The following is a 57671-nucleotide window of genomic DNA, read 5'->3' as shown; positions in this document are numbered from 1 at the left end:
CTTTTACTTTAAATACGGAAGCGCAAAAAGTTAGTAATGTAACACTTGCGGCTAAGCTGGATAACCCTACATATGTAACGATTAGCAAAAGTAATCAATATCTCTATTCTGTTGTAAAGGAAGGAGAAGCTGGTGGTGTAGCTGCTTATTCGATTAATAGTCATACTGGAGAGCTAGAGGAACAAAATAGACAAGTAGTAGTAGGGGCTTCTCCTTGTCATATTAGTGTGGATAGTGGAAACCATACGGTAGTTACAGCAAATTACCATAAAGGAACGATTGAGTCTTTTGAAGTAGATGAAGAAAATGGAACTGTAAATCCTACTTCATCTATTATGGCACATGAAGGTTCAGGCCCAAATAAAGAAAGACAAGAAAAACCACATGCACATTACGCGGGGTATACTCCTGATGAAAAATATGTGGTAGGTGTTGATTTAGGGATTGATAAAATAATTACGTATGGAATAAAAGATAGTACATTAAAAGAAGTGAATAGCTTGTCTGTGAACCCAGGAAGCGGTCCAAGGCATATTACTTTTCACCCGGACGGAAAGTACGCTTATGTGATGACTGAACTTAGTTCGGAAGTCATTGTGTTAACATATCATCCGGAAGAAGGGTCTTTTACAGAGTTGCAGTATATTTCTACTGTTCCAGAAGAGATTGATGGAAATAGTCAAGGAAGTGCTATTCATATTTCTTCTGATGGCCGTTTTGTATATGTAGCGAATCGTGGTCATAATAGTATTGCTGTTTTCAGTGTGGATCAAAATTCAGGTCAGCTTACATTTGTGGAACATACATCTACAGAAGGAAATTGGCCGAGGGACTTTGTGTTAGATCCTACTGGAAAATTTCTTATTGCTACAAATGAAAAGTCACATAATCTTGTGCTATTTTCAAGAAATGAAACGACAGGGAAGTTAACACTGTTACAATCTGATGTTGTTGTACCAGAGCCTGTTTGTGTTAAGTTTTTAAACGTTTAATTTATGATTGGTAGAATTTCTATATACCCCAAAAACAGAAAAAAGCAAAGCGATATCGCTTTGCTTTTTTCTATTTCTTCTTCGGCCTACGTACTAGTTCGCCGCCACAATTCGGGCAAACGTTTTGTCTTTCCTCTGTACATGGTGCACAAAATGTACATTCATACACGCATATGTATGCTTCAGAATCGGGCTGAAGGGAATGATCGCAAATTTGACAGTTTGTTTTCATTTCTAATGCCATCGTAATCCTCCTTATTATTTGAAAGTTCGTAATTTAATTATAATTACTATTGTAGTGGGTGTCCTTTTTAAATGAAAAGAAATAGATGGATTATGTTGTTGTTTGAAATGAAATAGGTCCATTTGTTTTTAAATTGATTATTTAGTGCAGTTGGAATATTATGAAATAGTCAAAAGACGACAGGGGGTATATATTTTGACTAATAATAACTACTATTTTCGTGTAGAAGAGGATGTAAATTACAATAGTTTAAAAGCGGATTGTGAAAAATGTTTTGGATTATGTTGTGTGGCATTACCGTTTGCAGCATCAGTAGATTTCGCGGTGAATAAAGATGGTGGTAAACCTTGTACAAATTTACAATCAGATTATAAATGTAGTATACATAGAGATCTTAGAGGAAAAGGCTATAAAGGTTGTACAGTATTTGAATGTTTCGGTGCTGGACAAAAGATTTCTCAAGTTACGTTTAAAGGAATTGATTGGCGGACAGATGCCGAGCATGCGAGAGAAATGTATAATGCTTTTCCGGTTATGCATCAGCTTCATGAAATGCTTTGGTATTTGAATGAGGCTATTCTATTAAAGGCGACGCAGACAATTCATAAAGAGCTGAAGGAAGCAATTGAAGAGACAGAGCGTCTTTCTAATTTAAGTTCAGATGAGTTAATGGAAGTAAATGTGCCATTACACCGTGCAGAAGTGAACATTCTCCTTTTAGAGACGAGTGAATTAGTATGGAAGGAAATGAATGCTGCACGTAAAAAACGAATCAGTCACCGAGGGGCAGATCTTATGGGAGCTAACCTTAAAAAGAGGGATTTACAAGGAGCAAATTTAAGAGGAGCTTATCTTATTGCGGCTAATTTACGAGATGCAAATTTAAGGGGGGCGGATCTCATCGGAGCAGATTTGCGAGATGCAGATATTCGCGGGACGGATTTTACAAATAGTATTTTTCTTACGCAAGTTCAAATTAACGCGGCGAAAGGGGACAAACATACGAAATTGCCGAAATTGTTGTCTCGTCCAGCGCATTGGCCTGCGTAAAGAGTATGGAGTGAAATAGTTTGGATATGTTTCAGTATTTAGAGGAAATGCAGGAAGATGTATTTTCGTTATCAGTATCTCAAATAGAATCGAAGTATTATGATATTTGTCGCACACTAGCGTCAAGTGAGGATGCGGAGCGCATTACATTGATTCCATTAGACTTATACAAGAAAAGTATGAGAATAGGTTTGAAAGAAGCATTAAAAGTCGCTGAAAGTGAAGAAGCGAAGGCAATTTATTTTGAATATGACCTTGATAATGAGTGGGATAGTCAGTTATATGTTTGTGACGATTACATGTTTCTTGAAGTAGAGGATGATGATTGGGCCAGTGATTGGACGGATGAAATAGAAGGACCATCTTTAGGAGAGTTAGCTGATATTTATGGTGAAAATGGCTTTGATTCAGATAAAAAGGCTGTAGGTATTACTTTATATTTAATTGCAAGAACAGTGTGTAGTTTTATAAGTGCATGTAGTGGATTACAAAGTAATATACCAATTTGCATCGGTTTTCACGATCAAGAGCCAATTATGCGAACAGGCAGAGACTAAGTCTCTGCCTGTTTTTTATACTATTTTTGCTTTTCAAAAGTCGTAATTATAACGCTACATATAATAAGGATACCACCAATGAAAAAGTTACTGCTTAACGTCTCATTTAATAGGAGCCAGCCAAATATTGAACCGACGATCGGTTGAAAGAAGAAAAATAATGATCCGATGCTCGCATCCATTAATTCTAACCCTTTATTCCAAAGGAAAAAGGCACCTGCTGTTGAGACAATTCCTAAATAAAGTATGCCTAATAATACATACATGTTCATATGTTCAATAGAGATTGATTGGAATTCCCATATCATAAAAGGTGTAATGAAAAAGAGTGAAAAAAATATTGCGTACGTTGTAATAATTAAAGATGAAAATCGAGCTGAAGCGATTTTTACATAAATGGACAGTAAAGCCCACGTAATAGCAGCTCCAACTAAAATGATTGTACCGATAAAATAGGAGCCGATTTCAATATCCCATCCGATAACGATAATGACACCGATTGTCGCTATTATAGTTGATAAAAGTCTACGAGTAGTTAGTTTCTCTTTTAAAATGAGCGCTGCAAATATAACCATAAATGCAGGTGTAGCTGATGTCACTAAGGAGCCTGTATGAGCATCGGATAATTTCGTTCCGATAAATTGACATGTGATTGAAATGAAATACCCGATGAATCCAATCCAAGCAAATAATAGCCAATCTTTTTTGTGGATGGGTACTTTTTTCTTTTGCTTTTTTTCAGTTATTTTCAAAATCACATATAAAACAACAAAAGCGATAATAAAACGTAGCCAAACGAGTGTAAGTGGCGGGATAAAGTCGAGTACGTATTTACTAACGACGTACATACCGCCCCATATACTTGCTGCTAGAGATAAACATATAGCTCCTAAAATTGTTTGTTTCATTTGAATTACCTCCGTCTATTTTTAGGTTATGATTTATTCCCTAAGACGAGGCATAGTGCACTTGTTATATGAATACCCGTCTTAGATTATAGACGGACTACAGGTTGATCGTTTTCGAATGAAGTGTTGTAGTACATGAGCGCATTCCTCCTTCATAATTTTATAATGATATTATAACTTAATTTTCAGTTTATTGGGATGTTAATTGTACGGAGTTGATTCTTTAGAAAATGGTGGTTGTCGAAGAAAGCATAGTATATGGTAGAAAAACATATTTTAAAAATAAAAGAAACCAATTACATAACTGATAAGTATATTAAGAGTAGGATGAAAAAGTAGATTAATAGAGAAAGAGGAGGAGATTATTATAACTACAACCGTTATTTCTCATTTTTACAATGAAGAGTATTTATTACCGTGGTGGCTTATGCATCATACGAAACTGTTTGATCATGGTATTTTAATTAATAAAGGTTCTACAGATCGTTCAGTCGAAATTTGCAAAAAATTCGCACCGCATTGGGAAGTGCGAGATTCTACAAATCCAGAGTTTGATGCATTAGCGACAGACCATGAAGTGATGAGGGTGGAACAAGAAGTAGAAGGTTGGAAAATGATTTTAAATACGACTGAGTTTCTTTGTGTGCAAGATAAAAATCAGTTTTGGAAATCACTAAATGAATTGGGAGAGAGGATGTATTGGCTGGAAGGGCTTATTATGGTCGATGATCTTAACTATAATTATCCGGAACTTAACTTTGGAATACCTTTAATGAAACAGCGATTTCACGGTTACTTACCGGAAGATTGGAGATTATGGAGAAGAGGTAGATTCATTCATAATAATGAACATGGAAGCTACACTGTTGGAAGGCATTTAACTGCACATGAATTTATGAATTACCCACCTCTTGCTTGTATTGCATGGTTTGGATTTAGTCCGTGGAACGATGCGATGAGGAAGAGGAAATTACAAATTGGTCCGACTCTTTCTGAAGGTAGTAAGCATGCAGGAATGGGGACACATCACATTATTACACCTGAAAGATTAGAAGAATGGTATAAGGAATTAGCGAGAGAGACGAAGGATTTACGTTTTAGTGCTGCGTATCGTTATGCTTTTTTATAAATGATTCCCACCATAAAATTGTTTCTTCGATTCCAGTATTTAGATTGTACGTCGGTTTCCAGTTTACTTCAGTTTTTAAACGTTCTACATTAACACCGACGAATAAAGGTTCATCTTTAGAGAAAGGAATCGCACCTAGTTTAATTAAATTTTCTTTTCCTATCTTTTTAGCAATGATAGAAGCTAATTCTTTAATTTGTACAGATTGACCAGAAGCGATATTGATTGTGCCTGTAACATTGCGTTCTAATACTGTTACGAGAGCATCAGCGACGTCACTCACATGGAGGAAATCTCTTAATTGTTTTCCATGTGTACATAGTGCTTCCTCATTTTTTAATAAGGACGTGATAATGTTAGAAACGAGTCGATTCCCTTGTTCGTGAGGGCCATACATATGAAAAATGCGGCTCCAACACATGCTGAGGCTGGTTTGCCCAGCGTATGATTGTAGCCAGGAATGTAGTGCGTTTTTACATAATGAATACGGGGTTTTATAGGAAAGAAGCGGTGAATCTTCAAATAATACGCCGTTAAACCATTCATACTCTGCGCCAGTACCGGCAACGATGACTCGCTTTCCGCCGCACGTTGTGAAGTGTTGAATTAATGAGATACTGGATGTAAGCCAATAGTAATTATTAATAGATGCATAACACGCTGGCGGCACTGCTTCCCAAGCTAAATGAATGAGATGACTAGGCTTCATGTCGTAAATGAGTTTTTTTACTTCTTCATCGCAAAGTAAGTTTACTTTATGCCAATGGCAAGAAAGGTGAGAAGGCTTATTTGTATTGTAGGTGGCGTGCACTTCATAGCCCTTTTGTATAAGGGAATTTACAACATATTTACCAATCCATCCACTACCGCCTGTTACAAGGATTTTTTTCATGGCTCAATCACCTCAACTTCTGGAATCGTTACTAAAAATTTGCCGCCCCATTCACGAATGAAAGAGCATTCTTTCATAATTTCGTCTTTCAAATTCCAAGGAAGTATGAGAATGTAATCAGGTTTTGTACGTTTTATTTCTTCAGGAGATTGTATTGGAATGCGGGTTCCTGGTAGAAGGAGATTTTGTTTGTGAGGGTTTTTATCTACTGTATAATTTAGAAACTCTTTTCCTATCCCGCAATAATTTAAAAGGGTGTTTCCTTTAGCAGGAGCGCCGTAACCGATAATTTGTTTGTTTAAAGCTTTTGCTTCGATAAAAAACTTTAAAATACTTATTTTCAATTGTTCTATGCGTTCAGAAAAAAGGAGATAGCAATCTAATGTATCTAGCCCGTGATCTACTTCTTTTTGGATTATATTTGTAACACTGGAATGGATAGTGGATGAGTCACTGTGATGGTTTACAAAAATACGCAATGAACCACCGTGCGTTGCAAGTTCTTCTACATTGACAATTTGTAAATGATGATGAGCAAAAACTTTTTGAAGACTTATAAGTGAGAAGTAGGAGAAATGCTCATGATAGATTGTGTCAAACTGTTTAAAGGATATGAGGTTTAATAAGTGCGGGAATTCAATTGTTATCGTGCCATCGTGTTTTAATAATGTTTTTAAACCGGCAACAAAATCATGCAAGTTCGGAACGTGTGCTAATACGTTATTTGCGACGATTAAATCTGCTTGCGGTAATTTTTTTGCTAAGTCATTGCTGAAAAAATTCACTTCAGTAGGAATTCCTTTTTGGATAGCGATTTCTGCTACATTTTTTGCAGGTTCAATTCCTAACGTTTTGATTTTTTCTTTTTGAAAGTATTGTAATAAGTACCCGTCGTTACTTGCGATTTCAATCACTTTCGAATGGTTTGTTAAGTTGAAACGCTTAATCGCCATTTCTACATATTGCTTAGCGTGTAGTAGCCAACTGGAGGAGTAAGAGCTAAAGTATAAATAGTCATGAAAAATATTGTGCGGAGATTCAAATTCATCTAATTGTACAAGTAAACAAGAGTTACAAACAAACGTGTGCAGCGGATAAAATGGCTCCATTTTATATGAGTGTTCTGGAGCTACAAATGAGTTAGCGAGAGGAGAAACGCCTAAATCTAAAAAAGTATTTGTGAGTAATGAGTGGCAAAAACGGCATTTTTTCTGTTCCATTTTATAGCCCCCTTATAAATTTTTGAATGCATCGATTTGTTGTCGCGTGAAAGATTCCATATTTTGACCAGATGCATATTTTTTGTACCAATCAACAGTCCAAGCGATAGAATGATCTGTTGATAATTTAGGAGTCCAACCGAGTTTATTTACTGCTTTTGTACTATCGAGTGTTAAAATAGGTGATTCATAAAGAGTATTTGTATGAGGGGAAAGGATTGTTAGTGGTTGATTCCATAATTTTATTATAGATTGAATGACATCATGAACGGTTCTGTTAAGTTCATTCATCGGGCCGAAATTCCAAGCTGCTGCATATTCGGCGTCTTTCGAAAGGTTTTCAGCTAAAAGAATATAGCCATGTAAAGGATCTAATACGTGTTGCCATGGGCGAATAGCGTTTTTGTTTCTAATATTTAATGTATTATCTTGTAAATATGCACGAATGATATCTGGGAATAATCGGTCTTCTGCCCAATCACCGCCGCCGATGACATTACCTGCTCTTACTGAGGCAAGTTTAGGAGTGTTAGTGTGGAAGAATGATTTTTGATATGATGTTGCAACTAGTTCAGCACAAGCTTTACTAGCACTATAAGGGTCGAAACCTCCTAGTCGGTCAGTTTCCACGAATGCCCGGTTACCGCTCCCGTCATTTTCATAGCATTTATCACTTGTAACATTAATGATGCCACGTATACTTTCTATATGCTTTGCCGCTTCTAATACGTGAACAGTACCTAAAACATTCGTTTTAAATGTTTCGATAGGATTTTTGTATGAAGTGGTGACGATTGGCTGAGCTGCTAAATGAAATAGTATGTCAGGGTTATGTTGTTTCAGGGCATGGGATAAAGAATCGTAATCTGTAATATCGCCTTTAATTGTTATGCACTCTTTTGATACGTTACATTGTTCAAAAAGGTTAGGGATGGATGGGGGGTGAGAAGAATAGCCAACTACTTCTGCACCTAATGAAGTTAAAAAAAGGGTAAGCCATGAGCCTTTAAAGCCAGTATGTCCTGTAATAAATACTTTTTTCTTATTCCAAAAAGATGATGAAGCCATATTACCAAACCTTCCACGGAGCGTTATTACTTTCCCATAGCTCGACTAATTTATTTTTATCGCGCACTGTATCCATTGGATGCCAAAAACCAGTATGTTGATATGCGGCCAATTCGTTTTTGTTTACTAACTGAACTAAAGTGTCTGTTTCAAAAACAGACTTATCTCCACTAATGTAATTGAAAATATCAGGATTTAAAACGAAAAATCCACCGTTAACCCATCCGCCATCACCTAATGGTTTCTCTTGAAAGGATGTTACAGACTGTTTATCTAATACGAGAGAACCAAATCTGCCTGGAGGTTGTACGGCAGTAACAGTAGCTATTTTGCTGTGTTTTTTATGAAATGCCATCAGTTCTTTTATATTTATATTACTTAATCCATCGCCATAAGTGAGGCAGAAAGGTTCGTCCCCGACGAAATTTTGTATTTTCTTAACTCGTCCACCTGTTTCGGTATTTAGACCGGTATCAATCAGTGTAATTGTCCATGGTTCTATACGATGAGAATGGTTAGTAATTGTATTGTCGCTTAAATGTATCGTGAAATCGGACATGTGTAAGTTGTAATTTAGAAAGAATTCTTTAATTGCATATCCTTTATAGCCTAAGCAAATAATAAACTCAGTAATGCCGTAATGACTATACAAACTCATAATGTGCCATAGAATAGGCTTTGTTCCAATTTCAATCATAGGTTTTGGTTTTAAATGAGTTTCTTCCCCAATCCTTGTTCCGTATCCACCTGCAAGAATAACAGCTTTCATTTTTTCCTCCTAATTATAAAAAGAATTTGATATCGATGTTATTATGATATGTACTTAAATTAGAAAGGAACGGGAAATTTCATAGTTATATTTCGTTCGTTTTGGTTTTTTGAATTTAAGTATTTTATTATATAATTAAATTAATAGATTAGATTGTATAAGATGAGACGATAAATTTTGTATAAATTATGAATGATAAACCATCACGTTTGACTGTACAGTTTATGTATTGTATGATGTTAGTAATATAAACAAGGGGGGAAGATCGTTGGGAAGGTGTATCGAATCGGACAGTTGGCTCTCATGGCTCACGTGTCGAAACGAACGATTGATTATTATACGAATCTAGGAATCTTAAAAGCGGAGCGATCTCAATCTAATTATCGCTATTACGACGAAACAGCATTTGAGACATTACAATTTATTGAGAAGTGCAAAGAAATGCATATGCCGCTTTGTGAGATTAAAGAGAAGATCGAGGAGAAGAAGCTGCTCGGTATCAATGAACACGTTTCGAAACAAGTGAATGAAGTGACAGACCATATTCATAGATTAGAAGCAGAGCTAACGGAGTTAAAGCCTCTTTTAGATGAATTGACTGATTCACAACGTGAAAAAATATCGAAATCTTTATCAGGTCAAACGACAGCTTTAATACAGACACTTGCTCTATTATTATAGAATAAGTGAAATCCGACCTCTTTAATTTTTGTATCGGGCTATGTTTTCTAACGAACAAATAAGAAAACATTATAGTATACAGGAGGTGGACACCTTAGTTTTTTAACTAAGGGGATTCATTGGAAATATTTAATTTAGTCATGGTTGCGATTTTAATCGCATTTACTGGATTTTTCGTAGCAGCAGAGTTTGCGATTGTTAAGATACGTTCAAGTCGCATTGATCAGCTTGTTGCGGAAGGGAAACGCGGTGCGTTAGCAGCGAAAAAGGTAACAACAAATTTAGATGAATATTTATCTGCTTGTCAATTAGGTATTACAGTTACAGCGATGGGATTAGGTTGGTTAGGTGAACCGACAATCGAAAAGTTATTACACCCGTTATTTGAGAAATGGAACGTAAATCCTTCTATCTCATCAGTATTAACTTTTGGTCTTGCTTTTATGCTAATGACATATTTACACGTTGTAGTAGGGGAATTAGCTCCGAAAACGCTGGCAATTCAAAAGGCTGAAAAAGTAACGTTGTTATTGGCAACTCCGTTAATGATGTTCTATAAAATCATGTATCCATTTATTTGGGTATTGAACGGTTCAGCTCGTGTTATAACTGGTTTATTCGGTTTGAAACCAGCTTCTGAACATGAAGTAGCTCATACAGAAGAAGAATTACGTCTTATTCTTTCAGATAGCTATGAAAGTGGCGAAATTAATCAAGCTGAATACAAGTATGTAAATAATATCTTTGAATTTGATAATCGCATCGCGAAAGAGATAATGGTACCGCGTACAGAAATCGTTGGTTTCTATCTTGAAGATTCAGTAGAAGAACACATGAAAGTAATCCAAAATGAACGATACACACGTTATCCGATTTTTGGAGAAGATAAAGATGATATTATCGGTATGGTCAACGTAAAAGATTTCTTTATTCGATATATGAACAACGATCAAGAAGATTTATCATCGATTCGCACGTATATGCGTCCGATTATTGAAGTTATGGAAACGACTCCAATTCATGATTTATTACTGCAAATGCAGAAGAAGCGAATTCCAATGGCTGTTTTATATGATGAGTACGGAGGAACAGCTGGAATTGTAACGCTTGAAGATATATTGGAGGAAATCGTCGGCGAAATTCGTGATGAATATGATGAAGATGAAGCACCACCAATTCAACATGTGAACGAGTATCATAAAATTGTTGATGGAAAAGTGCTTATCTCAGAAGTAAAAGATTTGTTTGGATTACACATTGAAGAAGACGATGTGGATACAATCGGTGGATGGATTATGATGCAAAATCATGAAATCGAAGAAGGACAATACGTTGAAGCAGAAGGCTATGAATTTAAAGTGTTAGAAAAAGATGCTTATCAAATTAAACGTGTTGAAATTCAAAAAATGGATCATGAACAAGAACAAGAGAAAGCAGCAACTGTGTAAGTTGCTGCTTTTCTTCTGACACATAATAAAATGTGAAATTAGGAGCGGATATTTTGATTCAAGTAGCCTTACGTGTATATCGATTACAATTGTATACGATCTTTAGTGGTTTACTACTAATGTGGGCGGTTACTCCGTTTGGGAAACAAGTGACAGGGTTCGGTATCGGTTTAGCAGTTAGCGCATATTGTCTTTGGCTATTAGCTCGCAGAGTGGAGAAATTAGGAAGAAGTATCGTGATGAAAGAAAAGGCTCCTGGATTAGGAGTTCTAAACCGATTTGCGGCCGCAATATTAGGGGCTATCATTATGTTTGAAATTGAGCATGAAATGGAAATGTGGGCATTTGGTACTGGAATATTGGGTGGACACTTTTTAATGATTGCGAATTTAGCCTATGCAAATATGCAGCTAGTAAAAGAAGAAGAGAAGCAAAAGGAAAATGCTTCGAAAAACATAGAACTCTGATGAAAGGGACCTAATGGGGTTCCTTTTTTGCGTTTAAAAATAAATGATATAATACGAATGATTTACTGGTACTTATCGAATTTATGCCAAACATAATACGCTTATTTTTGGGGCATTTCAATAGTATGAAAAAAATTAAAAAAAATTAAAAAAAATTAAAAAACCCATCGATTTCTAAAGCTTATGTATGTTATCATGACAAAAGAATTTGCGAAAGAGGTGGATACCAATGTTACAAGCTTTACTTATTTTTGTGCTTCAAATTATTTACGTTCCAACTTTAACAATCCGTACGATTTTGCTTGTAAAGAATCAAACAAGATCCGCTGCAGGTGTAGGATTGTTAGAAGGAGCAATTTATATTGTCAGTTTAGGTATTGTGTTTCAAGATTTATCAAATTGGATGAACATTGTTGCCTATGTCATCGGCTTTAGTGCGGGACTATTATTAGGCGGTTATATAGAAAATAAATTAGCAATTGGATATATTACGTATCAAGTTAGTTTACTAGACCGTTGTAATGAATTAGTAAATGAATTACGCCATTTTGGATTTGGCGTTACAGTATTTGAAGGTGAAGGAATAAATTCTATACGTTATCGCTTAGATATCGTTGCAAAGCGTTCTAGAGAAAAAGAACTGTTAGAAATTATTAATGAAATTGCACCGAAAGCGTTTATGTCTTCTTATGAAATCCGTTCGTTTAAAGGTGGATATTTAACGAAGGCGATGAAAAAGAGAGCATTGTTGAAGAAGAAGAAAGATGAACATGCATCGTAAAGAAAAGGGAGTAGTGCAGCTTTAAAAGCACGGCATAATCCCCATAGAAAAAAGAGAGGAATCTATATTGAAAAAGATTCCTCTCTTTTTTTCTGCGTTATTTTTTTCTACTTTTTCTCAGATTAACAATTAACCATACAACTTGAATAATTAGTGGTAATATAAATGCAATTAATAAAACGATAAATGCTATTAATTTCAGCTCAGGTGTTTGAGTAACGCCGGTCCCATCAACCTCTCTTAGCCAAATGATAGCTGCCAATATCCCGAAAGTTATAATCCAAAATATGTTACCAATCCACCAAAAAATCCATCGTCTTTTCATATTAGCACCTCTTATATTTACCCTCTGTTAAAAGTATATTTTCGGTTGTTATATTTAAATGAAATAACTATAAAACTACTTTTTTTCAACTGTATATCTAACTTGTTTAAAGGTTGCCATGTCTCCATCTTCGTTATCATCTTTCGTTTGCAAAAGTTGAACTCTTGGCTTGTAGTCCGTCCTATGAGCGTGCTCGATATCTTTAATGTTAAGTTTGTAGGATTCACCATTATTTATTTTTTGTTCCAATACTTTTTTATTGGCAACATAAATAAAAGTTACTTTATTTTCATCAATACCTTCAGTCTTAATTTCTAATTCATTATCTTTTGTTGTAATCGTTGGTGTTAATAATTCAATACTGCCGCTTCCGGTTTCTAAAGAATTTTCTACTATAGTTGAACATCCGGATAAAATGATTCCGATGAATAGCAGAACAATTAATTTCTTTTTCATAAGCTCCCCCCGATTTCGAAAAAATTTTGACTTGTTCATTTCTAGAAAATTAGTGTGGAACGTAGATGAATAGCTATCAATCTCTTTAAAATATACCATAATATGTAAAAAGGATGTAGGTATATATGTTTTAGAAGGTAGCATCAAAATTTTTGCTTTTACATCGTTAGGGGATAAGAAGTCTTGTATATAAATCATTCACATAATGTACTAAATGTGCATAAAATACGTGGAATAGTTATGTCTTTATTAGCAAGGTATCAATAAGAATTAGGACAGCTTTTTATAATACATTTGGCCTAATGAAATATTTTTTGATTGAGATATATAAGATGGTAAGTGAGACGGGAGTGATAATGTTTGGCAGCAACAATATCGGGAATTGTATTTAATGATTTAAATCACAATGGTCAATTTGATCCTGGAGAGCCAGGAATACCTAATGTTTTTGTTGTTTTATTTAGCAGTACGGCAGCAACATGTATAACTACCCAAACAGATATAAATGGAAATTATAGTTTTACTGTCACTGCGGCAGGAACTTATACTGTATATGAACCTGTCGCTAATCCAGGTGATACTTGCCCACCTACAAATTTCACTCAACCTGATGGATTTACTATGTCAAATGGACCGAGAAAACTAACAATTACAGTTACCGCAGCTCAAATTAATAATGGTGCAACAATTGCGAATCAAAATTTTAGCCACGATACTGTTAATAATCCTTTAGATTGTACGACAACTATGATTCAGTTTGCAGGTACCCCATCTATTTGGTATAACATCAATGTTGTCACTGGTATAACATCAATGTTGTCACTGGTGCAACATTGATTCAAGGAACGGTAAATCCCCCTGTAAATATAAATGCTATTGCATATAATACTTTGGATAATTATATTTATGGATATGATCAATTAAATAATAACATTGTACGTGTAGATAACAATGGAAATGTAACAGCTCTATTTCCTCTACCGACAGGATTACCTGTGGATAATTATAACGTTGGAGCTTTTGATCTTAATGGATTTCTATATATTTCTGTAAATGATATTGCAAGATTCTATGTAATTGATTTGCGTCCAAATTCTGCAACATTTATGAAACTAGTTAATCCAGCGACTGGATATACAGAACAAACTAGTAATTTTGGCGTTGGTTTAAGTACAACACTAAACGTAAGTGATTGGGTATATAATCCGTCAGATAATTTTTTATACGGCATAGCACCTACCGGTATCGCTATAAGGGTAAGCCCCACGACAGGACAAATTACAAATTTAACGACAACACCTCATAATACGGGACCTTTTGGGGCAATTGCGTTGGACTCGAATGGTATAATCTATGCGATTGCTAATCCAACCGGTAATATATACCGATATATTATCGCTGGTAATACCGCAACCGCCGCATTATTTTCTAGCACCGTTACAACCTCATTTAATGATGCAACTATGTGTCTACTAGCTGAAATTAACGTAGATTTTGGTGACGCTCCAAATACTGCTCCGGGTAACGGACCAGATAATTATTCTACGTTACTAGCTAATAATGGACCACGTCACGGAATTGTAAATGAACTAGTATTAGGGACAAAAGTTACAGCGGAAACAGATGCTTATCAAAATCCCACAGCAACAGGTGACGATATTTCAAAAGGTATTCAAGATGACGGCTTAACGGTTCCTCTTGCTACACTTTCTGTTAGTGCTACTAGTTATTCGCTAAATGTAACCGTAACGAATGAAACAGGAAGTGATGCTAATTTATATGGATGGATTGATTTTAATGAGGATGGAATATTTCAAGGGAATGAGGGAGCGATTGTTCAAGTAGTGCCTTCAGTTGCAGGGACTCAAACCGTTATCTTGAACTTCACGGTACCACCGGGTGTAACATTAACTCCTGGTCACACTTTTGTAAGGCTTAGATTAACAACAGATAATCTTATTAATCAGAATGCTGGAACTCCAACATCAGTGGATACAAGGAGTGTAGGTCCTGCCTCTGACGGAGAAGTAGAAGATTATATTTTACAAGTGAATAATGTTGCTGATTTAATGGTGTTGAAAACGAATAGCCCAGTACCAGTACAGCCGGGACAGGAACTCACCTACACGATACAAGTAACGAATAATGGTCCTGATGCTGCTCAAGATGTTACGTTAACGGATGATATTCCATCTGAGATTTTAAATCCTGAGTATAGTTTAGATGGAGGAATTACTTTTCAGAGCTGGACAGGAAGTTTAAGTCTAGGAACTTTACCGACAGGTAGTTCCGTACAAATTATAATTCGAGGAACAGTTAGTCCTTCTGCTACGGGAATTATAGCGAATACTGCAACTGTTAGTAGTACAACATTCGATCCAGATTTGAGCAATAACACTGATACCTCTTTTGCTCCTATTAGTTTCTCGGCGGATATTTCTGTTGTTAAAACAGCAAGTCCGACACCTGTTGTAGCTGGTGAGCTACTCACTTATACAATAGTAGTTTCGAATGCAGGACCAAATGCAGCACAGAATGTAACGTTAACGGACGTTATACCAAGTGAAATTTTGAGTCCGGAATATTCAATAGACGGAGGGGTAACGTTTAATCCATGGCCTGGTACTCTTTCTCTAGGAACTTTGGCAAATGGTGCAACGGAAACGGTATTGATCCGAGGGACAGTAAGTACCGCTGCTACTGATTCTATCACAAACACAGCGACTGTAGATTCGACTACCCCAGACCCAGATCCAACGAATAACACCTCAACAGTTATTACTCCTGTTAATGCTTCAGCAGATGTTGCTATTATTAAAACGGCAAGTCCAAACCCAGTAAGCGGTGGAAACTTACTAACTTACACGCTTTTCATATCTAATTTGGGTCCATCAGATGCGCAGAATGTAATAGTAACAGACGCAGTGCCAAGTGTTGTTTTAAATCCGGAATATTCAACAGACGGAGGAGTAACGTTTAATCCGTGGCCTGGTACTCTTTCTTTAGGAACTTTAGTAAATGGTGCAACAGAAACGATTTTGATTCAAGGGACGGTAAGTACCTCTGCTACTGGAACTATTACAAACACAGCAACGGTAGAATCAACAACCCCTGACCCAGATCCAACGAATAACACTTCAACAGTTGTTACAACAGTAAGTGAATCGGCGGATATTTCAGTGGTGAAATTGGGGAATCCAAATCCGGTGATTGCGGGGCAGGTAATCACGTATACAATTGTAGTGTCAAATGCAGGTCCATCAGATGCGGAAAATGTAACGTTAACAGATGCTATACCAAGTGTTGTTTTAAATCCAGAATATTCGATAGATGGAGGAGTAACGTTTAATCCGTGGCCAGGTTCAATCAATTTAGGTACATTGGTAAATGGTACAGCAGAAACAGTGTTGATCCGAGGAACGGTAAGTGCTAATGTAACTGGATCGATAATAAACACAGCAACGGTAGATTCAACAACACCAGACCCGGACTTAACGAATAACACCTCAACTTTCGAAACACCAGTTGAAGCTTTAGCGGATATTTCAGTGGTGAAAACAGGAAGTCCAAATCCAGTACTTGCAGGAAATGTGCTGACCTACACAATTGTAGTATCGAATGCGGGACCATCAGATGCAGAAAATGTAATGCTCATAGATAAGGTGCCGAATAAGATTTTGAATCCGGAATATTCGACAGACGGAGGAGTAACGTTTAATCCATGGCCGGGTTCAATCAATTTAGGTACACTAGCAAATGGGGCTTCACAAACAATTATACTAAGGGGAACGGTAAATCCTTCGGCAACGGGATTAATTACGAACACAGCCGTAGTTAATAGTACGACGCCGGATCCAGATCCAACAAACAATATTTCTACGGAGTTTAGCGCGATAAATACGTCAGCAGATATTTCAGTAGTAAAGACAGCGAATCCGAGTCCAGTACTTGCAGGAGGGATATTAACTTATACTGTAGTAGTGTCAAATGCAGGGCCAAATGATGCATTGAATGTTACGGTGATGGATGCTATACCAAGTGAACTTTTAAATCCGGAATATTCAACAGACGGAGGAATAACGTTTAATCCGTGGCCCGGTTCTATTAATATAGGTACGCTAGCAAATGGGGCTTCACAAACAATTATACTAAGGGGAACGGTAAATCCTTTGGCTACGGGGTTAATTACGAACTCAGTAACTGTAGATTCAACGACCCCAGACCCAGATCCGGACAATAACACCTCAACGATCGTTACGCCGGTGAATACTGAAGCGGATATTTCTGTGACGAAGTTAGCTAATCCATCACCTGCGATTGCTGGTGAATTACTAACTTATAGTGTAGTAGTATCAAATGCAGGCCCAAATGATGCGTTGAATGTAACGTTAACGGATGCTATACCAAGTGTGGTATTAAATCCGGAATATTCAATAGACGGAGGAGTAACGTTTAATCCATGGCCGGGTTCTATTAATATAGGTACGCTAGCAAATGGGGCTTCAATTACTTTCTTAATTCGAGGAACGGTAAGTGCCTCTGCTACGGAAACAATTAGAAACACCGCAACCGTAGATTCAACGACCCCGGATCCAGATCAAACGAATAACACAACAACGATTGATACGCCTGTGAATGCATTAGCAGATATTTCAGTGGTGAAAACAGGAAACCCGAACCCAGTAAACGCAGGTGAGATACTCACTTATACTTTAGTTGTCTCGAATTTAGGGCCGTCAGATGCAGAAGCTGTTACAGTGATAGATGCTGTATCAAGAAAAATTTCAAATCCAGAATTTTCAACAGATGGAGGGGTAACGTTTAGTCCATGGCCTGGTACTACGAATATAGGTACATTGCCAAATGGCTCTTCCGTAACGATCTTAATTCGGGGAACAGTAAAATCATCAGTTACTGGTTTCATTAGGAATACGGCAGTAGTCAGCTCGCCGACACCAGATCCAAATTTAGCAAATAACAGATCAACTATTGTTACACCAGTAACTGAGTCAGCGGATATTTCAGTAGTGAAAATAGGTCGTCCGAATCCAGTGAATGCGGGAGAGATACTCACTTATAGGTTGGTTGTAGCAAATGCAGGACCATCCGATGCTCAAAATGTTACACTCACAGATACAGTACCGAGCGAGATTTTGAATCCGGAATATTCAGTAGATGGAGGGAATACGTTCAATCCATGGCTTGGTTCTATTGTATTAGGAACATTAGCTAGCGGGTCATCAGTGACTGTCTTTATTCGAGGAATGGTAAGTTCCTCTGCTAGGGGAATCATTAGAAACACCGCAACCGTAAGTTCAACAACACCAGATCCAGATCCAACGAATAACACCTCAACTACTATGACATTAGTGACTACTTCTGCTGATATTTCTGTTGTAAAAGTGGCAAGCACAGTGCCAGTGTCGGTAGGTCAGGTACTCACATATACGATATTAGTATCGAATGCTGGCCTGTCAGATGCGGCGGCTGTAACGGTAACTGATGCAGTACCGAGAGAACTTTCGAATGTAGAATTTTCAGTAGATGGAGGAATCACGTTTAATCCATGGCTTGGTACTACGAATATAGGTGACTTACCAAAAGGTGAAACATCAATCATTTTAATAAGAGGGATATTGACTTCTGCTGCTAACGGATTTATTACGAATACTGTAACCGTAAGCTCAACGACCCCAGATCCAAATCCTGACAACAATACATCTACCGTTGTTACGCCTGTAGGTGAATCAGCAGACGTTTCAATAATAAAAACAGTGAATGCAAACACAATACCTCCAGGTGGATTCCTAACTTACACATTATTTGTATCGAATGCCGGACCATCAAGTGCGCAGAATGTCGTTGTAACAGATACAATACCGAGTCAACTCAACAATGTGGAGTTCTCAGTAGATGGAGGAGTAACGTTTAGTCCGTGGACGGGGACACTAAATTTAGGAACATTGGCTAGTGGTGCCTTTGTTACTATAATTATTAGGGGGTTTGTAAGTCCGAATGCAATCGGGTTTATAATAAATACGGCTACTGTAAGTAGTGACACACCTGATCCAAACCCTTCTAATAATACGTCAACGGTTATAACACCAATAGTCCCCGAGGTTATACTAGTTCGACCGTGTTTCCCGCGGCATGATTGTATGAAGCACAAGCATAGAAAATGTAAATAATAATGTTAATGTGGATTAGTTTCACAAAATGGCACATTTGCAAAGCTCCAAAAGCGGAGTCTCTTCTGAGGCTTCGCTTTTGTTTATGTGACTTCTACTCGTTTTTTCGTCCTGGCAAACAACTTGTAATTTGATGACAATGTGATTCTACCAAACTTGAAAATTTTTAAAGAGATTTCGTATCTTTACGTAGGTATATATTTTCTTTAGAAAGCGGTGTTGATAAAATCATTACGAATTGGATATCCAAATATATGATGAAATGTAGACAGGAGAAAGAGCTTAATACGAAGCAATCTTATTTTTATAGAAATTACAATTTTTACATATTAAAATGATGATAGGGAATAGATGAATTCATTCACTTCGGAGGTAGTTACTTGAACATTAACGAGAAGGCAATTGAAATGTTTGAACAAAATGAATATGAGGAAGCGATGGAACTGTTTCAACAAGCAGTACATGAATCTAGAGGTGTACAATCTCTCAATAATCTTGCTTGGATGTACTTTTATGAGGAAGAGAATGATGGTAAAGCTCTTGAATTAATAAAAGAAGCTGTTAAGTTGAATCCTTCCTCATACTTTCCTTATAACATCTTAGGGGAAATTTACATGAAACAAGAAAAGTGCGAAGAAGCGAAAGATGCATTACAAAAATCTATTTCGATTCAACCATCCGATGAAGCATATCACAATGTAGCTGTAGCTCATTATAATCTTGGAGAGTTGGAAAAAGCTTCGGAATTTTTCTTGCGAGTTGCAGGGGATTCAGACATTATAATGTATAACTATGTAAAATGTTTAATTGATTTAGGGCGAAAAACAGAAGCGAAAGAGAAGTTGGATGCTTTTAACAGGAAATCTGATGACTTTGTAGGAGAAATTAATGTAGCAGATTTATATGTTGAGTTGAATTGCTATAAAGAAGCAATTGAATGGTTCGAAAAGGGATACAAAGAATACTGGAAAAGTCCCAATTGGATTGGTAGATTTGTTTATGCTCTATATAAAGCTAATAATTTCTCCCGTATAAATGAAGTTATACGGGAATCTATCGAAGCGAAGACAGTAGAAATAGAAGATGTTCAGAATGAAGAAGTAGAAGAAAATTGGACAGAAAACGATAAGAAAGAGTTAATTGAGGAATATATAGAAGAGAATAATTGTTATAAAAAAATGATAGAACATATCAAATCTGGATATGTTCCAGGGTTAGAATTTGAAACGGACTATATAGGGGCTTGCTATTTATTTGGTTGTAAAAGACATAATCATTTTGAATATGAAAAATAAAAAGATTCGACTGTCAAACATGATGGTCGAATTTTTTTATTATAGGCTGCTTGTCTAAAGGTACCATCACAATTGTAATGTGTTAAAGATGTTTCGTCTCATTACATAGGTATATATCCTCTTTAGAGATCCCTTTTTTAATATTTAAAATATGTAGTGAAATAAAACCAATAAGTCCTATTCCGCCGAAAATAAGCCATGGTGTATACATGCCGTTTAAGTTGGATGTAAAAGATGTACCGGTATAATTACCGATGATAAAACCAAATGCGAGTGATAGTTGATAGAATCCGAAGTAAGTAGCTGTATATGATTCGTTACTGTAATTTGCAATAGCGATATCAACGTTAGGTAATACGAGTGTTTCACCGATTGTAAATAAAATTACACAAATGAATAGCCAATATGGGTGTTGAAATAAAGGAATGAGTAAAAAGGAAATACTCATTAATAAAACACCGTATTTAATAATTGAAAGTGTGTTGTATTTGTGAAATAGTTTTCGGAATAACACCATAAATATGACGCCTGTTATTGCATTCATCGTAATAACTAGTGTAGCAAGCTGGTTGCTATTACTAATGTTTTTCATATGAAGTGGAAGTGCGACGGTAAGCTGAGTAAACATAATATAGAAGAAAATCATAATAAATGAAAACAAAAGGAAAGATTTGTTTTGTAAGATAGCCTGTAGCCCTAATGTAATAGACGTGTTTTCAGTAGTGACTTGGAAGTGATTTTTAAGTAAGTAAAAGATAAAAGCGAATAACAGCATAAGAGATCCTGTTAGAGAAAAAGCATAGATTGGATCGAGTAAGAGTAAGAACCCTCCTGCAATTGGTCCGATTATTGCTCCGCAATTAAAACTAAGGTTTAAATATGTAAATAAATTTTTTCTCATATGAGCTGGTTGTGAGCCGAATATGGCGCGAGCAGCAGGTTCGTAAAATGCAGTTCCGAAGCCAATAAGTGCAGAAGAAATAGAAATTGTATAGAAATCAGAGCATATTCCTAAAGCGATAAATCCGATTCCTCTTAAAAATAATCCGGCTATCATCATAATGATATAGCCTATTTTGTCAGCAATTAATCCTGAGAATAATGGGATAACTCGTGATGTGATTGTCATAACCGTCAACACTGTTCCTACTTGAACAGCAGAAAAATGAAGAAAGCTTAATAGATAAATAGCTAAAAATGCGTATACTGCAAAATACCCAAAAGACATAAAAAATGAAGAAATAAGCATGAAACGTATCGGCATTGAGAAACTTTTCATAGAACTCCCCTTAATATTGTAACCAGTAAAATAATTTAACGGTTAACTATTTTATATTATAATTATACATAAAGTCAGAAAAAAGTAAATTTTAAGAAGAAGGTGGATGGAATTGAATCAAAATGCACCAAATGAATTAGAATATATTCGAGAATTTTTAAATACATGGAAAATACCAAATGATACGAGAGAACCAATTGATATGCTGCAAACAGAAGAGGATATAAAGCTCTTTATGGAGGAATATTTTCATGAAGAGGTTCCATTTCATACGATAAAGGAATTAAAAAGTTTTCGAGAAGATATTCGGGTTGCAATTGAAGGCGGAGAATCATTGCAAAAGTGGTTAGAGAAATACCCATTTCATGTACATGTAAAGGAAGATATGAAAGGTATTACATATGAGCCTGTGCACGAAGAGAATGTATATACAAAAGTATTAAGCATTGTTTTAATGGCGATTCAAGAAAATTTGTGGGGAAGGTTAAAAGCATGCCCAGATTGTCGCTGGGTATTTTATGATCATTCGCGAAATGGAAGTAAAAGATGGTGCGGTATGTATGCTGGAGAAGCAGGAGGAAGAGCGTGCGGTACGATTGCGAAAGTGAAAAATTACCGAGCGAAGAGAAAAGGGAGATCGGGGTATAATGTGTAATTTATAGTAGGGAAAGAAAATGGGATGGGGGAATGTAGAATATGAAAGGTACACAAATGTTAGCTTTAAATAAAAAGTGTTGGGATACAGTTGCACCTTATTTCTTTCAAGTGGATTGTTTACCTAAATATGGCCCGTATACAGCGTCTGAAGATGAGATTCATTTGTTCGATTCAATAAGAAATAAAAAGGTTCTTGATATTGGATGTGGAAGTGGGCATTCGTTGCAATATATGGCAGAACATGGGGCAGAGGAAGTATGGGGTCTTGATCTTTCAAGTGAACAAATTAAAACAGCGAATGAAACGTTAAAGTGTTGGAATCCAAAGTTAATATGCGGAGCAATGGAAGAAGAAGGAGATATTCCGAAAGGGTATTTTGATATTGTATACTCCATTTATGCATTAGGTTGGACTTCGAATTTACGAAAAACGTTGGAACTGATTTATTCATATGTAAAGCCAGGAGGAAGTTTTATTTTTAGCTGGGAGCATCCAGTGTATTCAAATTTACAGTATGGTACAGAGGAAATTACCTTTAAGTCTTCTTATCATGAAGAAACTCCTATTACGTTTGAAACATTTAAAGGGGAAAATGTACAAGCGACATTATATAAGAGAAAAATAAGTACATACATAAATGAGTTAAATAGAGCGGGATTTACAATTGAGAGAATAGAAGAGCCGGAACCATCTTGTGTATTTGATGAAGAAATAGCTGAACCTTCTACGAAATATTATTCTTTATATAAAGCTAGAATGGTGCCGACTACCTTTATTATTAAGGCGAGAAAGTAGGTAGTGTTATTTAAAGGAGGAGGAAAATGGTCCATGTTAGTATGGTGAAGATTGGAGAAGTACAATCTTCTATAGACGAGAAAGTGTATCATAATTGGGGAAGTGTTATTTCAAACATCAAAATATATCCAGAGTATATTGGAGGATTAGCAGGTCTTGAGGATTATTCTCATGCAATTGTTATTTTTTATATGAATGATTTTCAGGAAGAAAATAAACAGTCGTGGGCTAGAAAGCCAAGGGGATTAAGTGATTTTGATGAAAAGGGATGTTTTGCTCAGCGGACAAAGCATCGTCCAAACCCTATTGGAATTACTACTGTTGAAATATTGTCGATTGAAAATAACGTTATGACTGTGCAAGGATTAGACGCTAATGATCGAACGGCTATTTTAGATATAAAACCATATATTGCTGTTTTTGATACAAGAGAAAATGCTCGTGTGCCAGATTGGATGAATAAGTTAATGGAAAATTATTTTTAATAGTAATACAAAAAGCTTTGCGATTATGAATCGCAAAGCTTTTTGTATTAAATTATATTGTACGTATGGTTTCCTTATCTTTTCGGTTGGAAAATATGCTGAAAGAAGTATTTGTGATGTAAGTTATCTATAACTTTATTTGCTTGATATGTGCGGTGTTGTTCTAGTCGAAGTCTTTGCTCCATCATTTTTATTGCGTGATCTGATAAACGTAACATTATACATTTCTCCTTTTCTATAAATATAGGTTTTTAATTGATATCGTTCCCATATTTATAACTAAGGAGGTACACTGTGTAACATAGGCAAAAAGCACCTTCCTCTCCCATTGCGCTTACGAGGTTAGCTGTCGGACTCGGGAAGTGAGAGTTTCCCTACTTAAAAAAGATTCGCCCCAAGTAGCATAGCTACAAAAATGGTTCCCCCGCTCCAAAATTTGGACTCAGCAAAAGGTTTTATAAAGTAAAAGATAACATAAAGAGATGAACAAGTCAAATTATTTTGTGTTTTCTGTCTTTTTTAATTGCGTAAGAATCATACCGTCAGGAAGTATTGTATCTGATACTGTAATGAATCCGTGTTTTTTATATAATGTAATAGCAGGGGTATTCGCTTTACCTGTGTGTACAATGTATGTCATTGAAGAAGGGAACATGCTAAAAATATAAAGTAGCAGTTTCGTTGCGATTCCTTTTTTTAAAAAATCGGGCGATACAACGAGTCGGTGAATATCAATTGAATTTTCTTCTTGTATAAAAGAAATAAAGCCGACAAGTTTATTTGCAGAAAAATATCCATAGAATGTTTCGTCACAACTTTGAATATCGTTTACAGTATCATATAAACGGGGTATTGCAGTATTGTTTAAATAGACTGCTTCAACTTTATAGGCTGGGATTTGAACTTGTAATATGGATGATGCTACCTCAAAAGAACTGGCATGTAATTTGTGAATCATAGATCAGGAAACCTCCTTTATATATGGTATATTAATATAATTCCTTTTGGCTAAGTTTGACAATGTTTTTCTTTTTTGCATATAATATATGTATCTCCATACATATATGATTCTAAGCTATATTTCTATAGTAGAATATATTTAGTGTAAATGAATTTATAATCTCATATAAGAGTTTTGTTACTCTTATGTTTGATCATACAAACTATAATAGAAATGGAGGACTAAAGATGGGATGGATTATCACATTAATAGTTGGTGCTATTATAGGTGCAATTGCTAGTTCTATAACGGGTAAAAATTTTCCAGGTGGTATGTTCGGAAATATTATCGCAGGTTTATTAGGTGCTTCGTTAGGTGGTAGATTATTTGGATCTTTTGGACCATCATTTGGTGGGATTCATGTCGTGCCAGCATTATTAGGTGCAATTGTATTAATTCTTATTGTATCATTTGTAGTGAAAGCTGCAAGGAAATAAAGATATAGATCATGATGAAAAGCCCTGAATAAGGGCTTTTCATCATTCGAAGAGGTGGTTTAGTTGGAAAAAGTAAATATAAGAAAAAGAGATAAGTTGAAAAAGTTTTTTAGAGAACAAAATTATTTAGCGGTGCTACTTGGGTTTGCATTATTGTTTATCAACATATTATTGCTAACGAAAATTTCTTTTGTTTTTACTCCGTTTATCGTCTTTTTAAAAACAATTTTCTTCCCGGTATTATTGGCGGGAGTGCTATTTTATATTTTACATCCATTCGTTTCCCTTTTAGAAAAGAAAGGTGTTTCACGAATCGTATCAATAGCTTCTATATATATAATAGTACTAGGATTATTTGTATTTTTAGTTGTAACGGTAATCCCGATCATTAAAGATCAAATCGATGCATTAATAGATAACTTACCGTATTTCGGTCATGAAATTGAACGAGCAGCACGTAGATTCGGAGAAAGTAATTTACTAGGCAAAATTCAAGAGAATTTAAATATTGATGTAGCGAGTATGGTAAAAGACTACACAGTTGATTTTACGAAGTCGTTATCATCAGTAACAGGAAATGTAACTGGATTTTTAAGTACTGTTACAGAGGTCGTTTTAACGTTTGTAATGGTTCCGTTTATATTGTTCTATCTTTTAAAAGATGGTGAGCAATTACCGAATCACTTTTTAAAGTTTATTTCAGAGCAAAGACAACCAGCAGCGATGAGAATACTAGATGATATGCATTATGCGATTAGCTCGTATATTAGAGGGCAAATTATTGTTAGCTTGTTTATCGGTATTATGCTATTAATCGGTTATCTTATTATTGGTATTAAATATGCGGTACTACTCGCTATTTTGGCAATGATTGTAAATATCGTTCCGTACGTAGGACCAATCATTGCAATTACACCAGCTTTAATTATCGCATTTATCGACTCGCCATCAATGGTGTTAAAAGTAATTATCGTTATGATGATTGTACAATTAGCAGAAGGTAAATTTATTTCTCCGCAAGTCATGGGGAAAAAGCTAGACATTCACCCGATTACTATCATTTTTATTATTTTAACTGCCGGAAATTTATTTGGAATTATGGGGATTATTTTAGCAATTCCAGGATATGCGATATTAAAAGTGTTAGTAACGCATGGGTATAGATTTGTTAAGTTGAATACGTGAAAAAAGAGCTAAAACAGATAAAACTGTTTTAGCTCTTTTTCATTAACAATTGATTTGCGTATTGGCGTGCCCATTGATCAGCTTCTAAGATAGCATCGAGTGAAGGATCTTTTACGTTATGATGAGCTTCAATTGTATTGTAAATTGTTTTTTCGATATCGAAAAATGCAATTTCATTTTTAAGAAATAGTGCATTTGCAATTTCGTTCGCTGCATTTAATACGGCTGGAGTTGTACCACCAATTTTTCCACATTCAAATGCATATTGTAGACAGGGGAACTTCTCTAAATTTGGTTTTTCAAAATGCAAACTACCAATTTCTAATAAATTTAATTTTTCATAGGATGAAGGTAGTCGAGTAGGGTAGTGAAACGCATATTGAATCGGCATTCTCATATCAGGAGCACCGAGCTGTGCCATGACTGATCCATCAATAAATTCCACTAAAGAGTGAATGATACTTTCTTTATGAATCATAACATCAATTTTTTCATAAGGAATATCGAATAGCCACTTAGCTTCCATCACTTCAAACCCTTTATTCATTAACGTGGCAGAATCTATCGTTAGTTTTGCGCCCATTAACCAGTTTGGGTGTTTTAAAGCATCCTTGGCTTGTAATGTTTTCATTTCTTCACGTGTTTTATCACGAAAAGCGCCGCCAGAAGCTGTAACAATTAATTTTTCGATTTCCTTATTATTTTCCCCATTTAAACATTGGAAAATAGCTGAATGTTCACTATCAACTGGAATTAGGCGGCATCCGTTTTGTTTCGCTAGTTCGGTGACGATATGCCCAGCCGCAACTAAAGTTTCTTTGTTAGCGATAGCGATATCTTTCTTCGCCTTTAGTGCTTCAATTGTTGGGAGTAAACCTGAAACACCGACAACTGAACTTAATACAAGATTTGTATCAGGATGGGTAGATACTTCAATTAAACCATCAGTTCCATATGTAATTTTTGTATTTGTTGAAATACGAGAACGTAATGTGTCCGCTAATTCTTTTGTCGCTACGCTTACAATACGAGGCTGAAAAGATTCGATTTGTTTTTCGAGAAGATCGATATTATAATTTGCGGTTAAACCGACGATTTTAAAATGTTCAGGATGAGCGGAAACGACATCTAATGCAGATGTGCCAATGGATCCTGTTGAACCTAAAATGGATATATATTTTACCATGAAAAAACCTCCAAAGTTGTTTCGAGTATTTCTGCAAACCTATATATTATTAGACAATTAAGGTAGAAATTCCTGCTATATAAAACAGAAAATTAGGGTTTAATTGGAAAGGGAATGTGATAAACTGTAAAAAATAACTAAAAAGCAATGAAAGAGAAGAGTACATATTCGAAACTTTTCAGAGAGCTGATGTGTGGTGGAAATCAGTAAGGGATGAATATGGAATGGGCTCTGGAGCTTCTCACTGAAATGAGTAGGTAAAGACGGTTACTTCACGTTATCGAAGTATGAAGTGAGCTAATGATAGCTAATTAAGGTGGTACCGCGGGAGTCTCTCGTCCTTTTTATAGGATGAGGGGTTCTTTTTATTTTTATGTTGAGGAAGGAGGAGTTAGTGTGAGTGAAAAAATAATGTTAACAGGAATTAAGCCGACAGGTTATCCGCATTTAGGAAATTATATTGGTGCAATTAAACCAGCATTACAAATGTCAAAAAATAATGAAGGAAAAGCATTATATTTTATAGCTGACTATCATGCGTTAAATGCTGTGCATGATCCGAGTCAGTTTAGTAGTTATACGAAAGAGGTAGCAGCTACTTGGTTATCACTTGGACTTGGTGAAGAAGTTATTTTTTACAGACAAACAGAAGTGCCGGAGATTTTAGAATTAGCTTGGATATTAGCTTGCCTAACTCCGAAAGGTCTTATGAATCGTGCTCATGCGTATAAAGCGAAGGTGGAGCAAAATAAAGAAGCGGGTTTAGAGGTAGATGCGGGAGTGAATTTGGGGTTATATACGTACCCGATTTTAATGGCAGCTGACATATTACTATTTCAAGCTACTCATGTACCAGTTGGAAAAGACCAAATTCAGCATATTGAAATTGCGCGTGATATTGCGACGTATTTTAATCATACATTTGGCATGACATTTACGCTTCCGGAGTATGTCATACAAGAAGAGGGTGCCATTTTACCTGGCCTTGATGGAAGAAAGATGAGTAAAAGTTACGGAAATGTAATCCCATTATTTGCAGAACAAGAAAAACTACGAAAATTAATTTTTAAAATCAAAACAGATTCTTCACTTCCGAATGAAACGAAAGAGCTAGAAACGTTATTTACAATTTATAAAGAATTTGCGACAGAAGATGAAATTCAGTCGATGCGTGAAAAGTATGAGATCGGCATTGGATGGGGCGATGTGAAAAAAGAATTATTCCGTGTTGTTGACCGTGAATTAGCAGGTCCTCGGGAAAAATACGAAATGTATATGAATGAGCCGCATTTATTATATGAAGCGTTAGAGAGAGGTGCTGAGAGGGCACGAGCTATCGCGAAGGTGAATTTAGCGGAAATTAAAAAACGAATTGGATTTGAGAGGGAACGTTAAGCGTTCCCTTGTTTTTTTATAAAAAAATCGAACGGAATTTCAATTTGTTACCAATATAGAGTGAGGGAGGGATAAAGATGGTTACAATTCTCGAATTAAAAATGTTGCTAGTTCAAATGGGAACAGAAATTGTGCCACCTAGTAATTTAAAAGAAAAAATTTTAATGCAAGTTAATCTGATGGAGGAAGTAACATTTAATCATGTTGAGGTGAATAAAGATGAGTGAAATTGTGTTAGCAGTTCAAGGGTTAAGTAAGACTTATGAGAGTGTAGATACAAATGTTAGAGCCTTACAAAATGTATCTTTGGAGTTAAATAAAGGGGAGCTCCTTGCCGTGATGGGAACAAGTGGGTCTGGGAAGAGTACATTACTTAACATACTTGGTGCTTTAGACAAGCCTGATGAGGGTGTTGTATATGTAAATGGTGAAGTGCCTAACAATATGTTTGTTGAACCATATGCGACGGAGTACAGACGGGATAACATAGGATTTATTTTTCAGTCATTCCATTTATTAAAGGATTTATCTGTAGAAGAAAATATTGCATTACCCCTCATATTATCAGCCGATTCAGAAGAGGAGATACGAGAAAAAACAAATAAAATATTAGATGTTCTTGGTTTAGTAAATTGGAGAAATCATCGACCAGCTCAACTTTCTGGGGGACAACAACAACGTGTTGCAATTGGTAGGGCATTAATAACATCTCCTCCAATTGTTCTTGCAGATGAGCCTACTGGAAATTTAGATTTCAATACGTCTAATGATATTTTACGAGTACTAGTTGATATGAAACAAAGATTTAATCAAAGTATGATTCTTGTTACTCATGATCCTCATATCGCTACGTATGCAGATCGGGTTCTCTTCTTTCATAATGGAGAAGTTGTTGATGATTATACGTGTTCTCATGGAGTAAATGATATGAATATTATTTTAGATAAATTTAAAAAATTAATGGAGAAATCAAAATGATAAAATCAGTACGGGGATTAAGTTTACGCTTTTTTAAGACGAATAAATTTACTGCTATTTCCTCTATAGTTAGTGTTATGTTGGCTGTTTCTCTAATTGTTACGATGATTGTATTTTCGAATCATGCGAAACAGTCTGTTATAAATGAAGTTAAAAATTTATATGGAGATATGGACTTATCTGTTGGATATAACCCTGATCAAAATAAATTGATGGATAAATCTTTACTAAAAAATATTAWGGAACAAGAAAATATTGAATACATGTCAAAAGTATTAGTAAATCATTTGCAAGTGAATAAATTGAATACAGCTATTTATTCAGTAGGTGTTCAAAATGATTCGTTATCTAAAAGTCGATATCACTTCTCTAAAAATCTATCAAATGAGGAAGTAACATTAAATGATGGATTAGCCGAAACTTTACAAGTAGAAGTTGGGGAAAGGATTGAAATAGAAAATAAATCCTATGTAGTAAAAGAAGTGTTACCTGATATAGAAGCTGGAGGTTCAGCTCCGGATATACTTGTTTTATCAGAAGGTGCAGTGAAACAGCACGTATATGAAAAAACAGGTAAACACAATGAGGCTACTTATGTGTTGATAAAAGCAAAAGAGAATGCCGATGTATTAGCATTGTCTAGTCAAATTCATAAAATAGACAAAGAATTAAGAATCGATATTGCGGAGGAAGATGAGTTTTTAAAAAGTAACTTAGCGTCATTACATATTTTTATAGTTATTGTATCTGTATTAATACTTATTATTACATCGTTATTATTAATGTCTAATTTTGAAGTGTTTTTATATAAATATAAAAACCAATTTGCTATTATGCGATCAATGGGAGCAACAACGAAACAAATGTTTAAAGTTATATTTATTCAATGTAGTGTAATTAATTTCTTTGGTGGAATATTTGGTTTGTTACTAGCTGTAATAAGTAACCGTTTTTTACAAAGTTGGCTAGAACAGTTATTTGCTTTTCAAATTAATTCGATGAGTTTTGACTATAAAATAGCGATTGTAACAATGATTTGTAGTATCTTTTTTATTGAACTGTTTATGTTATATCCTTCATACAGAAGTTCGAAAATATTACCAGTAAAGCTTATGCGCGAAAATGAAGAATCCGACTTTTCTAATGAAAAAACACGCAGTATGATGGGGAAAGTCCTTTTAATTAGTAGTATATTTTTAACTGTTTTTGGTGGCTTTGTAGCAAATACAGGAGACACGCAGGCGATAGTGATAGTAATTGGATCTATATTTCTCGTTTTAGGATTGTATGTTTTATTTCCTATTTATCTTTCTTCGATATTAGAATTATGTCTACCTATGATGAAAAAAATATTTGGAAGGAATACATTTGTTGCTATTAAAAATGTAATTCCGCAAGTAAGGAAAAATACATTTGTTATCTTAATGATAAGTACAATGATGGTGATAGTTGTCTTCGGCTCCACTATATTTAAAACGATGCAAAAAAATAATGAAAGATATTTAAAACGAGAATTTCCAACACATATTGTTGTGGAAAATCGTTTGACTAATGATTCAACCATTACCTTACCTCATATACAAAATATATTTAAAGAAATAGGTAGTGTAAAAGGAGCTAGTACAATTAGTACGAACTCACTGGCAGAATTAAAACAAGGTAAAAATTATATTACTTTTGACTATAATTTAGGTGATTTAAAGGAAATGGAAAAGCAAGGATTACTGCCAGAAGTACCTGCCAATTTGGAGAATAGTATAATTGTTACAAAAAAGTTAGCGGAGCGGTATAAACTTCATGTAGGTGATATCGTTCAATTGGGTCTATTTTCAGAACAGGAACAAAAAGTTAGACCGACTAGTAAGGTAGAAATCGGATTAATTGTTAATGAGCTACCGAATTCTCCTTCAGTACTTATGGATTGGAGTAATGTAACATATAAACAAGATTATACAGTTTTTGAGCGTGCATTTATTAGTTCAAATAATGAGAGGGAGACGTTGGAGCAATTAAAGAAATTGAAAGGGCAATATCCACAATTAAAAATAAGTAGTTATACTCAATCGTTAAAACAATCTAATTTAATGTTTCAGCAAAGGTGGTCCATCTTTATCGTTGTTATTGTAGTAATTTTGTTTACTGTAACATTAGGGGTATGTAATACACTTATAAATAATATTCAATCTAAAAGACAAGAGTTTGCTATTTTACGAGCAATAACAGTTAAGAAAAAAGGGATTGTACAAGTTATTTTGACGCAAGTTAATTTATATGTACTTATTGGGATTATACTAGGGGCTGTTATAGGCATATTATTAACCTACATGGTAAGTATAATAGATCGTACACCTTTATTTTTTGATTTCAAACTTATTGTAACGGTAATAGCGGGGATGTTCGGAATAGTCCTTATTATTTTTATACCTTTTGCTAATAGAATAGGAAAAAGGGATATTGTTCAAGAGTTAAATAGGGATAATAAATAAAAATATAGTCAAGATGAATTCCATCTTGACTATATTAATAATTCAATTCGAATTCCGAAAGTCTGTAACAATCCTCTCAATAACAGAAGGAAGATGACTAGGTAATTCATCAAGTGAAAAGAAGCGCAGTTCTTTCGATTCCGTTTGATCGCATACAAGCTCACCGTGGAATTCTCGGCAAATATAAACAACGAGTACACCATGTACTTGATCACCGTTTGGATAGATTTGAAAGAAATCAGCTCCTGAGTATGTACGGAAAAGTTCTGGATTTTTAATGATAAGTCCGGTTTCTTCATATACTTCTCGTTTTAAAGCGTCTTCTAACGTTTCGTTATATTCTAAGGCGCCTCCAATAATGCCCCAGCGATTAAAATCTGTACGGAGCTGCAGTAATATTTCATTTTTCTCATTTAATATAATGGCGTGTGAACCTATTAAAATAAGTGGATGATTTCCTACTAGATTTCTCATGTCTTCAATATAGCCCATATTTCTTCTCCTTATATTTAATAATAATTAGGCAGTTCTTTTAACATTTTTTCTGTTTTACGTGCTGTAAATGCTAAGTTATGATCATCTTTTGTTCTAAAAAATAATGTGCGTAAAAAGATTTTAATGTTTGCGCATAAAATACAATATTCATTAAGGGAAAGGCGTTTTCTAATTTGAGGAAGCCTTTTTATTTTTTTATAAATAATTGAAATTAACTCATCTTGCGGGAAATCATGATATAGCATTGATAGTAACGGCGTAACAATTCGTTCATCTTCATTATTATGAAAAAGATCCGATGGGATAAAAATTTTATTTAATAAACAATGAATTAATTCTTCGTACCACTCAAAGGTCGTATAGGAATTGTGAACAATTTCAGTAAAGGCATCAGATACGTGGGCAAGACAATGAGCCCATCCTTTATTTTCAATATAGCCTCGAAAGTCCATTTCTAAGTTTGTGTATGTAATGAGTTTGTTTTTTATTTCTTCGATATCCTCCTCTGTAAAAAAGTAGTGCGAGTTAGCGAATTGGAGTATTAACGCAATTAACGAAACAGTGTAAGAACGTGTGAAAACCCCATCTGTATGTGGGGAGTAAATGTCACAATATAAATACTCATCATTTAAACAAGCTTGTAGAAGTAATTTCAGTTGATCGTCCATAAGGAATTCATGATGAATAAAATGCACAAAACATTTATATATAAGTTGATAACGGACATAACTATCAGTCGTTCCAATATACTGAAGCATGTTCAAAGTTAACTCATTTACATCTATATGTTGCAGTTGTGTATAGTCATTTTGTTGTATAAGCTCTAACTGTTGTTGCAGCGCTGTAATATCCAATGGAGAACCTCCTCCGCACTTTAAAGATGCGATGTTTTCTAGTATTCTATATATTCAAGGACAATCCTGCTCATGCAAGGAGAACAAGTAGAAATTCGAGTATGACATAGATGAGGGAAGTATATGATGACTATAGAACAGTTAGAAAAACATTTTAAAATAAGAAGAAATGCTTCTTCTATCATGATAAAAGAAAATAATGCAGAGCCTTTTATAGAAGAGCAATTAAAGGGAATAATGCAGTATTGCGTTGCTGAGGCTGAAAAAGAGGGAATAGAAAATTTACATTTTGAGATTTCTTCAAAAAGCCCAAATTATGATGTGTATAAAAAATGCTTCGAAACGTATTCATTTGAATATATTACTGAAAACATGATTGTATGTAAGGATATATATGAAGTAGAAGATGTAGAAAGTGAAATTGATTTTAAACTTATTGAAGAGATAGGCGAAGACGTTTTTTATTCACTGTGGAATGAAGTGACGGGTGAACAAGTCACTTATGATCAATTTGCAAATATGATGTTGCAAGAAATTGGTGAGCAATGGAAAGAACATTGTTTAACAGCGAGTATCAATGAAGAGCCGATAGGAATTGTAATCCCGCATATTGAGAGAGGTACGTTAGAAGAAGGAAAACTCATGTATTTCGCAGTCGCTCCAAATATGCGAAATAAAGGGTATGAAACGGCATTCTTTACAGGAGCAATGTTTGTTTTAAAAGAAATAGGTGCATCTTATTATATTGGCGAGACAAATGTACAAAATGAGTGGATGAAGGATGTTTTTGAAAAGAACGGATGTCAGTTGTTAAGTTCTACCGAGCGATATGTGAGGAAGTTTTAGGAGGATGAATGGTGTATACTCTCGAACTCGTATAGCGGGAGGGGACTATATATGTTAAAACAATCCATGCATTCATTCGTTTTACTGTATCCAGATGTATTGTTAGAAGACTGGAAAGTTGAAAAGGTTTCAGAACGTTATGAAGGTGAAAAGTGGGAAACATTTTGGTTTCAAGTTGTTACGCCAACTAGTATATTTCGGGTGAAAGAGTTTTTCCTCGATATAATGGAGCCGGTATTTCCAGATAGTTGTATTTCTCAAGCAAAAGGAGCTTGTTTTCAATATAAAGGGCTTGTGTATTGGAAAGGTGTAAATTATAAGGCAAAAGAAAGTTACGTTACATCTAAATGGAAAACACAAATTGAAATTTCTATTGATCGTGGATATGTAAACCAAGATGAAATGGAAAGATTTCTATTTGGGTTACAACCTGTAAATATGGAGTTGGCGAAAACGATATTACATACACCATTTCATTTATTAAGCTTTCAAGCAAAAAGAGGTGAAATTGGTGAAATAGGAAGATGTCGAGAGTGGAATTTTCCACATGATGCATCATATTCGAAATTGTCAATTCATGAAAAGTTAAGTTGGAAGCTCGAATCGGTCGGATTAGGAAATGACGAAACGCAGTATGTATACTGGGATGAAAATAGTAAACTATATGCACTTTGGGTTTGTAGGCATAAAAACAAAGCGTACTATCCTGTTTCTTCATGGACAACGAATTATAGTGTTAAAAAGATGATAAACGGGTTAGAGTTTTATTCGCACCCAGATCGTGGAACAGTTGTATATGAAGATTTAGATGATGAGCAAATCGCATATGTATTTCGAGGGAATCCGTGTACAACTTATGAACAAATAAAAGAACTTTTTGCATGTTTGTAAGATAAAAAGAAAAATCGAAACGACAAAGTAAGCGTTCCTATAATACAATAGAGAAGGATTAGACTATACAAAGAAAGTGTTGGTGAGAGAATGGAGCAGCAAAGAAATTGGCTACAAGCAACTGTAGAACGAAATGAAGATAATACGTTACATATAAAGTGGGAAAATAATATAGAAGAAGTTCGCATTTATTGGAGTACTTCACCAGATCATATTGAAGAAAATGGAGAATTACTTGCAACGGTAAATGGAGAATCATCATGTACAATTCAAAACCCGAGTGAAACTGAACGTCCATATTTTAGGTTAGTAGGAAGTAATGGACAAGCAGTGACAGTAGCTGAGCGTAGATTACCATTACAAGGTGCGTTTAACTTCCGTGATATGGGAGGATATGAAACGACTGAAGGCGGTAAAGTAAAATGGGGTAAATTGTATCGTTCTGAAGAATTAGCAGGATTAACAGAATGGGATATCGAGTATTTACAGAAGTCTAGCTTAAAATTAATTTGTGATTATCGTACAGATTTTGAAGTGAAACATAAGCCGAATCCAGATATTACAGGCGCTCGCCAAGTGTGCTTACCAGTGATGCAAGACTTAGCGAAAGATTTAAATATAAATGAGTTTTTCCAAGTTGGTGATTTATCAGTATTAGGCAAACCAGGCGAATACCTTGTGAAAATGAATCAAGATTTTGTAAGTGGTAATGAGGCGTTTGTGAGCTTCTTAAGACTCGCTCAAAATCCAGAAAACTTACCGTTAGTAAACCACTGTACAGCTGGAAAAGACCGTACTGGATTTGGTTCTGCATTATTATTACTTCTATTAGGTGTATCAGAAGAAACAGTAATGAAAGACTACTTACTAAGTAACGGTTTCCGTGAGAAGTTAAATGAAAAAATGATGGCGTTTTTAGGTGCGAAATTACAAAACGATGAAAGTAGAGCAATATTAGGTGCGATGTTTGAAGCTCGTGCTGAATATTTACAAGCTGCGATTGATGAAATTAAAAAGCAATACGGATCAGTGGAAGCATACGCTGAAAAAGCTCTTGGCTTTACGAAAGAATCGTTAGAGGAAATGAAGGAATTATTGCTAGAAGATAAATAAGAAGAAGGGAGGCTGATTGGATTAGCCTCCTTTTATTATTGTTGCTATAATTAAGCTATGAGAAAATAGGAATTGAGGCGAACATCATGAAATACAAAGTAATACTATTCGACGTAGACGATACATTATTAGATTTCCCTGAAACAGAAAGAAACGCATTACATAACGCGTTTGTACAATTTGGCATGTCTACAGGGTATAATGATTATCTTGCAAGTTATAAAGAGATTAGTAATGGATTATGGAGAGATTTAGAAAATAAAATGATAACGCTAAGTGAATTAGCGGTAGATCGATTTAGACAATTATTTGCTCTTCATACTCTAGAAGTAGATGCGCAGCATTTTAGTGATGTATACCTTGAAAACTTAGGGGAAGAAGTACATCTTATAGAAGGTGCAGTGCAATTATGTGAGAATCTTCAAGATTGCAAGTTAGGTATCATTACGAATGGATATACAAAAGTGCAACAATCTAGAATTGGAAATTCGCCTTTATGTAACTTCTTTGATCATATTATTATTTCTGAAGAAGTCGGCCATCAAAAACCAGCGCGTGAGATTTTTGATTATGCGTTTGAAAAGCTTGGGATTACTGATAAATCAAGTGTACTAATGGTTGGAGACTCGCTAACTTCTGATATGAAAGGTGGAGAAGATTACGGTATTGATACGTGTTGGTATAATCCGAGTCTGAAAGAAAACAAGACAAGTGTTAAGCCGACCTATGAAGTGGAGAACCTGCTACAAATTTTAGAAATTGCGGAAGTGGCGGAAGAAAAGGTAGTCTCATTTTAATCTTGTTAAGATTTGTCGAATAGTTGATATATTGTAAGTTACGGTAGATGTATTTGAAAATCGTGCATATAATTTCATATACTAAGATATGAGACAAAAAAGATGGCACCAAGTCAAAATAATTTTACTGAAAGAAAACAAAAATAAAATTAGAACCATTTAAACAAGCTGGAATTGAAATTGAGGATTAATGTGGAGAAGGTTTTGGAAAACAGAAATAACACTAAATAATATATTTAGCTGTTTGTAATTGGTCATTACAAACAGCTAAAAAAAACGATTGCCTCTTAGGATCCAAGCAATCGTTTTTTTATTTTTTTGGGAGATGAAATTTGTATTTTTATACCCTATCTCCATCAAGTTTAAAAAATGTTTGTTCCCCAGTAATGAAAAAAATGAATTTAATTCTCATAAATAACTGTAAAGTGGTAAAAATTTCGTTTTGGGTGTAATTTAAAATCTTAAGTTAATGGGCATGGGGTGGAACCCTTTCCTTGTTTAGACCGGATATCCGCCTGTTGGCGGTGGCCAAGCACTAAATAATCTGCGAATCAGCACAATTTCTCCTAAATGGTAGGAGTTATGAGATGCAATATTCCGTAGAACACCGCCAGGGGTTTCACCAGGCCATTCCTCCAATGTTTTGTCCAATTGAACAGTTTGGGCGATCGTGCATGCCTGTTCAATCCCTTGAAGAAAATACTGAATAATCTGTTGCCACTCTTCCTCACTGCCAGGGCATTCTTCTTCAGGCCAGCTCTCTTTTACATGGGCAGGCAATGTAGGCTTCTTCCCCTGAGCGGATAATAAGAGAAAATCTTGCCAATAGGTCATGTGTTTCACTAATTGATAAATAGAATAAGGCAGTTCCTCTCTGCGTTTTCCCGCAAGCGCCACGTCTATATCCGACAAAGCATTCTTGATGGGAAGATGTCCTCGTTCTCCTCTTAACGATTTTACTAATGCCTGGCTAAACGCTTTATTTGATTGCTCCATAATAACTGACTCCCATCCTGTTTTATTTTCTAATTTGCTGATTTTATGATTCCGTCTTTTTTATATGTACTAAATAAATTATAGAAGCTTTACGACTATTAAGAGAAAGTAAAATAAGGCAAGAATCACTGACTTCTTAACGTACAGGAAATCGTAGGTTTTTATTTGATTAGTACCTTAATGTACAATTGTATTAACAGATAAATCAAAGGTTCGAATGACAACATTCAGGTCTGCGTTAATGTCAGCCACTTTTGATTTTAGCTTTTCCGATCCCTCCTGAATTTTATCCAATTGATTTTATTGTGAATGAACTATGAGTTGATTATAATAATTAGAGTGAACTCTAAGTCAAGAAAAAAATAATAAAAGGATAGTTATTCTATTGTGAGGGAGTTCGCGAAGCAAAAATAGCGCTACTATACTAAGGTCTTTCACGTGTTATAATGCGATAATTAAATATTCATATATACATAGTTTCTCAGAGTGATGCGATGTCATGTATGAGCTGTGTAACAACTAGAGGTGAGTGAAGGATGTTAACGTTTTTATTTGAGTTAGACAAGGCTATCCCGCAGAAGGATGAGCCACGGTATGCCGCTTATGCAAATGGCTTTATTGAAGGGGATTTAACAATTCGCGTGAGTGACAGCGTATTTTTTCAGAAGTCATGCATGAAGGTTGCAGAGCTTGGCATTTATTTAGGACAGTGGATGGAACAAGTGCAACATGGACAGAAAGAACAATTGAATTATGAAACGAGTGACCGTGAGGAAGTAATTCTCGGATTCGTATATGAAGAGGAAGATCAGTGGAGAGTTTTTTCCAGTTGGCAGCAATTTGAACTTCAAGAGCGTATATCAACTACAACATTAGTAGAGAGCGTTCAACGCTATTTATATGAGCTAAATAAGGAACTGCGCGCGATAGAATATCCTGTGACGTTTGATCAGTACTTAAGAGGAGAGCGAATGATGCAGCTTTCTTATAAACGACTGTGTGATAGTAAAGCGGATACGACTTCGATAGAGGTTTACAATGGAAGCGAAGGAGTAGGCGCAGTACGGGGCTATTATAAAAATACGTTGATGAAAGTGCTAGACTTCATTCCGAAAGTCGGTAGTAATATCATTTATGAAATAAAGGATAGTAAGAACAATATTCGCGTCATTGCAAAGGATGTAAGTAGGCAGCGTCAAAGAAGGATTTTAGTAACGTACATCGATAATAATGATGCAGAGCATGAAATACTTGTATGTGACGGAAAGTTATTAGATGCAAATTTCTTATTTACTTTTACATATAAGACAGAAGAATATGTTGTTCACAAAACTTCAATTGGGCTTGGAAAATTATTACGAAACGGCTATGTAATCGCAGATTGGAATATTCGTCTTGAGGAAGATATGTATTATATCGAGATGGATGTATATGATGAGGATTATATAGAGGATCAATACTTACTGTTAGGTGTATTTCATGCTGTTTTGTATGGGTGATAAATGAAAAGTACTGGTATTCTTCATGGGAAGGATACCGGTATTTTTTATGTGGTTCTGGTGTGAAGATTGCATTTTGTCGCTTTTCTTTTTTTTGGAATTTACAGTTATAACATCTCATATTTTGTTTATAAATTTAAATGGTTATTGAAATGTATAAATGTTATTTCTTTTTTTATAAATAAAAAATATAAAAAGGAAAAAATAATGCAACTTTTTAACACGCTTATTCGTGTTATATATGAAAGGAGGAGGGGGATGGAAATTGAAGAAATATATAAGGTTTATATAAACGATGTGTACCGGTATTTATTTTCCCTTTCTCGTAGCCATCACGTAGCGGAGGACTTGATGCAGGAGACTTTTTATCGGGCGTATCTTTATCTAGAAGACTATGAAAACCAAAAGGTAAAATCATGGCTTTTTAAAGTGGCATATCATACGTTTATTGATTTTGTAAGGAAAGAGAAAAAAGTAGCTTTTGTAGGAACGGAGGAATTAGAGACAATACAAGCAGAGGAATCTACAGAAGAGTATGTAGTCGCAAAAAATAGTTACGAAAAATTAATTCAGATTATTCATACTTTACCAGTGGTAGAGGCACAGGCTATTTTATTATGTGACGTACATCAATTAACGTACGAAGAGGGTGCTACTGTATTAGATTTAAAGGTAAATACTTATAAAAGTCACATATTTCGTGGGAGAAAGAGATTAAAAGAATTGTTAAAGGAGGAAAAGAGTCAAAATGACAAATGATAAACCTCATTCTGAACAAGATGATTATAAAGAATTGTTACAAGAAGCTCTTCATCAAAGACCAGATTCACTTCCTGATGGAAAACAGCAGCAAGTGTTGAAAATAGGTAAAAAAAGAGCTCGAATTACGAATGTGTTGATTGTATTTACATTTTTATTACTTATTCAACCTATTTTATATATATCTACACTTTTATATTATACATTGGCACCTACAAACGCGATGGAGATACGGAATGTAGTAAATCAAACATTAAGTGTAACAGCACCTAATGTATTTATGAAAGAAAGGGACATGGAGCAAACATTGTTACCGCTTAGTTTACAATTGCATTTTGATTTGTATAAAAGGGTAGGAAAGAAAGATATTCGAATAGGAGAAGAGAAAACAGATTATTTATTAAGTAAAGCAACGAAAGTAAGCCGTGAATATACAACAGATGAAAAAATTCCAGAAATCCCGTATATAGATAACGAAGTGTTGTCTCATCCTAATAATTATAATGCGTCCTATAATAGTGGCGAAGAAGCGCAGATATTAAAGGGTCTTCCGCAAGAATCTGTTGTAGAAGCATTTGTATCTTTTAGAGAATTATTAAGTGTACAAGAGGTAACAAATATGTTTCCTACTATTGATATCGTTTGGTATGCCGTTAATACAGGATTAGAGGAGAAGCAAATGAATGATGAGGGTATGTATGTAGCCCCGATTGGCTTCCCAGCAGATATGATTTCAAGGCCAAGTGGTGCTTTTGAAAGTGATTCACCTCATGAGGAACAATTTATTGATGTTTTAAAGTCATTACAGAAGCATGAAAATTTAGCAGTGAAGCTATCTAGAGCAAAAGTATTAGAGTTGTCAAAGCGTATATCTTTCCTTGAAAAAAATGGGGTAAAAACATACGGGATGGTTGTAACTGGGCCTAAAGTAGAAGTTGAAAAATTGATGAGCCACGAAAAAGTTAGAAAATTGAAAGTAGGTGAAGCGAGGTTATGGAATTGGCATTCTTAAAAAAAAGAAAGAATCGTATTTATAAACAGGAAACGTGGATGGGTATTATTTCATTAATTATTGCCTTTCTAGCGTTATTGTATTTGAACATTACATTGCTTATTCAAGAAACATTTATAGGCGAAGGTTTTCGAGAAATAGTTGGAGCTGGATTGATGTGTTCAGTCGTAGGCATGCTCACAAAAAGCAAAAGTCGAAAATATGCATTGTGGGCATGTAGTTTATTTGTTTTTATGTTACTGTTTGCTGTATTTGGATTTATGTTAGGTTGGATGATAAGCTTTACGCCATAAATATGTGGAAAAGAGCGAATGTAGATTCGCTCTTTTTTAATGTGTAAAAAGTAAACTAGATAAGAGAAGAACCTATCAAATTTGAAAGGAGAGCACTATGCATCTAGGCTGTGGTTTTGTAGATATGTTTCCCTCTCACGATTCAGTATTATATTAGACTTGGTGCTCTTTATTAATCCTCAAAAATAAAAACCTCATCAATCGTACTATGTAGTGCCCTCGCTATATCGTGAGCAAGCTGTAAGGAAGGATTATATTTTCCTTTTTCAAGATGGCTAATCGTTTCACGACGTACACCAACCTTTTTCGCTAAATCTTCCTGCGTCATATGTACTTTGGCACGATATTCTTTTATCTTCGTTACGAACGCCATGGTGCATCTTCCATTTCATCAACTGGTAAGAACATAGAGAATCCGAATGTAAGAATGAGTGTGCTGAAAATAAGAGCAATATCAATAGCAATCTCTTGTAGTGTAGGATTCGGAAATAACATTTCAATAAAGATAATGATAGCTGTTGTTAATATTGTAATAATGAATGCATTTCGGCACGGTTTATTGACGATTTGTTCAAAAAGCTCATCGTGATGAACTTTTCTATACGTCGTGAAAAAGGAGAAAAAACAAAACATAGTAAACAATCCTTTTTCATAAAAAAATCCGAGAAACCCAAAGAAACCGAGAAATCCTAAATATTTTATCCAAGTCGTTTTCATGATAGATTCTCCTTTCGATGTTAGAAATAAAGTGAAACTTTAATCAGTGGGGGGTGTTCATCCCCCACTGATTATTAGCCTTCACCAATCGGGCGTTTACGGGCAGCAGGGCTCCCACCTAATTTCTTTGCTCCAGCCGAATTTTGAGGTGGGGGTCTTACTGCTCACAAATAGCGGGATAAATCACTATATGTTATAAATATATCACATATGGAAATTCATAGTAATAATAGTTTTACGATTTATTTCATAATAATAGTAAAAAAGGTTAAATATTCTGTAAAATCAAAAGGGAAATATCGTAAAATGGATGTAAGGAGGGGGAGGAAGAAATGTTAACTGGGATAATGATTGTTATATTACTTGTAGTTATTACTGTAATTGGAACGGTGTTAATTGGGCGAAATGGTGATGCGAATTATAGTAAAGCGACAACAGGAAATATTAAACGACTTACGATGATTTATATAATACTAGCCGTTGTTTTAATCGTTGGATTAGGAATTTATATTTATTTTAAAGGTTGAAAAAACTGAAAAATATAAAAATCTAAAAATATAAGTATGCTATAATGTTAATATAGTTAATTGGTAATTAAGGAAAGGATTGGATGTAATGATCGAAATTTTGAATGTGTCAAAAAGTTATAATGGATCTAACTATGCAGTAAAAGATTTAAGTTTATCTGTACCGAGCGGAGAAATCTTTGGGTTTTTAGGACCGAATGGTGCGGGTAAATCAACGACAATTAAGATGATTACTGGTATTCATGGGGTGGACAAAGGAACCATTACAATCAACGGTAAAGATATTATGAAAAATCCGATGGAAGCGAAGAAAACATTTGGCTATGTTCCAGATAGCCCGGATATGTTTTTACGATTAAAAGGGATTGAATATTTAAACTTTATGGCTGATATGTATGAAGTACCGAAGGAAGTAAGACAAGAACGAATAGAGTCATTAGCGAAGAAGTTTGATCTGTACAATGCTTTATCTGATCAAATTCAAAGTTATTCACACGGTATGAGACAAAAGATTGTTATTATCGGTGTGCTCGTACATGAACCAGATGTGTGGATTTTAGATGAACCGTTAACAGGGCTTGATCCGAAATCTGCCTATATTTTAAAAGAAATGATGAGAGAACATGCAGATAAAGGGAAGATTGTATTTTTCTCGACACACGTATTAGAAGTAGCTGAAAAAATATGCGACCGCGTCGCGATTATTAATAAGGGAAATCTTCAGTTTAAAGGGAATTTAAATGAAATGAGAGACCATTTTGAATCCAATGAATCACTTGAAAAAATGTTCTTGGAGATGACGGGAAATGAGTAAAATTTGGACGTTAACGAAAGTATTATTGAAATTAAATTATGCAGATTTCATAACAGATAAAAAGAAAAGATGGGCGTATTTATTTTCATTTGCAGCCATTTTATTTGTAGGTTTTTTAATATTCGGTTCGATGACCCATGGAATATATGAAGGAATGATACACCTCGGACAGGATCCAGGAATTGTTATTGCGATGGGATTAGCAGTTGCTAGTATATGGGTATTTTTGATGAGTATTATGAACATTTTAACAGTGTTTTACTATAGTAATGATGTTGAAATGTTGCTACCGTTACCGTTAAAACCAGCGCAAATTATTTCGGCAAAGTTCTTTACAGTGTTAATTACACAATACGTAATGAGCTCGTTTATTTTATTGCCTATCTTTATTACTTACGGTTTAAAGAGTGGTGCTTTCATTACATATTACATTTATATGATTGTCATTTACTTATTCTTCCCGATCATTCCGCTAGTTTTAGCTTCGTTAATTATGACAATTATTATGAGGTATACGAATATAGCGAAAAATAAAGATCGAGGAAGTATATTTATTGGAATCGTAAGTATACTATTTATCGTCGGAATCAATGTATTTATGCAATGGAGAAATAAAAGTGCAGTATCTGGAGCTGGAGATTCGGTTGCGAATTATCTTGCAAATAATGAATCCTCACTTTTCATACAAATGACAAATTATTTTCCAACTACATATTTTGGAGCGATGGGATTAGTAGAAAATGCATCGTGGAAGGGAATATTATACGTACTAATATACATTCTTATTTCTATCGCATTTTTCGCGCTGTTTTACTACATTGCAGAGCGTACATATTTGAAAGGAGTTATTGGACTTTCAACGAGTACAGCAAAGAAAGAGGTAATTTCAGCAGAAGGCTTACAGAAATCAACGGTACAAAGTTCACATTTAAAAGCGTATGTGAAAAAAGAATTTAAAACGTTATTCCGCACGCCACAATTTTTCTTAAATTGTATTGTGCAAACTTTCGTTATGCCAATTATGCTGTTCTTTGTTTTATTTGTACAAGATGGAAATTTAAAATGGATTACAGGGTATATTGATAATCCAGAATCAGCAGGTTTCGCAATTGGTGTTGGCCTTTGTGCGTCGTTATTTTTAATGGGAAATAACGTAATTGCAACAACGTCATTCTCACGAGATGGAAGCTCTTGGTTTGTGAATCGTTACTTACCAGTAAAGGCTTCAGATATCTTTTTTGCGAAAGCAATAACTGCTTGGTTAATTAATGTGGTCATTTTAGCAGTATTCGGTATTACGATGGCAGTTGTAGCAGGTATTTCGCCAGTCTTCATGATACTTTGGTTCTTACTAAGTGCGAACGGATTATTGTTAATCAATTTAATCGGAACACGCTGGGATGCACAAACTGCAGATATACATTGGGATACAGAGCAGAAATTATTTAAAAGTCGATATACAACTTTGTGGAATTTTTTAGCTAATATTTTAATAGCTTTAGTTATTGTAGCAGGTGTAAGTGTATTATACTTCTTCCTTCAAGTAGGACTTTGGATTATGTTTATCGTTTTATTTGTAATGTTTACGATTGTAAATTATATCTTTATTAAAATTTTAAAATTAGGCGCTGAGCGTATATTGTCAAATATTCAATAAGAAGGTAGATCCTCTGTATTCGTGCAGAGGATCTACGTATAGATGGAGGAGAAAAGGTGAGGGAAATAGCAATTGTAACAGGGGCAACTCGTCTGAATGGAATTGGTGCAGCTGTATGCAAGGTGCTTGCTCAAAAGGGGATAGACGTCTTTTTCACGTACTGGCCTCGGTATGATAAAGCAATGCCGTGGGGAATGGATGATCAAGAACCCTTTTTGTTGAAAAAGGAAATTGAAAGTTACGGCGTTCGATGTGAAATGGCAGAAATCAACTTATCGCAGTCTTATTCGCCTAATCGTTTATTGTACATGGTATCAGAACATTTAGGTGAGCCATCTATTCTTATTAATAATGCGGCGTATTCTACTCATACGAAAATTGAAGAGTTAGATGTAGAACAGCTAGATAAACATTATACGGTTAATGTTCGTACTCCTATGCTATTAAGTTCATTATTTATGAAACATTTTTCACTCAAAACAAGTGGTAGTATTATCAATCTTACTTCTGGGCAGTCACTAGCGCCAATGCCAGATGAACTAGCATACGTAGCAACGAAAGGAGCAATAGAAGCATTTACAAAGTCAGTTGCACCAGTAGCTATGGAGAAGGGGATTACAGTCAATGCTGTTGATCCAGGACCGACGAATACAGGATGGATTACAGAGGAATTACAGCATCATTTAGCATGGGAATTCCCGCAAGGTAGAGTTGGAGAATCGGTGGATGTGGCACGTTTAATTGCTTTTTTAGTAAGTGAAGAGGCGAAGTGGGTTACTGGGCAAGTCATTCATTCGAACGGTGGTTATTCATAAAAATATTATGTTAACAAGTGTTGAGAAATAAAAAAATTAGTAATTATTTTGTTTTTTTTATAAATAAAATGTCAAGAAAGATAAAAAATTGATAGGAGAGYATGTTGTCATTTGTAGATTGTAAATCTTCATGTGACAACATACTCTTTTTCTTTTGCTACAGAGGAGGAAAATGTAGTAGAAAAAACTCGAATATTAAAATAAATTTATCGTTTTTTGTACGTATTATTATGAAGATTACTGTCGGAAAGATGGTGATTCGTATGAAAAGGGATTTTTTAAGGGGAAATAGAATCGTAAAGAGGAGGATAAAGTGAAACTTTAATTAGTGAGGGGGTGTTTATCCCCCACTGATTATTAGCCTTCACCAATCGGGCGTTTACGGGCAGTTGATCTCGCACCTAACTTCCTTGCACCATCCGACTTCTGAGGTGGGAGTCTTACTGCCCGTTAATGCGGGATAAATTATATAAACATAGGGGGATTTATATGAAAATGAAAAAGGTCGCTATCGCATCAGTAGCAATTGGTACAATGCTTACAATGGCAGCTTGTAGTACATCCACAGATAAAGATGCAGCAAAGAAGGATCAGGCAACTGCACAAAATGAAGAGCAATCGAAAACGACAAGTGCAGATGAAGCGTCAAAAACAACGAAAGATACTGAAAAAGACACAAATACTTCTTCGAATGAAAAAACAGATAAGGATGCAAAAAATACAAAGGAATCAACAGGAACAGAAAGTAACGGCAAAACAACTAAAGAAAAAGAAACGACAGGAAAAACGAATGATCAAACTACTAGCGGGAAAACAACAGATCAATCAACTAGCGGAAAAACGACAGACCAAACGACAAGTGGAAAGACAACGAAAGATCCGAAGAAAAGCGTAGCTGTGAAAACAAATGTAAAAGAAGTCGTTACATTAATTGAAAGCTTAGACAAGCAATTAGCTGCAAATCCTAAATTAGAAACAGTTAATAAACTTGGAAAACAAATTAATGAGAAGTGGGATGTCATTGAAACAGAGTTAGAAGCATCACATCCGACTGAATATAAAACAATTGGCCAAAGTATGTATCCGTTAATTGTAGGAGCGGAGAAAGAAAAGATAGATGTTAATAAGATGAAGTCATTAACGACGAAAACGAAAAAGGATTTAAATCAATTATTGACGAAGCTTTCATAGTTTCAAAAGCCTACTCGTGTGAGTAGGCCTTTTTAGTTTGTTGAGGTAGTATAAGGGGCTCGCTACATCTAGTCTGACTTAATTTATTGTTCATTTTTAATTACGATGCGAAATGAACCGAATGCTTGTTGACTCATAAAATTATTTTTGCTGACTTTATAAGGAAATGGAAAAGCAACTAACTGGAAATTACTTTCTTGTTCCACTATAGGTAATGTGAATTTAAAAATTTGTCTCGTTTCAGGAGCGACCGTAGTATAAGCAACTTTTTTGTTATTTAATAGTTCAACTTGCTCCCAATCTTTAAAGGCCACGATGGCATAACTCATTTCTTCTGTCGTTTCATTTCCGCTAGATATAGTTAGCTCTTTACCTTTATTCTCAGAAAGCACCGCTTGTAGTTTTTCCTCATTTCTAGTAACAAATAATGGTTCATAAAGATCATCTTTTAAAACAGTTTTCGGCTGTACAGGAGTAAGTTGTATTTTCTCATTATCTTTATGATGAGTATTAATCGAATATCGCATACTTAGAACTTCTTCTAATATAGCGGCTTTATTTAGGTCATTATCTTTTAATTTATATTCAGGTTTTTTAATTATTAAAAAGGTTAATTCTCTAGCAGTAGGAGAAATTTGTAAATGAATTTTAGTAGTGATCGAACTGTTTGGCTTTATATCGAAAGAATAGTGGGATACCACATTTGGAGTGTCATCTATTTTAAAAGGCTTTTGCTCGTAATCTTCTAAAACAATTAACCCATATTTTCGGTCTTCATTAATATTATGTACAAATGATAACGATACGTTAATCTTATTATCCTCACTAGTAATTTCACTTCCATTGTCGATATGTTGACCTTGATCATCCTTTAATCCATAAGAAACGGTATTAGTTTGCGACTCTCTCTGTTTTTCTTTTTTCATATTTTCTTTAGAAGGTGCATGAGATAAATTCGGGCTTTGTATAATTGAAGTATTGAACAAAATATAAATTATAAGTATCGAAACTAGTAAAATCCCGATAATTATATATATCTTTTTCATAAATAACACCTCTTACATTCGAGAGTTTAAACCCAATTAAAACAATATATGAAAAATTCGAAAATATCAATGATTTGTCTTGAAATTAACTTTTATTTTACATTTGATTCATCTTATTGAATAGAAAGAAATTTAGGAATTATCCACTTTAATTCAATATTCATAGTATGAAACATGAAGACAAAAATATATGCAGAGGTGAGGTGAATAAAGAATGTTTTTCAATTATTTTTACAATGAAACGCAAATGCGCCCTTTAGGAGGGCAGGGTCCTGCGCAAAGCACTATTCAAGCTGTTCATCATGCTATACAAGCACAGCAACAAGCATTACAAGCGCAACAAATGCAACAAAGTTATTATCCACCACAATCGTATTATTCATTACAGTCTTATTATCCACCACAGGTGTATTACCCATCACAATCATATTACCCGATGTAGATTACACAAGAATGGAATTTGTTTTCGATCGTTACCGTATGAAACTGTATATGTTTTATAGCGAACAATGACAAAACAAAAATAGCTCTTTGATGGGGATAGGCTGCAAAAACATAAATTTCATATTTAAAAAAAGAAAAAAGATTGCCTGTATCCTAAGAGGCAATCTTTTTTGAGTTGTTTGTAGTGGCTAATTACAGGTTTTAAATACTATTTAGTGTTATTTCTACTTTCCAAAACCTGCTCCATATTATTAGTCGCCCATTCCATCATTAAGAGGATAATTGGACGTAGTGACTCACCGAGTTCGGTTAGCGAATATTCTACTTTAGGAGGCACTTCACGATATACCTCCCGATGTACGATGCCATCTGCTTCAAGTTCTCTAAGTTGAAGTGTTAACATTCTCTGGGTGATATTAGGTTTCAACCTTTTTAATTCATTAAATCGTTTTTTACCATCTAACAAATGATAAAGAATAACCCCTTTCCATTTCCCACCAATAACCTCGACGATAGCTTCTACGGGACAAGAATATTTATTTAAAAATGGATAATTTATATCATCTTCTTTTGAACTAATCATAAAAAGACTCTCCCTTAACAATAGTATCTTTTTTGATACTATAGCACATAAATGTGCGTACTTGTAACGTTGATACTTAAAAAATATAATTTAGTTGAGTAATAAATTAATGAAAAGAGGATTTTTTATGACTAACACAAAACAAAAAATTATAGAAGCTTTTAACTTTAGACATGCATGTAAAGAATTTGATCCTATGAAGAAAATTTCAGAAGATGATTTTAAATTTATTTTAGAAACAGGGAGATTATCTCCTTCTTCTTTTGGATATGAGCCTTGGAAATTTATTGTGGTACAAAATAAAGAATTAAGAGAAAAACTATTACCATATTCATGGGGAGCAGGTGGGCAACTTTCAACAGCAAGTCATTTTGTCATTGTTCTTTCAAGAAACATCAAAGATATGCACTATGATGCAGAGTATATTCAGCACATGATGAAAGATATTATTGGATTGCCTGAAGAAGCCCAACAAATGAGATATGAATTCTTCAAAAAATTCCAAGAATCGGATTTTAAATTGTTAGACTCCGAACGTGCTGTATTTGATTGGTCATCAAAGCAATCTTATATTGCTTTAGCTAATATGATGACTAGTGCAGCTCAAATCGGTATTGATTCTTGTCCAATGGAAGGATTCGATAAAGAAAAAGTAGATTCTTTACTTCGTCAAGAAGGAATTTTAAAAGATGATAATCTTGAGGTGTCAGTTATGGTTGCATTCGGATACCGTAAAGGAGAACCAAAATTTAATAAAACAAGACAAACTATGGATACTATTGTTGAATGGATTTAATAAGATAAATTTGTATCCATATAACGAAAAAAACGCTACCCTTTCTATAGAAAGGATAGCGTTTTTTTATGTCTGTTTTTAAATTTAGCGAGAATGCTTTGTGAATAGTTGAATTGCTTTTTCAGGGACATAGAATTTCCCGTTGCTTTCTACAACGATGCCTCCTAATTCATAATCTTTCTCACCAATATAGATAATGTTTTTATTAACAAACAATTTGGCCGCCGTATTATTGCGTTTTACTACAAGCACCGGGTTTCGTACATCTTTTTTGTCAATCGTTACAGTTGCACCAATTTGTTTAAAGGATGTTTCAGCATCTAAGAATAATTTCTTAGATAATTCTCCTAATTGAAAGCCCATTGCTTTGGCCATTATTTTCGCAATGTCTGTATTTTGGACTAAACCGTATGGCTTTTGAGGACCGTAAGAGTATAAGAATACATCTTCACCCGTATGACCACCAGTTGTAAAACCGATGTTCGCACGGTTGGCCAATAATTTAGTAAGGATTGGACCTACATCAGCTTTCTTATGTGCAGCGTTTAACTTTTCTCTTTCATCCTCAGTTAGGTCGTCTAAACCGTAAAGAGCAGCGACCTCTTTTATATTAGATAAATCATCTTTTAGTTTATTTGTAGCACCCTCAAGTGTCATTTTCGCCTTTTTCAGTGGAGCAATGTAAGCTGATACTGGTGTGGTATCATATCCTTTTGTAGTATTGCTGTTGCCAATGGAAATACCGCTATTACCATGATCCGCTAAAGCAATGACCATAGTGTCACCGTCTTTTTTCGCAAATTCTAATGCTTCTGTAACCGCATCATCAAACGCCAATATATCGCTAATCATCCCGATTGGGTCATTTGCATGTGCTGCCCAATCTGCCTTACTGCCTTCTACGAATAAGAAGAAACCATCTTTATCTTTTGATAATGTTTGAATGGCTTTTCTCGTCATCTGGGAAAGAGTTGGCTGATTAGGATTGGTTATTCTACGATCCATATCGAACGCAAGGGCAGTATTAGAGAAAGAACCCCAGATTTTATTTGATTTGGAGTTTAATAACGCATCTTTTGTTTCGACAAAGTCGTACCCTTTGTCTTGAATCACTTTTACTAAATCTTCGTTGTCTTTACGAATTCCGTTGCTTGTCGTAGGAAGAAGTGCTGCTTTTCCACCACCTAATACAATTTCTATCTTTTGATAAACTTGCTGTTCACCAAGTACTTCGAAATTTTTACGGTTAGCATGGTGGGCAGAGAAACTAGCTGGAGTAGCATGTTGAATTTCTGATGTAGCAATGATTCCTGTCGCGCGGCCGGAACGTTTTGCGCCTTCTAAGACGTTGGCAACTGGACGAAACTTGCATTCTTCTTTAATGGGTTCTAAGCCAGGTGAATTTACAACAGAAGGTAATACACCCACGTAACCTGAATTTGATTTGTTTCCTGTCGCTAAAGCTGTGGCTGCTGGTGCAGAGTCCGTAATAGCTGATTCTGCCGAATACGTACGAACACCTCCGGATACAATTTGATCTAGTGCAAGAGGTGAGCCTTTATACCAACGGGCCAATGTTGTAGCAGAAGAACTTGTCCCATCTATAACCATGAAAATTACATTTTTAGGTTGCTTTCCTACTTTTTTCACCTCAGCTTTTACCTCATTATTGTTCATTATGCTTCCTGTTGCTAATGTAAATAATGCTACCGTTCCCGCTAATGTTAGTCCCATTATTTTTTTTCGAAGAGTAGTCATTGTGGTTCCTCCATAGGTCGTTTTCGATATCCCAATCTAACGTTCGTATGTAAACAAGATTTATTATTAGTAGTACCCCATTGCAACGAAACTAACAATAACGATTGAGTCAAAATGTTGGGCACAAAAAATTAAATTCAAGCTATTTCTTCGCAAAATATTCTCTTCATATAAAACCTCTTTGCACCCTTAGTTACACGGTCTTTCCTATAAAAAGAATCTTCTCTTTATTTTATGGGAAACATTTAAAAAAGGATGGTGGGGACATGACAATTGATCGAGTTTGTACAATTGGGCCAGCTAGTAATAATGAAGAAATGTTAGCGCAGTTAATAAACAATGGTATGAAAATTGTTCGGTTAAATTTATCACATGGCACGCATGAAAGTCATAAAATAATCATGCGTTTAGTAAAATCGTTAGACGATTCTATTAAAATTCTAGGGGATGTACAAGGTCCTAAAATAAGATTGGGTGAAATGAAAGAGGAACAAATTACACTTGAAGCAGGAGAGTTATTTACTTTACATACCAATCCAGTTCAAGGGAATAAAGAAGAAGCAAGTGTTGATTATGTGGGGATTGCGAATGACGTAAAAGTTGGAAGTAGAATTCTTATTAATGATGGAGAAGTTGAATTAATTGTTGAAAAGATAAGTGCGGACAAAATAGAAACGAGGATAAAAACAGGTGGCAATATTTCCTCTCATAAAGGGGTGAACTTACCAGGTACAATTGTTAGTTTACCAGCTATTACGGAGAAAGATAAAAAAGATATTCAATTTCTTCTAGAAGAGGAAGTTGATTTTATTGCGTGTTCTTTCGTTCGAAAACCTAGTCATATAAAGGAAATACGAAGTTTTATACATGAACATAAAGAAACATCTCCTAATTTAATTGCAAAAATAGAAACGATGGAAGCAATCGAGAATTTTCAAGACATATGCAAAGAAGCGGATGGCATTATGATCGCAAGGGGAGATTTAGGTGTGGAAGTACCGTATCAATTTATTCCGCTTTTGCAAAAAATGATGATTCGTGAATGTAATCGAACGAATACATATGTCATTACAGCGACACAAATGCTTCAATCTATGGTAGATCATTCTATTCCTACAAGAGCTGAGGTGACGGATGTATTTCAAGCTGTACTGGACGGGACGAATGCTGTTATGCTTTCTGCTGAAAGTGCGTCAGGGGAGCATCCAATCGAAAGTGTGAAAACGTTACGTCTCGTTTCGGAATTCGCTGAGCATGTAAAAAAAGACGGTCCTTTTGCGATGAAAGATGTATTGGAATTGCTGCATAAGTCTCTTTAGTTTATATAGAAGGATGTATCTCTCATCCTAAAAACGTACGGAAAGGAATCAGGATAGGAGGTGCTATTTTAGTATTTACTTACAGATTGAAAGGTGGCATTCCATCTGCCTATATGAAAGAATCATTATGGGACATGGAGGTCTTTCGGAAATCTAAAGAAGGATTTTAAATTAATTAATCCAATTATCTCATTTAAAATATGTTCATTCCTATTCATAAATGATATCCTTATAGTTGAATACTTTTGCTGAATCAGCAAGAATTTGTTGTTCTTTCTGTATGAATTCAACTTTTTTATGGAAAGATATGTTAGTAAGTGTGCAATTTGAACGTTTTATTTTTTAGAGTATGATAGGAGGAGAATGAATATGGAAGCAATTGAAGTAGGCGAAATTTTTAGTCTTACCGATGAGAATAATGAAGAACAGGAAGTTGAAGTGCTTGGAGCGATGGATGTCGAAGGTGCAGAATACATTGCGGTTGCCTTTGTAGAAGACATTCAAACAGAAACTGAGGAAGACATTGATATCTTCTTTTTAAAAATAGAAGAAGATAATGAATTCTCATACATAGAGAATGACGAGGAATTTGAAAAAGTATCTGCGGCGTTCGAGAAGATTATGGACGAGCAAGAACAAGAATAATAATAAAAAGAGTTAGACAAAAAGAGGGAGATGCATATTTGCCCTCTTTTTTTTATATGGTTGAAAAATATTTCTATAATTTCTGTTTTAATCATAAAATTCTTTTGTGTTCACGGAAGCCGCATCTAATAGAAGGAAAATCGATGCTATAATATATATAGCGATTTGTATATAGGGAAAGAAAGCAACTAGAATAGTGAGGATTCCTATATAATTAGCATAGGTTTTCATGCCTTCCTTTTTAGCTAATAAAATTGTAATGATATGTAAAGTAATTACTATAAGTAGTGGTATCCCGTATAAGTCAACTAGTCCTTGAAATAAATAACAAGGAATTAATAAAAGGTGGGAGATACCTGTAGTCCACTTCAATGCTTTTACGACTGCCCTCAAAGTTAATTCCTCCGAAATAATATGTACGTATGAATATGTTACCAAATATAGTGGGTGAATGGATCTGTTTTTTGTGATTCACATTTATAGAATTCTATAATAATATTATGTAAACTGAATAGTTCTTTATTTGTGCACTAGAAAAACCACCCAAATGAGGGTGGCACTTATTATATATAGTTATTAAATGTGTTATTTTCCAAAGAAGAGAGGGGAATCTTCACTTCAGTACCTTCCTTCATATTACGCAATACAACTGTTTCTGTAGATAGTTCCTCTTCACCAATTATTAACACATACGGGATATTTTCTTTATTAGCATAATTAAGGGCACGTTTCAATTTACGTCCGGCTAGTTCAAGTTCGATTTTTAAGGAAGTAGTAGAACGTAATTGCTGGGCAATTTGTAAGCATTGTAATTCTGTCCCGAGTGGGATGATAAATAAATCCGCTGTAGATGATATGGTTTCTTTCTGTGATAGTGCTGTATAAATAACGTCTAATCCGAATGAAATCCCTACAGTCGGATAGTTCATATTATCACCACGGAATGCTCCAATAATATTATCGTATCGACCACCGCTACCGATGCTAGATGTAATGCTAGCGTCTTTTAGAAAGATTTCATAGACGGTACCTGTATACATCGTGAGTCCTCTTGCTAAAAACGGATTGAATATCGTATTTTCATTTATTCCGAGGGCGCTTAAATATTGCTGTAGTTGTTGTAGTTCCTCTACTCCATCGGCGACAAGTGTATTATTGAAAGTGTCTTTAAAGTCGGCAATAGTGAGCTTTAGGCAAGATAAAACAGTATTACATATTGTATCGGCCATTTCTACAGTAATCCCGCGCTCCAATACATCTTTTCGTACACCATCAATCCCAATCTTTTCGATTTTATCCAATGATAAAATTACGTCACTCGTTAATTCGGTAGGGATGTTAATAGACTGGAGAATACCGTTTAATAATTTTCGGTTATTATATTGAATTGTTACTTCTAAGTTTAACGTTCGGAATAGTTCAAATGCCATGCTCATGAGCTCAGCTTCCGCCATGACTGATTCTACACCGACTATATCAACGTCACATTGAATGAACTCACGGAATCTTCCTTGTTTAATTGGCCCATCTCGAAATACTTTCCCAATTTCATAACGTTTAAAAGGAAGGCGGATGTTCGGATTCATTGCCACGACTTTTGCGAATGGGATTGTTAAATCGTAACGTAAGGCAAGATCGCGTTTTCCTTGATCCTTAAGTGTATATATTTCTTTTAAAATTTCATCGCCACCACCGTATTTGTAAGACATAAGCTCATACATATTTAATGTTGGTGTCTCTAACGGTTTACAGCCATAACGTTCAAACGTATCTTCACAAGCTCTTTTAATTTTATTTCGTAGTACTTGTTCCTCTGGTAAATAGTCTTTCGTTCCTTTTACATTTTTCATTTCCATTGTAATCACTCCTTTTTAAATTAAAAAAAGCTATGCAGGTATAAAAATACCCACATAGCTTTATGAACGCTTCGTGGGTCAACAGGAAAAGCCCTGTACCCACGAAGAAAAATTTTTCTTCGGATACACGGCGTTACGTATGATGATGAAGTTGGAAAGAAGTATTAAAATTTCGCATGACAAATCTCTCCTTAACATAAGTTTTTCCAAATTATATCAGATGATTTTTGAATTATCAATATTTTTAGTTTTGAAATATACGTGAAGTTATGTAGGAGGAATGGAAAAGGGTGTATAATATAATAAAACTTAATAATATGAAATAACCTTTTAAGGAGGCCGATATGAAAAAAGATAAAACTAATGCGATGCGAATATTAGATAAAGAAAAAATTGAATATTCGATGATGTCATATGATCCGGAAGATGGGAAAATTGATGGCGTATCAGTTGCCGAGAAAATTGGACGAGAAGTGAGAGAAGTATATAAAACGTTAGTCGCTCAAGGGAATAGTAAAAATTATCACGTTTTTATCATTCCAGTAGATGAGGAACTAAATTTAAAAGCAGCTGCAAAAGCAGTAAGTGAAAAGAAAATTGAAATGATTCCAGTAAAAGATATTACGAAAGTGTCAGGGTATATTCGCGGCGGTTGTTCACCAGTCGGGATGAAGAAGTTATTTTCAACATGCATTGATGAGAGTGCGCAATCGCTTGAAACGATCATAGTAAGCGGTGGGAAAATTGGTACACAAATCGAGCTGAAAGTGGATGACTTAGCGAAAGTGACGAGAGCGCAGTTTGGTGAGATAACAAAATAATGATACATAGGAAAAGAAGTTCTAGTTTTATTAAGTTTAGATAATAATTTATAGGATAGTTAGTCCATTATGGGGCTGATTATCCTTTTTTATTTACAAACTGAATAAAGATTGAATGTTCATTTTGATATAGGAATGTAATCTAAAACATTTGTTTGGCCTTAGGAGAAGTACAATGCCTCGTTGCAAGGACTTTAAATAAACAAGCAGAGTTACCTTTAAAGATAGACAAAGGACGGGAGAGTGTTTTAATGAGGGTTCAAGAAATATCCATAAGAAAGCACATATTGGGAGATTCCAGTATTTTGGAAAACCCCCACGCTAAGAGCATGCAAGATTTTATACAGTTTTTTGGCTAATCTAGTAACAAACAAGAGTCCTAAAACCGTGCCAAGATAGGAATGTATAAAAAAATGTATAGATTCATAGAACTAAAAAAGAGGGTTCCCTTGTGAGAGCAGGGTTCTTCTTTTTCCTTGCTATCGATAATGTTACGTTATGTCAGCCTCACATGTATAGAGTATACAGTCAAAAAGGTACAATACATCGCTTCTTCTAAATGGTACAATTAGGAAAAGGGGGAAAGAATATGTACGATTACAAATTCGTGAAAGTCGAAATTGATGGATGGAAAGGGCAACCTAAAGAAGATTATAAACGTATTATTACCGAACATGCTGAAGATGGTTGGGAATTTGTTCAAGTCCTTACTCTAACAATGGCAGGATACACGAGTTCTTTGGAGATTATCTTCAAACGAACCAAATAACTCCC

General features: G+C 35.0%; 61 protein-coding genes, 1 riboswitch and 1 other annotated feature (1 of these 63 running past the window's edge). Of the genes, 39 read left to right on the top strand and 22 right to left on the bottom strand.

Going from position 1 to position 57671, the window contains the following annotated elements; translation table 11 throughout:
* Window positions 1–992 carry the 3' portion of a lactonase family protein gene (locus AC1DKZ_RS24970; RefSeq protein WP_242311005.1) on the top strand. Its footprint begins 70 nt before the window's first position, so only the last 992 of its 1062 coding nucleotides appear in the window; its start codon lies beyond the left edge, outside the window; it ends in the stop codon at window positions 990–992.
* Window positions 993–1062: 70 nt separating this feature from the next.
* Here the strand turns inward: AC1DKZ_RS24970 and AC1DKZ_RS24965 are convergent, their stop codons facing one another.
* The gene (locus AC1DKZ_RS24965; RefSeq protein ID WP_001162783.1) at window positions 1063–1236 is read right to left on the bottom strand and encodes a DUF1272 domain-containing protein; all 174 of its coding nucleotides are present in this window, start codon (window positions 1234–1236) and stop codon (window positions 1063–1065) included.
* Between the two features lie 195 nt (window positions 1237–1431).
* On the opposite strand from AC1DKZ_RS24965, the gene AC1DKZ_RS24960 reads away from it, so the two are divergent.
* Window positions 1432–2286 carry a pentapeptide repeat-containing protein gene (locus AC1DKZ_RS24960; protein ID WP_476997267.1) on the top strand — a complete coding sequence of 285 codons (855 nt, stop codon included), beginning with the start codon at window positions 1432–1434 and terminating at the stop codon, window positions 2284–2286.
* 20 nt (window positions 2287–2306) lie between these two features.
* The gene (locus AC1DKZ_RS24955) at window positions 2307–2843 is read left to right on the top strand and encodes a hypothetical protein (protein WP_476997266.1); all 537 of its coding nucleotides are present in this window, start codon (window positions 2307–2309) and stop codon (window positions 2841–2843) included.
* A gap of 20 nt (window positions 2844–2863) precedes the next feature.
* Here AC1DKZ_RS24955 and AC1DKZ_RS24950 read toward each other — a convergent pair whose 3' ends face one another.
* A complete protein-coding gene (locus AC1DKZ_RS24950) occupies window positions 2864–3751 on the bottom strand; it encodes a DMT family transporter (protein ID WP_476997265.1) in 888 nt (295 codons plus the stop codon).
* Window positions 3752–4094: 343 nt separating this feature from the next.
* Here AC1DKZ_RS24950 and AC1DKZ_RS24945 point away from each other — a divergent pair, with 343 nt between their 5' ends.
* A complete protein-coding gene (locus AC1DKZ_RS24945) occupies window positions 4095–4880 on the top strand; it encodes a glycosyltransferase family 2 protein (RefSeq protein WP_404448590.1) in 786 nt (261 codons plus the stop codon).
* Here the strand turns inward: AC1DKZ_RS24945 and AC1DKZ_RS24940 are convergent.
* From AC1DKZ_RS24940 to rfbF, 4 genes are read right to left on the bottom strand one after another with little or no spacing between them, the layout of a single operon-like run.
* The gene (locus tag AC1DKZ_RS24940) at window positions 4849–5772 is read right to left on the bottom strand and encodes an NAD-dependent epimerase/dehydratase family protein (RefSeq protein WP_476997264.1); all 924 of its coding nucleotides are present in this window, start codon (window positions 5770–5772) and stop codon (window positions 4849–4851) included. The two genes, AC1DKZ_RS24945 and AC1DKZ_RS24940, sit on opposite strands and share 32 nt — an antisense overlap.
* Window positions 5769–6992 (bottom strand): methyltransferase domain-containing protein, encoded by a 1224-nt coding sequence (locus tag AC1DKZ_RS24935; RefSeq protein ID WP_476997263.1) that lies wholly within the window; start codon window positions 6990–6992, stop codon window positions 5769–5771. Before AC1DKZ_RS24935 ends, AC1DKZ_RS24940 begins: the two co-directional genes overlap by 4 nt.
* A 12-nt stretch (window positions 6993–7004) precedes the next feature.
* A complete protein-coding gene (gene rfbG, locus AC1DKZ_RS24930; protein WP_431182723.1) occupies window positions 7005–8060 on the bottom strand; it encodes a CDP-glucose 4,6-dehydratase in 1056 nt (351 codons plus the stop codon).
* Between the two features lies 1 nt (window position 8061).
* On the bottom strand, window positions 8062–8829 hold the full coding sequence (gene rfbF, locus AC1DKZ_RS24925) for a glucose-1-phosphate cytidylyltransferase (protein WP_219303175.1): 768 nt from the start codon (window positions 8827–8829) through the stop codon (window positions 8062–8064).
* Between the two features lie 276 nt (window positions 8830–9105).
* On the opposite strand from rfbF, the gene AC1DKZ_RS24920 reads away from it, so the two are divergent.
* The 4 genes from AC1DKZ_RS24920 (at window position 9106) to AC1DKZ_RS24905 (ending at window position 12206) form a co-directional block, all read left to right on the top strand.
* Entirely contained in the window at window positions 9106–9510 is a 405-nt protein-coding gene (locus AC1DKZ_RS24920) for a MerR family transcriptional regulator (protein ID WP_012261301.1), read from the top strand.
* A 119-nt stretch (window positions 9511–9629) separates the two neighbouring features.
* Window positions 9630–10958, top strand: coding sequence for a hemolysin family protein (locus tag AC1DKZ_RS24915; RefSeq protein ID WP_044443291.1), 1329 nt, complete (start codon window positions 9630–9632; stop codon window positions 10956–10958).
* A 53-nt stretch (window positions 10959–11011) separates the two neighbouring features.
* Window positions 11012–11425, top strand: a complete 414-nt coding sequence (locus tag AC1DKZ_RS24910) for an ATP synthase subunit I (RefSeq protein ID WP_002084378.1) — start codon at window positions 11012–11014, stop codon at window positions 11423–11425.
* A 229-nt stretch (window positions 11426–11654) separates the two neighbouring features.
* Window positions 11655–12206: a DUF2179 domain-containing protein gene (locus AC1DKZ_RS24905; RefSeq protein ID WP_002014015.1), complete on the top strand. Its 552-nt coding sequence runs from the start codon at window positions 11655–11657 to the stop codon at window positions 12204–12206.
* A gap of 97 nt (window positions 12207–12303) precedes the next feature.
* On the opposite strand, the gene AC1DKZ_RS24900 is transcribed toward AC1DKZ_RS24905, so the two are convergent.
* On the bottom strand, window positions 12304–12531 hold the full coding sequence (locus tag AC1DKZ_RS24900; RefSeq protein ID WP_002033344.1) for a DUF3923 family protein: 228 nt from the start codon (window positions 12529–12531) through the stop codon (window positions 12304–12306).
* A gap of 75 nt (window positions 12532–12606) precedes the next feature.
* Entirely contained in the window at window positions 12607–12987 is a 381-nt protein-coding gene (locus AC1DKZ_RS24895; protein WP_002084382.1) for a hypothetical protein, read from the bottom strand.
* Between the two features lie 360 nt (window positions 12988–13347).
* On the opposite strand from AC1DKZ_RS24895, the gene AC1DKZ_RS24890 reads away from it, so the two are divergent.
* From AC1DKZ_RS24890 to AC1DKZ_RS24880, 3 genes are all read left to right on the top strand, one after another.
* Window positions 13348–13824, top strand: a complete 477-nt coding sequence (locus AC1DKZ_RS24890; protein ID WP_476997262.1) for an SdrD B-like domain-containing protein — start codon at window positions 13348–13350, stop codon at window positions 13822–13824.
* Window positions 13821–19175, top strand: coding sequence for a DUF7507 domain-containing protein (locus AC1DKZ_RS24885; protein ID WP_476997261.1), 5355 nt, complete (start codon window positions 13821–13823; stop codon window positions 19173–19175). The genes AC1DKZ_RS24890 and AC1DKZ_RS24885 overlap by 4 nt, the downstream gene beginning before the upstream one ends.
* 380 nt (window positions 19176–19555) lie before the next feature.
* Entirely contained in the window at window positions 19556–20470 is a 915-nt protein-coding gene (locus tag AC1DKZ_RS24880; protein ID WP_476997260.1) for a tetratricopeptide repeat protein, read from the top strand.
* Between the two features lie 82 nt (window positions 20471–20552).
* On the opposite strand, the gene AC1DKZ_RS24875 is transcribed toward AC1DKZ_RS24880, so the two are convergent.
* Window positions 20553–21749, bottom strand: coding sequence for an MDR family MFS transporter (locus AC1DKZ_RS24875; protein WP_476997259.1), 1197 nt, complete (start codon window positions 21747–21749; stop codon window positions 20553–20555).
* Between the two features lie 112 nt (window positions 21750–21861).
* On the opposite strand from AC1DKZ_RS24875, the gene AC1DKZ_RS24870 reads away from it, so the two are divergent.
* Genes AC1DKZ_RS24870 through tsaA form a run of 3 tightly spaced genes read left to right on the top strand, consistent with a single transcriptional unit; the run spans window position 21862 to window position 23686 of the window.
* The gene (locus AC1DKZ_RS24870; protein ID WP_476997258.1) at window positions 21862–22404 is read left to right on the top strand and encodes a CGNR zinc finger domain-containing protein; all 543 of its coding nucleotides are present in this window, start codon (window positions 21862–21864) and stop codon (window positions 22402–22404) included.
* Between the two features lie 41 nt (window positions 22405–22445).
* Window positions 22446–23201: a class I SAM-dependent methyltransferase gene (locus AC1DKZ_RS24865; RefSeq protein ID WP_016091815.1), complete on the top strand. Its 756-nt coding sequence runs from the start codon at window positions 22446–22448 to the stop codon at window positions 23199–23201.
* Window positions 23202–23227: 26 nt separating this feature from the next.
* Window positions 23228–23686 (top strand): tRNA (N6-threonylcarbamoyladenosine(37)-N6)-methyltransferase TrmO, encoded by a 459-nt coding sequence (gene tsaA / locus AC1DKZ_RS24860; protein ID WP_016091814.1) that lies wholly within the window; start codon window positions 23228–23230, stop codon window positions 23684–23686.
* 74 nt (window positions 23687–23760) lie between these two features.
* Here the strand turns inward: tsaA and AC1DKZ_RS24855 are convergent, their stop codons facing one another.
* Together AC1DKZ_RS24855 and AC1DKZ_RS24850 are read right to left on the bottom strand one after the other, a co-directional pair.
* Window positions 23761–23904: a hypothetical protein gene (locus AC1DKZ_RS24855; protein WP_002137343.1), complete on the bottom strand. Its 144-nt coding sequence runs from the start codon at window positions 23902–23904 to the stop codon at window positions 23761–23763.
* 97 nt (window positions 23905–24001) lie between these two features.
* Window positions 24002–24144, bottom strand: a riboswitch (cyclic di-AMP (ydaO/yuaA leader).
* Window positions 24145–24182: 38 nt separating this feature from the next.
* On the bottom strand, window positions 24183–24644 hold the full coding sequence (locus AC1DKZ_RS24850; protein WP_377865021.1) for a GNAT family N-acetyltransferase: 462 nt from the start codon (window positions 24642–24644) through the stop codon (window positions 24183–24185).
* A 230-nt stretch (window positions 24645–24874) separates the two neighbouring features.
* On the opposite strand from AC1DKZ_RS24850, the gene AC1DKZ_RS24845 reads away from it, so the two are divergent.
* Both AC1DKZ_RS24845 and AC1DKZ_RS24840 read left to right on the top strand, forming a co-directional pair.
* Entirely contained in the window at window positions 24875–25123 is a 249-nt protein-coding gene (locus tag AC1DKZ_RS24845; RefSeq protein WP_000539733.1) for a GlsB/YeaQ/YmgE family stress response membrane protein, read from the top strand.
* 63 nt (window positions 25124–25186) lie between these two features.
* Window positions 25187–26308, top strand: coding sequence for an AI-2E family transporter (locus AC1DKZ_RS24840; RefSeq protein ID WP_002137341.1), 1122 nt, complete (start codon window positions 25187–25189; stop codon window positions 26306–26308).
* Between the two features lie 28 nt (window positions 26309–26336).
* Here AC1DKZ_RS24840 and AC1DKZ_RS24835 read toward each other — a convergent pair whose 3' ends face one another.
* Window positions 26337–27494, bottom strand: coding sequence for a 1-deoxy-D-xylulose-5-phosphate reductoisomerase (locus AC1DKZ_RS24835; protein WP_000241776.1), 1158 nt, complete (start codon window positions 27492–27494; stop codon window positions 26337–26339).
* 138 nt (window positions 27495–27632) lie between these two features.
* Window positions 27633–27840: a binding site (T-box leader), on the top strand.
* Window positions 27841–27845: 5 nt separating this feature from the next.
* Between AC1DKZ_RS24835 and AC1DKZ_RS24830 the strand changes: the two genes are divergently transcribed.
* The 4 genes from AC1DKZ_RS24830 (at window position 27846) to AC1DKZ_RS24815 (ending at window position 32353) form a co-directional block, all read left to right on the top strand.
* Window positions 27846–28889, top strand: a complete 1044-nt coding sequence (locus tag AC1DKZ_RS24830; protein WP_431182716.1) for a tryptophan--tRNA ligase — start codon at window positions 27846–27848, stop codon at window positions 28887–28889.
* 77 nt (window positions 28890–28966) lie between these two features.
* On the top strand, window positions 28967–29116 hold the full coding sequence (locus AC1DKZ_RS24825) for a hypothetical protein (protein WP_476997257.1): 150 nt from the start codon (window positions 28967–28969) through the stop codon (window positions 29114–29116).
* A complete protein-coding gene (locus AC1DKZ_RS24820; protein ID WP_476997256.1) occupies window positions 29109–29867 on the top strand; it encodes an ABC transporter ATP-binding protein in 759 nt (252 codons plus the stop codon). The genes AC1DKZ_RS24825 and AC1DKZ_RS24820 overlap by 8 nt, the downstream gene beginning before the upstream one ends.
* A complete protein-coding gene (locus tag AC1DKZ_RS24815; RefSeq protein ID WP_476997255.1) occupies window positions 29864–32353 on the top strand; it encodes an FtsX-like permease family protein in 2490 nt (829 codons plus the stop codon). Before AC1DKZ_RS24820 ends, AC1DKZ_RS24815 begins: the two co-directional genes overlap by 4 nt.
* Window positions 32354–32395: 42 nt before the next feature.
* Here AC1DKZ_RS24815 and AC1DKZ_RS24810 read toward each other — a convergent pair whose 3' ends face one another.
* Together AC1DKZ_RS24810 and AC1DKZ_RS24805 are read right to left on the bottom strand one after the other, a co-directional pair.
* On the bottom strand, window positions 32396–32845 hold the full coding sequence (locus AC1DKZ_RS24810) for an NUDIX hydrolase (RefSeq protein ID WP_377865031.1): 450 nt from the start codon (window positions 32843–32845) through the stop codon (window positions 32396–32398).
* A gap of 17 nt (window positions 32846–32862) precedes the next feature.
* Window positions 32863–33702, bottom strand: a complete 840-nt coding sequence (locus tag AC1DKZ_RS24805; RefSeq protein WP_476997254.1) for a DUF2785 domain-containing protein — start codon at window positions 33700–33702, stop codon at window positions 32863–32865.
* 123 nt (window positions 33703–33825) lie between these two features.
* Here AC1DKZ_RS24805 and AC1DKZ_RS24800 point away from each other — a divergent pair, with 123 nt between their 5' ends.
* From AC1DKZ_RS24800 to AC1DKZ_RS24785, 4 genes are all read left to right on the top strand, one after another.
* On the top strand, window positions 33826–34548 hold the full coding sequence (locus AC1DKZ_RS24800) for a GNAT family N-acetyltransferase (RefSeq protein WP_431182711.1): 723 nt from the start codon (window positions 33826–33828) through the stop codon (window positions 34546–34548).
* Between the two features lie 51 nt (window positions 34549–34599).
* Entirely contained in the window at window positions 34600–35439 is an 840-nt protein-coding gene (locus AC1DKZ_RS24795) for a hypothetical protein (protein ID WP_431182710.1), read from the top strand.
* A 90-nt stretch (window positions 35440–35529) separates the two neighbouring features.
* Entirely contained in the window at window positions 35530–36552 is a 1023-nt protein-coding gene (locus AC1DKZ_RS24790; protein ID WP_431182709.1) for a tyrosine-protein phosphatase, read from the top strand.
* Window positions 36553–36638: 86 nt separating this feature from the next.
* Window positions 36639–37349 carry a YjjG family noncanonical pyrimidine nucleotidase gene (locus tag AC1DKZ_RS24785; protein ID WP_476997253.1) on the top strand — a complete coding sequence of 237 codons (711 nt, stop codon included), beginning with the start codon at window positions 36639–36641 and terminating at the stop codon, window positions 37347–37349.
* Between the two features lie 498 nt (window positions 37350–37847).
* Here the strand turns inward: AC1DKZ_RS24785 and AC1DKZ_RS24780 are convergent, their stop codons facing one another.
* Entirely contained in the window at window positions 37848–38345 is a 498-nt protein-coding gene (locus AC1DKZ_RS24780; RefSeq protein WP_002128293.1) for a DinB family protein, read from the bottom strand.
* 536 nt (window positions 38346–38881) lie between these two features.
* On the opposite strand from AC1DKZ_RS24780, the gene AC1DKZ_RS24775 reads away from it, so the two are divergent.
* The 4 genes from AC1DKZ_RS24775 to AC1DKZ_RS24760 all read left to right on the top strand — a co-directional run bounded on the left by AC1DKZ_RS24775 (window position 38882) and on the right by AC1DKZ_RS24760 (window position 41908).
* The gene (locus tag AC1DKZ_RS24775; RefSeq protein ID WP_476997252.1) at window positions 38882–39844 is read left to right on the top strand and encodes a tubby C-terminal domain-like protein; all 963 of its coding nucleotides are present in this window, start codon (window positions 38882–38884) and stop codon (window positions 39842–39844) included.
* A gap of 258 nt (window positions 39845–40102) precedes the next feature.
* Window positions 40103–40603, top strand: coding sequence for a sigma-70 family RNA polymerase sigma factor (locus tag AC1DKZ_RS24770; RefSeq protein WP_476997251.1), 501 nt, complete (start codon window positions 40103–40105; stop codon window positions 40601–40603).
* A complete protein-coding gene (locus tag AC1DKZ_RS24765; RefSeq protein ID WP_476997250.1) occupies window positions 40593–41615 on the top strand; it encodes an anti-sigma factor in 1023 nt (340 codons plus the stop codon). The genes AC1DKZ_RS24770 and AC1DKZ_RS24765 overlap by 11 nt, the downstream gene beginning before the upstream one ends.
* Window positions 41597–41908 (top strand): hypothetical protein, encoded by a 312-nt coding sequence (locus AC1DKZ_RS24760; RefSeq protein WP_002084409.1) that lies wholly within the window; start codon window positions 41597–41599, stop codon window positions 41906–41908. Before AC1DKZ_RS24765 ends, AC1DKZ_RS24760 begins: the two co-directional genes overlap by 19 nt.
* 172 nt (window positions 41909–42080) lie before the next feature.
* Here the strand turns inward: AC1DKZ_RS24760 and AC1DKZ_RS24755 are convergent, their stop codons facing one another.
* A complete protein-coding gene (locus AC1DKZ_RS24755) occupies window positions 42081–42281 on the bottom strand; it encodes a helix-turn-helix transcriptional regulator (RefSeq protein WP_002084410.1) in 201 nt (66 codons plus the stop codon).
* Window positions 42269–42625, bottom strand: a complete 357-nt coding sequence (locus AC1DKZ_RS24750; protein ID WP_476997249.1) for a DUF2178 domain-containing protein — start codon at window positions 42623–42625, stop codon at window positions 42269–42271. The genes AC1DKZ_RS24755 and AC1DKZ_RS24750 overlap by 13 nt, the downstream gene beginning before the upstream one ends.
* A 332-nt stretch (window positions 42626–42957) precedes the next feature.
* On the opposite strand from AC1DKZ_RS24750, the gene AC1DKZ_RS24745 reads away from it, so the two are divergent.
* The 5 genes from AC1DKZ_RS24745 (at window position 42958) to AC1DKZ_RS24725 (ending at window position 47629) form a co-directional block, all read left to right on the top strand.
* Window positions 42958–43152, top strand: coding sequence for a hypothetical protein (locus AC1DKZ_RS24745; RefSeq protein ID WP_002066080.1), 195 nt, complete (start codon window positions 42958–42960; stop codon window positions 43150–43152).
* 88 nt (window positions 43153–43240) lie between these two features.
* Window positions 43241–43966 carry an ABC transporter ATP-binding protein gene (locus tag AC1DKZ_RS24740; protein ID WP_002066081.1) on the top strand — a complete coding sequence of 242 codons (726 nt, stop codon included), beginning with the start codon at window positions 43241–43243 and terminating at the stop codon, window positions 43964–43966.
* The gene (locus AC1DKZ_RS24735; protein ID WP_476997248.1) at window positions 43959–45623 is read left to right on the top strand and encodes a putative ABC transporter permease subunit; all 1665 of its coding nucleotides are present in this window, start codon (window positions 43959–43961) and stop codon (window positions 45621–45623) included. Before AC1DKZ_RS24740 ends, AC1DKZ_RS24735 begins: the two co-directional genes overlap by 8 nt.
* A 56-nt stretch (window positions 45624–45679) precedes the next feature.
* Complete coding sequence (locus AC1DKZ_RS24730) at window positions 45680–46438, top strand: SDR family oxidoreductase (protein WP_476997247.1); 759 nt, start codon at window positions 45680–45682, stop codon at window positions 46436–46438.
* A 489-nt stretch (window positions 46439–46927) separates the two neighbouring features.
* Entirely contained in the window at window positions 46928–47629 is a 702-nt protein-coding gene (locus tag AC1DKZ_RS24725) for a hypothetical protein (protein WP_476997246.1), read from the top strand.
* 83 nt (window positions 47630–47712) lie between these two features.
* Here AC1DKZ_RS24725 and AC1DKZ_RS24720 read toward each other — a convergent pair whose 3' ends face one another.
* A complete protein-coding gene (locus AC1DKZ_RS24720) occupies window positions 47713–48675 on the bottom strand; it encodes a hypothetical protein (RefSeq protein ID WP_476997245.1) in 963 nt (320 codons plus the stop codon).
* 214 nt (window positions 48676–48889) lie between these two features.
* On the opposite strand from AC1DKZ_RS24720, the gene AC1DKZ_RS24715 reads away from it, so the two are divergent.
* Window positions 48890–49117, top strand: coding sequence for a DUF3947 family protein (locus AC1DKZ_RS24715; RefSeq protein WP_002084417.1), 228 nt, complete (start codon window positions 48890–48892; stop codon window positions 49115–49117).
* Window positions 49118–49327: 210 nt separating this feature from the next.
* On the opposite strand, the gene AC1DKZ_RS24710 is transcribed toward AC1DKZ_RS24715, so the two are convergent.
* Window positions 49328–49702 (bottom strand): winged helix-turn-helix transcriptional regulator, encoded by a 375-nt coding sequence (locus tag AC1DKZ_RS24710; protein WP_000625800.1) that lies wholly within the window; start codon window positions 49700–49702, stop codon window positions 49328–49330.
* Between the two features lie 109 nt (window positions 49703–49811).
* Here AC1DKZ_RS24710 and AC1DKZ_RS24705 point away from each other — a divergent pair, with 109 nt between their 5' ends.
* Window positions 49812–50498, top strand: a complete 687-nt coding sequence (locus AC1DKZ_RS24705; RefSeq protein WP_372585446.1) for an NAD(P)H-dependent oxidoreductase — start codon at window positions 49812–49814, stop codon at window positions 50496–50498.
* A gap of 84 nt (window positions 50499–50582) precedes the next feature.
* On the opposite strand, the gene AC1DKZ_RS24700 is transcribed toward AC1DKZ_RS24705, so the two are convergent.
* Window positions 50583–52256 (bottom strand): alkaline phosphatase, encoded by a 1674-nt coding sequence (locus AC1DKZ_RS24700; protein WP_476997244.1) that lies wholly within the window; start codon window positions 52254–52256, stop codon window positions 50583–50585.
* Between the two features lie 266 nt (window positions 52257–52522).
* Here AC1DKZ_RS24700 and AC1DKZ_RS24695 point away from each other — a divergent pair, with 266 nt between their 5' ends.
* Window positions 52523–53575, top strand: coding sequence for a pyruvate kinase (locus AC1DKZ_RS24695; RefSeq protein ID WP_476997243.1), 1053 nt, complete (start codon window positions 52523–52525; stop codon window positions 53573–53575).
* A 363-nt stretch (window positions 53576–53938) separates the two neighbouring features.
* The gene (locus tag AC1DKZ_RS24690; RefSeq protein ID WP_003190466.1) at window positions 53939–54220 is read left to right on the top strand and encodes a DUF1292 domain-containing protein; all 282 of its coding nucleotides are present in this window, start codon (window positions 53939–53941) and stop codon (window positions 54218–54220) included.
* An 87-nt stretch (window positions 54221–54307) separates the two neighbouring features.
* On the opposite strand, the gene AC1DKZ_RS24685 is transcribed toward AC1DKZ_RS24690, so the two are convergent.
* Complete coding sequence (locus tag AC1DKZ_RS24685) at window positions 54308–54613, bottom strand: hypothetical protein (protein ID WP_476997242.1); 306 nt, start codon at window positions 54611–54613, stop codon at window positions 54308–54310.
* Between the two features lie 170 nt (window positions 54614–54783).
* Window positions 54784–56076, bottom strand: coding sequence for a histidine--tRNA ligase (locus AC1DKZ_RS24680; protein WP_431182697.1), 1293 nt, complete (start codon window positions 56074–56076; stop codon window positions 54784–54786).
* Window positions 56077–56420: 344 nt separating this feature from the next.
* On the opposite strand from AC1DKZ_RS24680, the gene ybaK reads away from it, so the two are divergent.
* Both ybaK and AC1DKZ_RS24670 read left to right on the top strand, forming a co-directional pair.
* Complete coding sequence (ybaK, locus tag AC1DKZ_RS24675) at window positions 56421–56897, top strand: Cys-tRNA(Pro) deacylase (protein WP_431182696.1); 477 nt, start codon at window positions 56421–56423, stop codon at window positions 56895–56897.
* A 589-nt stretch (window positions 56898–57486) separates the two neighbouring features.
* On the top strand, window positions 57487–57666 hold the full coding sequence (locus tag AC1DKZ_RS24670) for a DUF4177 domain-containing protein (protein WP_002171665.1): 180 nt from the start codon (window positions 57487–57489) through the stop codon (window positions 57664–57666).
* Window positions 57667–57671: the final 5 nt, after the last annotated feature.

Source organism: Bacillus sp. 05T21 (genome assembly GCF_056396785.1).
Note: the sequence above shows the minus strand (reverse complement) of the source record. Positions and strands in the feature narration are given on the sequence as shown.

Excerpts from the sequence above, each read along its gene's own strand:
- AC1DKZ_RS24950 (WP_476997265.1), bottom strand. The coding sequence starts at position 3,751 with ATGAAACAAACAATTTTAGGAGCTATATGTTTATCTCTAGCAGCAAGT.
- AC1DKZ_RS24795 (WP_431182710.1), top strand. The coding sequence starts at position 34,600 with ATGTTAAAACAATCCATGCATTCATTCGTTTTACTGTATCCAGATGTA.
- AC1DKZ_RS24725 (WP_476997246.1), top strand. The coding sequence starts at position 46,928 with ATGAAAATGAAAAAGGTCGCTATCGCATCAGTAGCAATTGGTACAATG.
- AC1DKZ_RS24825 (WP_476997257.1), top strand. The coding sequence starts at position 28,967 with ATGGTTACAATTCTCGAATTAAAAATGTTGCTAGTTCAAATGGGAACA.
- AC1DKZ_RS24905 (WP_002014015.1), top strand. The coding sequence starts at position 11,655 with ATGTTACAAGCTTTACTTATTTTTGTGCTTCAAATTATTTACGTTCCA.
- AC1DKZ_RS24760 (WP_002084409.1), top strand. The coding sequence starts at position 41,597 with ATGGAATTGGCATTCTTAAAAAAAAGAAAGAATCGTATTTATAAACAG.
- AC1DKZ_RS24695 (WP_476997243.1), top strand. The coding sequence starts at position 52,523 with ATGACAATTGATCGAGTTTGTACAATTGGGCCAGCTAGTAATAATGAA.
- rfbG (WP_431182723.1), bottom strand. The coding sequence starts at position 8,060 with ATGGCTTCATCATCTTTTTGGAATAAGAAAAAAGTATTTATTACAGGA.
- AC1DKZ_RS24845 (WP_000539733.1), top strand. The coding sequence starts at position 24,875 with ATGGGATGGATTATCACATTAATAGTTGGTGCTATTATAGGTGCAATT.
- AC1DKZ_RS24965 (WP_001162783.1), bottom strand. The coding sequence starts at position 1,236 with ATGGCATTAGAAATGAAAACAAACTGTCAAATTTGCGATCATTCCCTT.
- AC1DKZ_RS24680 (WP_431182697.1), bottom strand. The coding sequence starts at position 56,076 with ATGGAAATGAAAAATGTAAAAGGAACGAAAGACTATTTACCAGAGGAA.
- AC1DKZ_RS24895 (WP_002084382.1), bottom strand. The coding sequence starts at position 12,987 with ATGAAAAAGAAATTAATTGTTCTGCTATTCATCGGAATCATTTTATCC.
- AC1DKZ_RS24710 (WP_000625800.1), bottom strand. The coding sequence starts at position 49,702 with ATGATTAGTTCAAAAGAAGATGATATAAATTATCCATTTTTAAATAAA.
- AC1DKZ_RS24810 (WP_377865031.1), bottom strand. The coding sequence starts at position 32,845 with ATGGGCTATATTGAAGACATGAGAAATCTAGTAGGAAATCATCCACTT.
- AC1DKZ_RS24835 (WP_000241776.1), bottom strand. The coding sequence starts at position 27,494 with ATGGTAAAATATATATCCATTTTAGGTTCAACAGGATCCATTGGCACA.
- AC1DKZ_RS24720 (WP_476997245.1), bottom strand. The coding sequence starts at position 48,675 with ATGAAAAAGATATATATAATTATCGGGATTTTACTAGTTTCGATACTT.
- tsaA (WP_016091814.1), top strand. The coding sequence starts at position 23,228 with ATGGTCCATGTTAGTATGGTGAAGATTGGAGAAGTACAATCTTCTATA.
- AC1DKZ_RS24715 (WP_002084417.1), top strand. The coding sequence starts at position 48,890 with ATGTTTTTCAATTATTTTTACAATGAAACGCAAATGCGCCCTTTAGGA.
- AC1DKZ_RS24740 (WP_002066081.1), top strand. The coding sequence starts at position 43,241 with ATGATCGAAATTTTGAATGTGTCAAAAAGTTATAATGGATCTAACTAT.
- AC1DKZ_RS24670 (WP_002171665.1), top strand. The coding sequence starts at position 57,487 with ATGTACGATTACAAATTCGTGAAAGTCGAAATTGATGGATGGAAAGGG.
- AC1DKZ_RS24830 (WP_431182716.1), top strand. The coding sequence starts at position 27,846 with ATGAGGGGTTCTTTTTATTTTTATGTTGAGGAAGGAGGAGTTAGTGTG.
- AC1DKZ_RS24755 (WP_002084410.1), bottom strand. The coding sequence starts at position 42,281 with ATGGCGTTCGTAACGAAGATAAAAGAATATCGTGCCAAAGTACATATG.
- AC1DKZ_RS24855 (WP_002137343.1), bottom strand. The coding sequence starts at position 23,904 with ATGTTACGTTTATCAGATCACGCAATAAAAATGATGGAGCAAAGACTT.
- AC1DKZ_RS24800 (WP_431182711.1), top strand. The coding sequence starts at position 33,826 with ATGATGACTATAGAACAGTTAGAAAAACATTTTAAAATAAGAAGAAAT.
- AC1DKZ_RS24735 (WP_476997248.1), top strand. The coding sequence starts at position 43,959 with ATGAGTAAAATTTGGACGTTAACGAAAGTATTATTGAAATTAAATTAT.
- AC1DKZ_RS24865 (WP_016091815.1), top strand. The coding sequence starts at position 22,446 with ATGAAAGGTACACAAATGTTAGCTTTAAATAAAAAGTGTTGGGATACA.
- AC1DKZ_RS24750 (WP_476997249.1), bottom strand. The coding sequence starts at position 42,625 with ATGAAAACGACTTGGATAAAATATTTAGGATTTCTCGGTTTCTTTGGG.
- AC1DKZ_RS24765 (WP_476997250.1), top strand. The coding sequence starts at position 40,593 with ATGACAAATGATAAACCTCATTCTGAACAAGATGATTATAAAGAATTG.
- AC1DKZ_RS24780 (WP_002128293.1), bottom strand. The coding sequence starts at position 38,345 with ATGGAGCAATCAAATAAAGCGTTTAGCCAGGCATTAGTAAAATCGTTA.
- AC1DKZ_RS24850 (WP_377865021.1), bottom strand. The coding sequence starts at position 24,644 with ATGATTCACAAATTACATGCCAGTTCTTTTGAGGTAGCATCATCCATA.
- AC1DKZ_RS24700 (WP_476997244.1), bottom strand. The coding sequence starts at position 52,256 with ATGACTACTCTTCGAAAAAAAATAATGGGACTAACATTAGCGGGAACG.
- AC1DKZ_RS24790 (WP_431182709.1), top strand. The coding sequence starts at position 35,530 with ATGGAGCAGCAAAGAAATTGGCTACAAGCAACTGTAGAACGAAATGAA.
- AC1DKZ_RS24690 (WP_003190466.1), top strand. The coding sequence starts at position 53,939 with ATGAATATGGAAGCAATTGAAGTAGGCGAAATTTTTAGTCTTACCGAT.
- AC1DKZ_RS24745 (WP_002066080.1), top strand. The coding sequence starts at position 42,958 with ATGTTAACTGGGATAATGATTGTTATATTACTTGTAGTTATTACTGTA.
- AC1DKZ_RS24820 (WP_476997256.1), top strand. The coding sequence starts at position 29,109 with ATGAGTGAAATTGTGTTAGCAGTTCAAGGGTTAAGTAAGACTTATGAG.
- ybaK (WP_431182696.1), top strand. The coding sequence starts at position 56,421 with ATGAAAAAAGATAAAACTAATGCGATGCGAATATTAGATAAAGAAAAA.
- rfbF (WP_219303175.1), bottom strand. The coding sequence starts at position 8,829 with ATGAAAGCTGTTATTCTTGCAGGTGGATACGGAACAAGGATTGGGGAA.
- AC1DKZ_RS24705 (WP_372585446.1), top strand. The coding sequence starts at position 49,812 with ATGAAAAGAGGATTTTTTATGACTAACACAAAACAAAAAATTATAGAA.
- AC1DKZ_RS24935 (WP_476997263.1), bottom strand. The coding sequence starts at position 6,992 with ATGGAACAGAAAAAATGCCGTTTTTGCCACTCATTACTCACAAATACT.
- AC1DKZ_RS24770 (WP_476997251.1), top strand. The coding sequence starts at position 40,103 with ATGGAAATTGAAGAAATATATAAGGTTTATATAAACGATGTGTACCGG.
- AC1DKZ_RS24875 (WP_476997259.1), bottom strand. The coding sequence starts at position 21,749 with ATGAAAAGTTTCTCAATGCCGATACGTTTCATGCTTATTTCTTCATTT.
- AC1DKZ_RS24785 (WP_476997253.1), top strand. The coding sequence starts at position 36,639 with ATGAAATACAAAGTAATACTATTCGACGTAGACGATACATTATTAGAT.
- AC1DKZ_RS24900 (WP_002033344.1), bottom strand. The coding sequence starts at position 12,531 with ATGAAAAGACGATGGATTTTTTGGTGGATTGGTAACATATTTTGGATT.
- AC1DKZ_RS24940 (WP_476997264.1), bottom strand. The coding sequence starts at position 5,772 with ATGAAAAAAATCCTTGTAACAGGCGGTAGTGGATGGATTGGTAAATAT.
- AC1DKZ_RS24775 (WP_476997252.1), top strand. The coding sequence starts at position 38,882 with ATGTTAACGTTTTTATTTGAGTTAGACAAGGCTATCCCGCAGAAGGAT.